Genomic DNA, 57,671 nt, shown 5'->3' with positions numbered 1-57,671 from the left:
GCAGGATCAGTTACACTGCCAATCATGACATCAGCGCCTAATTTTTGGGCTTTTTTAGCTTTTATTTGGGAATGTTGCAGCCCACGAACTTTCAAACCTTTTGCTAGGGCTATTTCGGTGGTACGTAAGCCGATAAACCCACCGATTCCAGAAATAAGAAGTGTTTTTCCACAGAGGTTCATAGCAATGATTATAAGTGGGTCGGCGTAAAAAAAAATGAAACAATTATCAATTCTCAATTCTCAATTATCAATTGATAAGAATGGTGCTATTTGTTCGGGTTTAGAGTAATATTGCATTTTCAGCAAATTCATTTTTGATTCCTCTATACACCTGACTCCATTTATGGGAAAACGTCGCTAATAAATGAGATGCAACTATTTTATAAGGATAAGGATAATCTGCTTTTGGTTTAATACACTCCCAATGAATCTCAATTTCTGGTATATTGAGGTATTTTGTAAAAGATTGAGTTGCACGATTCACATCTCCGTAATGTGAGTAATAAACTATCAGTAAACGTTTCATTAATTTTTAAATCAAGCATTTTTTGTTGAAAGATTGAAAGAAAAGTTACTTTTGCAAAACATAACAAAGGTATTCTTGATCTCCGGTTTTAAATGCTTCATACATGGGAGTTCCTTGGCATCCAGCAAACCAGTTTGCGACTATGTGTAAGTATTTAGGAATATACTGGTTAATTGTTTTTAGTTTTCTGTCATTTTCTAAATCCATAGCTTTGAGAATATTAGGGGTTATTATTTCCGATTTTAATATTTTAAAGCCAGTATTTTTTAATGATATGGTTGTTTTTTTAATGTCTTTTTTTGGGCGAAAATCAGTAAATAAAAAGTAACCATTTGGGCGCAGAATTCTAAAAGATTCAGCGAAAAAACTTTCAGGTGAACCGTAACAATGTGACGATTCAACATTAACGACCACATCAAAGGAACAATCATTAAATGGTAGAGATTCTGCATCTCCGAGTTGAAAATTGAGTTGGGGAACAGAATGTGCTTTTTGACAGAATGCTATATTGCTTTTGGAAAAATCAACCCCGGTCATTGTTTTTGGTTGTAAATAACGCATAATATATGAAGAACCACCACCACGTCCACATCCTACTTCAATAACATCCAATTCTTGCAGTGAGATAGCCTTGGCAACATGATGATAAAGTTGAAGACAATAACGTTCTTCTTCTTCAGATGGGTTCAATTCTAGTTGTTTGGTATTCGGTTCTACATCTGCATAACCATAGTTGATAAAAGTAATTTTTATGTTGCTATAATTAGCTGTGAAAAGGTTATACCATCCTTTCCAAAACAATCTTCTCAAGGGATAGTGATTAGGGCGGGATATAAAGTTATTTAACAAGTTTTCAGGCAGAGAAGTGAAATTACTCAACATCTTGAAATCCCAAGTAATAGGTGATTAAAATGAACAGGTTTAAAGTGAATTTAGCTTGAAATCAAGGCAGCATCCCAAATGTGTAAATTTATTTTTATCTATGGAAATAATATGCACTAATATCCTGATATGATTGAACCGCAAAGGGCGCAAAGAACGCAAATGTAAGAGAGTTTCAGAGATTTTTTGGTGTGGCTGTGTTGATTTTTTTCAAAGTTGGGATACTCCCTAAATCAATTTTTGGATATCAGTTTTTTTCAACCATTCATGAGTACGACGCATTCCTTCAGTCAAATCAATTTTTGGTTGATAACCCAACATAGTTTTAGCTTTAGCGATAGAATAGGCATAAGGACGAGTGATAAAATCTAAAGATTCTGGCAGAATATCGGCTTTTTTTCGTAACAGTTTTTGACCTTGGTAACGCACTTGCAACAATAATTTCATTTCATCTTTGGGTAGAGAAATAAAAGCTGGTAAATTTTCTATTGCAGCTAATTTTGTAAAATACTCTTTCCAAGAAGTTTCTTGTCCATCTGTGATATTAAATATTTCTCCAGATATTTCTCCCGATGGTTCTTTTTCAACTGCCAAAAAAATAGCATCAATGAGGTTATCTATATAGAGATGATTACTTACACCTTTACCATCATTGGCATAAGCAAATAAATTTTGACGCATCAATAAAAGTGGACGCACTACCCAGGGAATACAACCCGGACCGTAAACATCACCAGCGCGGATAATAATAATATTAAAATCTGGCGGTGCGTTCAATCGTAAAAGTGCAGATTCTGCTTCTATTTTCGTTTGACAATAGGGGTTATTTTCTCCACAAAGCAATTCTGATTCTGTCACTTGATGAGGATAGTGAAAACCATAAACTAGGACACTGGAAAGATGCACAAAAATTTTCACACCAGCATCTTTGGCGGCTTTTGCGATATTCATTGTACCACCAACATTTATTTCCCGAAATTTCTTGATATCGCCTGTTTCTGCTGCTAATTGTTCGGTATGAAAAACAATATCTACTGCTTGACAAAGTTTTTGGGCAATGGCAAAATCCGTGATGTTACCAAACAATAAATCAATATCCAAATTATTGGTATTTTTTCTGTTCACAGAAGTTTGTAAACCACGAACTTTCATTCCCCGTTCTAAAGCTAATTCAGCAGCACGTAAACCAATAAAGTTATCTATTCCCGTAATCAGTAATGTTTTGGAATTGATGTTCATAATTCTCACAAATTACTCAATTTTTTCACTAGGGAGATTAATAACCCAATTACCTATTCCCTGTTCCCTGTTCCCTGTTCCCTATTCCCTATGAATGATGAATTGATTTTTACTACTTATATTTGCTTTGAGAGCAGCAAAATGTTGTCCACCTAATTCAATTTGTTCTGCTACACATCCATTTTTTAATCTATCAACTAAATAGTCCATATCACGAGCAATAAAATTTGTGCCATGATCTGGTTCTATTAAACTAAGTAATTTGATATTTTTTGTTTGTTGATTAGCTAAGTTAGAAAAACCTAAAAAATTAAACACTCCTGATTCATAAGTTCCACAGGGTACAGAAGGATTATCAACACCAAAACAATATTCATTTTCTTGAAACCAATCATAAGCAGGATAGCCATGAAAGTGAACAATTGGCGCACCATTTGCAATTAATTCTGGTGTATATAAAGCCGCACCTAGAGTAATTGCCAGCATGACATAGATATCATAGGAAGGTTTGATATCTAGTGTATTTGACTGATTGCCTAGTGGTAATTGCAGATGTAAATTATTTTTTAAACCGATGCGAAGGATATCTTTTTCAAGATTTAAGTCTGTTTTATTAGCACCGGAACGAGAACTAAGTAACCAAATATCGGGGATTTGTTTAAATACATATTCTCCAGCAATGAGGATTTTAATATAACGTCTACCTGCTTCATTTGTACGAATTTCATTACTACTAAATCCACCAACAGGTAATAGGTTTTCCCATTCAGCAGCAGTTATTTCTGGTTTTCCTACATAATAAGGTGGTTCTGCATAAGCGACAAAACCATAAGAAACTCCCGTTCTACCATTGACGATGACATTAACAATATCTCTGTGGGACTTTCTTTTAATAACTTCCGCTAATTTAAAACCTGGTGGAAATAAACCAGTTGATGCTAGTTCTTGACCTAGTTTCACCAATTTATGAGTATAGCTAGATATATAAGGATTATATTCTCCGATTTCAAATCTATTCATTAACAGGGGAGCGATGGGAACAAAAACTTTAGGAATCAGAGATTTGGAAATAAAATTATCTATTTCTGTTCTCTCGAAAATAGAATCTGATAGATTCATATTGAGAATGGAAATTTTATCATTAGATACGCCAATGACAATTTCGGAAAATGTTTTAATGAGTGTATTGATGCCAATGCTAATTTTGTCTTGATACTTGGTTAAAGGATTTACAAACTCCTCATCTAGTTCACCAATAATGATCACTTGAGTATTTGTGGGATCTTCCACATATTTAGCTGCATGATCTTCCGCCCAACTACTTAATTTAGCGATTTGAACAACAGACAGTCTTTGCTGATTTACTAGCCAGGGATAAGATAAACTATAAAAATTTTCGGCTATAAATATTCCTAATTTTCTCAACCATGAGTTAGGTCGTTCTACATCTATCACTGCATCAATTTCTGCTCGTACACCCTTGATTTTTAAAGAATAATTCCAATTAACTAAAGGAATTTTAATATCATAGAAAATTTCCGTGGTTGCTTCTTGCCAAGGGATAACAGTAACACCCAAGTTTTTTAATTTAATTGCTAATTCTTGGCGGAATTTAATAATTATTTGATTATGATAACCATGAGGTAAAGGTCTAAATGTCACACTGAGATTTTGAGCCATCATTTGTGGATTAATAATTGGTGGCTGATATCCTATAGGTGATTCACCTGTAAAACCACCTATTAACCTGCCAATAGTTTGTAAACTAATTCCTTGAATCAGAGGTTCAGAAGCTGATTTTGTAGCGATATTCATTTCTTGTAATAATGCCAAAATATCTCCTTTATATGTGGCTATTTCCGCTTGTATTTCTGGTGTAATTACTCCTTTAGGAGAACGAATATTTAATTTGCTATTTTCAACCCAAAATTCCACGCCTTGTTGAGTGAGTTTCGCTAAAATTTCGGATGCGTTCATGACTAAATCTCCCAGGTTTTAACGAACTAAAAAGCATAAGGAAAAGAAGACACTCCGCTGAATGATGTTTCCTCTATTCGTGCGAAGTGTCAGTCTTAGAGGAGGAAAAACTTGAAAATTTGTAAGTATTTAGCTATTAGCCATCAGCAATCAGCTAACATCAAAGAATTGCCAATTTATTCGTGTCTTTATTTGTGTCGTGTTAATTTGCGAAAAATGCTGGAAATTACAAGCTAAATTCTTACAAAAATGTTTATGTATTGTTTAAATCTGCAAAATTTCTGAGTCTGAATTTTCTAATTCTTCAGCTAATCTCTGTGCCAATTCTTCAATGGTGGGATAATACCACAAATGGATTAGAGATAATTTAAATCCCAGAAATTTCTCAGCTTTACTCGCAAGTATTATGGCTTGAGATGAATCTAAACCGTAGCTATCTAACGGTTCTCTAATATCAATTTCCTCTGGGTTAAGTCCCAATATGTGGGAAATATTATCTATTAGCCAAGCTTGAATATCTGCGGTGTTAAAGGCTGTTTTTACAGGGTGTTGATAAAGATTTTCGCTCATTTATTTATGCACCTCTAATTTTTGCAGTATTGGATGATAAATTAAGGATGTAACAGACAACTTGATTTACCATATCTTCCATTGTCTCCCGACTAATTGAAGGTTGAGAAAAAACAAAGTTTAACAGCATTTTGCCTTGAAAAGTTGCCACATGAATCACAAACATACCTGCATATAAAGAATGAGAACCTGCAAAACTGATCTCTTCTAGTTCTAATTCACCATACGATTTGGGAATGTTTACCTTGCCAATATTAGATACTGAAACTGTAGCTGCTACTTGTTGAGGAAAGATAAAACAAAACTTGGTTAGATACTTAGCCAGTAATACCATATTAAAAATATCACCATGCTTAATTCCCGATTCTAAATTTTGTTTTACTTCCCTTGCTAATTCCCAAAAAGATGTATTTTTGTTTATGGTGTGAAATCCCATCAGAGATGTAGCTAAAACAGCTAAGTTTTCCTTATTAATTGCAGGTTGCAAACGTCTGCGTAAATCAAGATAAGATAGACAATTCATGCAGACACTTTTTTGATTTGGTTTGATAATTTTTCTAGCTACTGTCAACATGAGTAAGGCACATAAAGCACTGTTGACTGTGGTATTTTCTAGCTTACATTGAGCAATAAAGTTTTCAGTTGCATCTGCAAAAATTTGTTTATGGATAATTGCACAATTCCGTTGATAAATAGGTACATACTTTTCAAAATTTAATGTTTTTGGTTGTTTCCAAAACTTTTGCCATCCAATTTTTAACAATAATAAAAATCTGCTTGTATTCCCTCTCCAACCTTGTGTATATTTGGGTAGTAGTTTTTCAATGGGTGGTAGTTGTTCTAAGGGGGTAACTTCTTGAATGGTATCACCAGATGTAAGTTTTTGGTAATAAGTGAAAATTTCTGAATGCAGTTGAATACTGGATAAACCATCAGAAATTGCATGGTGCAAGGTGGAAATTAGATAATTAATTTTTGGCTCATCCTTGATAGTAACTATGACAACTCTCATTAGACATTTGCTACTATCAATTACCTGATTCATTTCTTGATTAACAACTTCTTGCCATTGTTCCTCATCTAAATTTATAACTGTTTGCAAAGGGATTTTTTCTGTACCTATGGGTTGAAAATAAAAACGATTTTGAGAATGGATAATGCGAGAATTTAGACTAGGATGGCGATATTGAATAATATCTAAAGCTTGTCTGATAACTGCTTCTTGGAGGTTGCCGTTAATGCGACTAATAGTAACTAAATTCCAGGTTTTAGCACGGCTATTGAGGATTTCCATTGTTGCTTCCAGACTGCTTAATTCTCTGTTGTCTGGCATAGTCATAATTTTTCTGGAAAATATTGACTGTATTCATCTGGAATTTGTAGTCCTTGGATTTTTAAGTTTTGGATGCGGTATAAAAATGTTGCTCCTGTCATAATGTGTTCAGCAACTTCTACTACTTGGCGATTTTTTGGTTCAGCTAAGTATGAACCTCTCACCCAATCATTAAAGCTACCCATTGCCGGTCCACACCAAATTTGATAGTCAATTTCTCGACCTTTTTCTCCACTGTTAGACCACCGAGAAGATAGTCCTAAATACCAACGGAAAATTAGAGCCATTTTCAGTTTAGGATTACTTGCTGCTTTGGTTAATTTATCTGGGTTGCGTTGGGATAAATAATTAACTGTTTCTTGCCAAACTTCTTGCACAGGCTTTTTCAAAATTTGCTTTTCTAATTTCTCTTTTTCTGCGAGGGTAATTTCTTCAATTGAATTGTAATTTTTATATAATTCATATAATTTTTGAGCGCGGATAGGAAAGAGTGTACCACGTTTGAGAACTTGTAATTTTACACCCATTTCAAACATATCTGCGGCGGGTGCCATCATCACATCAGCCATTTCGGCTTGAGCTAATAATTCTTTGGTATATTCAGAAGTTCCGGCTTCAATGCAAGATTGATTTATAGAACCGGTAACAACATAAGCAGCACCCATAATAAAGGCAGCTAAGGCTGATTTTGGTGTGGAAATTCCGCCAGCTACGCCAATTCTGACGGGGTTTTCATATCTGTATTTATTTTGAATTTCATCTCGTAATTCTAAGATGGAAGGTAATAAACATATCAGGGGACGATTATCTGTATGACCTCCAGAATCTGCTTCTACTGTAATATCATCAGCCATAGGAATTTTGCTGGCAAGATTGGCTTGTAATTCACTAATTAAACCTTGTTCAACTAATGGTTTAAGGATTTTTGTAGGTGCAGGTTGCAAAAATTTAGTGGCAACTTCGCGGCGAGAAACTTTGGCGATGACTTTATTTTTGATTTGGATTTGATTGGCTGAATTTAAACTTAATCCTGCGGCTCGATAATAAACAATGTTGTCAGTTAAATCTAAAAATGCAGATGCTTCAACAATTCTGACTTGATGTTTGAGATATAAATTAATGCTAAGACGTTCAATTGCTGGTTCACTGGGACTATGGAGTAAGTTAAAAGCGTAAGGTTTTTGATTTAAGGCTTGCTGAATTTTGTTAATAGCAGTCTCGACACGGGAAGGGGATAAACCTCCTGCACCAAAGACACTTAAAATTCTTTGTTTACCTAGTGCAATTACCATTTCTTCTGATGCTATTCCTTGAGCCATTGCCCCAGTCATATAGGCATATTTTACACCATAAAAATCGAGGAAACTTGTATCACCTAGTTGTTGAATTGCTAAGGGTGGAACAGCCATTAACATTTCCATCTGGGCTGTTTTACCATTATTGACATGAGATAAATTACCTTCGTTTGTGATGCCAATTATCCCTTCATTTCTAACTATATAACATGGTTTTTCTAAATTCCTCAGTTTTAATTTAATTTGTTCTGCATCAAAGGAAACATTGTTAAAATTACCTTGCCAATTTTGATGATGGTTGATGAATAAGTTAGAAAACTGGAGATTATTTTCTTGATTCGATCTATTTTCTGTATTGTACATTTGAGCCAACCTCTTAACATCTAATTTGGTTTTGGGAACTCCGAAAAATCAATTATCCAATTAATTGATATTATCTAAACTTCCTGCACCTGATCCCTTTATCTATTAGTAAATTCCCTTATTTGGGCGGGCAAGATGCCCACCCCACACATACACCACAAATACAGGTTATTTAATTTTTGCTCTTTGTTCAACTATCTTTTTGTAAATGCCTATTTTTTGTTGAATTAAACAATTGATTTGCTGTAATGATGCTTGGCGTGATTTTAATAAAAAACTGTGAGCTTTATTCATGAGTGCATTGTTATCACTCAATTTTTGATAGTGCAGATTAGAGGGATGATGGGTGATAGATTTTAAATCTTCCAGAGAAATTAAAGGTGGATTTTGGAAATTACTGTTGGGTTCTAATTGAATTTGAGTTTGACTATTTACCCCAGAAAGAGAATACAAGGGTGATAAATCTAATTCAACTTGATGGCTGACGAGTTTGGCTAATCCTCTAATAATTGAAGTATGATCATCTACTCCCCTTCTATTCATAGATACAGCGAGGTGTTCTTTTTCTTTGAGGGTTGAATTTATCCAGCGGGTACAATTGCTACCAACTCCTACTTCAATAAATATTCTGATGTTGTCATTGTAGACGCGGTTAATTAAACGGGGAAAATCAAGTTGTTGACAGAGACTTTTAGCAATGTTATGTCCTATAGTTTGACTATCAATTGTAATTGGTTCGTAATTTGCAGCAGAATAAAAAGTAGATTCTGGTATATTTTGAATCGGCAATGTGTTAATTTTAGCAAGTTCATTGTACTCTGATTCCATTGGTTGACAATGAATTACATGATTTATTGATGTAGGGAAAGCATCACATTTGAGGTTTTCAATGACTCGTTTACAAGCTTGTGTTTCTCCAGCAATTACAACTTCTTCCGGTGTGTTAATTAATGGGATATACACACGGTTTTCATGTTTGATTGCTTCCTTCACTTCGGAAACTGGACATATCAGAATGTAGTTACTCCAAAATTCTGGAACATTGCTATTTAACGGTATCCCCCAAGCTTGACGAACTGCATTTTTTTGTCCTGATAGTTGGGTTTTAAATAAAGGAGATGAGTTCAAGTAATCACTGGTACTTTTAAAGCTAGTCCAAATACCTTGGGCTAACATCATACTGGTTTCACCAAGACTGTAGCCAAAAGCGCATTGAGATTGAATTTGAAAATAATTTTTGAGAATTGCTGTCATTAGTCCAGCAATGCCAACTTCTGCCTCCAGCATTGTTACTGGGTCATCTATTAATTGTTGTTCTATGACTTCTAATTGTCTTTTTGCAAGTTTATTGATGCTGCGGGGATAAATTGTTTTTTCAATCTTAGCAACTCGTTCATAGACGTTGTTAATTACTGGATCGTCATAAATTTTCGGAAATAGTCGGAAGAGGTTGCGACCTATACCAAGATAAGATGTGAAAGAGCCGGGATAAACGAAAGCAACTTTACCTTTTTTTCCCTGTGGTTTGGCTGTAAAATAACTGCCAAGAGGAGTTTGCCAATCTTTGCCAGTCTCAAAGGCAATTTTAACACCTTGAATTGCCCGATCTATTTCTATTGTTAATTCTTCTTGATTACGTGCTAAGATTGCTATGGTATAATTGGCATTTTGATAGTTTTGAATTTGATAGTTTTGAATTTGATAGTTTTGAATTTGATGTTTTTGAAATTCTCTAAATGTTTGGTTAGCTAGTTGGGATAAAGTAGGATAATTTTGGAGATTTTTTTGTAGTGTGAAAATTTCGTCTAGGAGTGAGGATTGATTTTTGGCAGCTATAGCAAATAAATAATAAGGCATTTGTTCTAAATATTTACTGCTGCGTTCTATTTGACTGGTATCTTCTGACAAAATTAAATGTACATAACTGCCATCAGCTTCCATGCTATTAATAGCAGCTATTCTTCTATTCACACCTGATTCTAAAAACCAAGGTTTAGATTCTGTGGCAACATAAAAGGGACTACCACGCCAAATATCTGGTTTTTTGACTCCAGTCCATTGAGGAACTGCGGGAATGTAGCGATGATATAAACAAAGTGCTGTTTTAATTAAGCTGATAATTCCTGATGCAGTGTGAGTGTCACCAATGTTAGCCTTAACGCTACCTAAAGCACAATGTAAATTGGTTTTTCCTGTTCTATAAGCTGTGATTAAACCTTGAATTTCTGCATCATCTTGTTGGGGAATTCCACTAGCATAAACTTCCAGATAACCAATATCTTTGGCTTCAATTTCTGCCAGAGAAAAAGCTGTTTGACAAGCTTGGGTGACAGTTTCTGGTTGATATGGAGAATTTTGCAATACACTTAAAGCATCAATTACTGCATATATGCAATTATTCTCTTCTCTGGCTACATCATGAAGTTGCAATACTACTGCTGCTGCACCTTCTCCTGTTAAAGTTTCATGAGCGTTTCGGTCATAACTGAGGGTCTGTATATCTATGCGGTGATTTTCCTGTTTAGCAAAGTCCATTGCTGCGACCAAAACAGCATCCACTTGCTTATTTGTTAATAGCTTTTGCGCTAAATTTAAGGCTAAAAAAACAGAATTTTCTTCAGCAAAAGCTGGACTTGTTGCATCCCAAAGCCGGGAAATATAACTGGCTAATTTATCTTGGTGCTGAGTTTGGGATTTACTCACCATGATCACTGCAATTTTTGTATCTGGTCGCAGTTTGGTATTTTTGAGAGTATTATCAGCCACTTTTAACATTAATTGTTGTTGTGGTGATAATTTTTCAATTTCTGCTAAGGGAATTGGTAAGGATGATGTTTGACTATCGTTTTGACTATAATTAATAGGTGTGAAATATTGTTTTCCTTGGTAAATACTGCGTTCAAAATCGTCTAATTCTTGAGAACTACTAACAAAACAATTCATGCCGATAATTGCTATTTTTGGAAGTTTATTTTGTGTAAATTCTTTCATGATGATTCTCCATGTTTCAGAATTAAGAGAAGAGATCACGCAGAGGCACAAAGAGAAGAAGATTATTATCTAATGTCGAGATTCAGAGGGTAAAATCTACATTTTTGCTCTGCGTCTCTGCGTGAGGTATCTAACCTATTTGCTTAACTAGAACTGTACCTTTTGCGCAAATCATGCGATTATAAATTTGCCCTTGTTGATTGTGGGTAATAACATCAGCAACTACGTTTGATTCTGTTTTGGATTTGACTTCACAAGTTACATAAAATGTTTCCCCAAAGGGAACGGGTGCAAATTGTTCAAAGTTCAGAATTTCTGAGGGTAAACAACCTATTTGATGAAAGTGTTGTGTCCAAATCCAAAGGGAATGAATCTGCACATCTGCTATATAGGGGTTGAATGTCTGAACTGGAAATTGTCCCTGTTGCTGTGGTGTTGGTTCTGGTAATTTACATTCGATGGTGAGTTTACCAGGACTAGCATTTAATACTGATTTTACGCCTTGAAAGATAGTTCCGTGAAATAGGCTACCTCCTCCATTTTGATATAGTAATGGATTGGTAGATAGGAATTGTTCATCTTGGTTTAAGTTCACCAATTCATAGTTAGGAGGTGTGGGAATTTCCCGTTTTAAAATCAGATTGGTGCTGAAATGATATCTGATTTTTCCGTCGGGGGTGATACTGCTAATTTTAGCAGCTATTTGTATTTCTTTGTTTTCTATTTTAGCAAGTTCTTGAATTTCTAGAGTGTATTCATTTGCTGAATTTTCATCAAAGACAATTCCTTTTAAAACTTTGAAGTTAGAACAACTAAAGGCTTTAAAACCAGGATATAGTTGTTCACAAGTGTTAGCCATCCATAATAGTCCACAAGTTGCGGGAAGCACGGGACGACCTGCTATAACATGATCGTGTAAAAATGGATTGGATGCTAATGTTAATTGACGTTTAATGTGATAGGTTTTTAAGTCACTGGGTAAGGTGGTAGGAATATAAACTAAGGGACTACCAATTACTACTTGTGTTGTATTTGAATTGGTGTTTATCAGTTCATTAACTAACATTTGTGCGCCGATTTCTAGGGGTATAGTTTCAATTCCTCTTTCTGCAAATGCTGTCTTTAATTCTGGTGATACCATGCCACTCTCCCAGGGACCCCAGTTAATAGCAACTACATGACAATGGGGGTAATTCTGTTTGATAATATGGGCTGATTTGTTGAGGATTTCGTTAGCAAGTGCATAATCTGCTTGTCCCACATTTCCATAAAAACCAACCACTGAAGAAAACAATACTAAATATTGTAGTTGACTTGGTGGTACACATTGCAGGAGATTTTCTAAACCTTGAACTTTGGCAGTATAAACTGTTTCAAAATCCTGAATTGTTTTTTTCTCAATCCGTTTATCAGCTAAGTTACCAGCACCGTGAATAATTCCAGTTATCGCCCCTAACCTTTCAATTACAGGTGCAAGTTTTTCTGTTAATAAATTTCTATCGGTGATATCTACACTCAAATATTCAGCTTTTCCTCCTGCTTTTTCAATGGCTTTTAATGTATTTTTAATTTCTCTTTGAGAGTAAATTAATTGATATTTTCTTTGCACCATGATGGGGGTTGGTTTTTCTCCTTTGTCCAGAAAATCCTCCATAATTCGCTGTTTTAATTCAGCTTCATTTTCATAACCCTCAGCCCAAACTGGTTCTGGTTCTGTACTGGAACGACCTAAAAGAATGAATTTACATTGATATTCTTGGGCTAATTTGATCACACATTGGGCAGTGATTCCTTTTGCACCACCACTAACTAGAAATACTTGGTCTTTGGTAATGGGTAATTGGTGATTGGTAATGGTTAATGGGGTGGGTTCTGCAACTAAAGTGCATCTACCTTTGTTGGTATATCCTACTTCTGTAACTAATAAATTCGGATCTTGCAATTCCGCAAGGATGTATTTTACTGATGTTTCTGCATCTAAATCAGGACTTAAATCCAGGGAACGACAAAATACTGTTTCCCATTCTTGATTTAAACTTTTAGTCAGTCCAAATAGTCCCGCACTAATAGGACTAAAATTATTGGTTTTTCCTAATCCAAATTCCCCATCTAACCGCGCAATGCTTAAAAAAGAACTACGTCCTTTTGTTGCTGCTTGATTGAGTGATTCTTTGAGATGTTTGGCAATTAAAAATACATGACAGAGAATGGTTTTTTCTGTTTCCGAACTATCACTGAATACAGGGTGTAGATGAATGAAAGAACCTACAAGACCAAACTTATTAGAAATATCGGTTAACTGTTGCTGTAAACTCTCTTCTTGCCAATCATTTAATCTTATCTGATTAATTCCTACGGGTAAATCTGATTGCGTAGAGGGAAAGCTTAAAACTACAATTTTACAACCTCTAACTGTTAAAATCCTAGCTAATTTTTCTGTCGTTGGTGAACCATCATCAGTGATTAAAACAATTTGATTTTCAGGAATGGTGAAATCTAAAATATCAGGTTGGGGAAGTGGTTTTAATTTTGCTGGACTGCGAAGAATTTTGTGATGAAATTCCTGTTCTTTGATATCCTGTTTTTCTTGCGTGAACAATTGCGTTAAACCTTCAGCTTGATGTTGCATATACTCGGCAATTTCTCCCAGTGTCCGCAGTTGTCCTAATTCTTCTGGGTTAGGTCTAGGTAAGTCGGGATAAAGTTCTAAAAGTCCTCCTAAAATTTCTACTCTTTTGATGGAATCAATTCCTAAATCTGCTTCAATATCCATTGATAGTTCTAACATTTCTACAGGATAACCTGTTTTATCACTAACAATGTTGAGCAGAATATTGCTCAAATCTGTGGGGATTTTTATTTCTTGATTTTCAGATTTAACTAATACATCGTCGTTAGAGCAAATGACAATTGTAGCGTCAGTTTGTGTATCACTCAGATGGTTAGAAGATGCTAAAAATTGCGGTTCATGTTCAACAGTTTTATGAGGAACTTCTACAAACATTGGTGCGGGTAATTTTTGGTTTTCTTTTGTTTCTGAACTCTCTACTTTTTGTTCTGATTTTTGATTTCGCAACTCTGGAACTAGAGTTTTTATATACTCGGCAATTTCTCCCAGTGTCCGCAGTTGTCCTAATTCTTCTGGGTTAGGTCTAGGTAAGTCGGGATAAAGTTCTAAAAGTCCTCCTAAAATTTCTACCCTTTTGATAGAATCAATTCCTAAATCTGCCTCAATATCCATTGATAAATCTAACATTTCTACAGGATAACCTGTTTTATCACTGACGATATTGAGTAGAGTTTGACTGAGGGTGGAGGTATCTATATTAATTGGAGTTGTGGGAACGACGTTAATAGTATTTGATTTCTCTTCTAACTTCTCCTCTGGTTGGGGAGGGGAAATAAACCTCTCCCCTAACCCCTCTCCTACAAGGTGAGGGGAAATATTCAAATCATTTTCGTTAATTAAGCTTTTTCCGTTTTCTTGTGCTTTTAGGAGATGGTGAGGAAGAGGTTGAGAAGGAGATTGGTTTTGATTTATATCATCAGTAATCTGCCAAAAATCATAATGTTGTTGCAGTAATTGAAAGTAATTATTGGCGTAGTCTTGTTGATAGTTGAGATATTTTTCATGAATGCGGATAGTTTCAGCTTGATGATCATGCAATCGCATTATGCTACGTTCGCAACTAGAAATTGCTAGTTGTTGTGTTTGCGCTTGATGTTCATTTCTTCCGTCATTTGCTAACAACGAATATTGTTGTTGCATTAATTCATAAAATGTCTTTGTGTACTCTGTTTGATTTTGCAAAGATTGTTCATGTGCGTGTGTAATTTCACTTTGTTGGCGAGTAAATTCTGCTAATGATTGTTCTAATCTGTCAATTACTCTGTCATAATTAGAAAGTTGAATTTCAACTTTTTCAGGTTGTTCTATTTTTTCAGGTTGTTCTATTTTTTCTAATTGGCCGTTACTATCTTTATTCACAGTCTTACCATTACTGCTTTTTTCTACTAACAATTCCTGATTTTTGGGGACGGTAATTTTGATATCCGCAACTGGTTGTGGGTGATGTTCATTAACTTTTGCTGTTTCCGCTTTGATAACATGACCATTTTCTAAGGCTTTAGCAAATGCTTTTTGTGCTTTGTCGGTAATATTTGTACTATTCAAACGCACATTCAAAATTTTCTTTTGATCCTTTTTATTAACTTCGGGTATTTTAGTTTCAATCTGATATGGATCTAGATTTTGCAAAGGTATACCAGCAACCCGCAATTGTATGACTGCTTCTCTTAATACCAAATCGCTATTTTTACGATAGTTCCCATTTAAAGCTATAGCTATATGGGGTTTTTCACCTAAAATTTCTTTTACTAAGTTGGTGAGAACATTTTTAGGTCCAAACTCAATAAAGCAATAACCACCAGCCGCATATATATTCTCAATTTCTTGTTGAAATAACACCTGATTTAACAAATGTTGTTTGAGAATTTTTTGCATTGCTGCGGGTTGATTGGGGTACAATTCCCCTGTGACATTAGTATAAACGGGAATCTGCGCTTGATTAAAAGTTACCTTTTCAATTGCTTGGGCAAAAGGTTTCTGGGCATGGGCTACTAATGGTGTATGAAAAGCAGCGGAAACTCCTAATAAAAATGTCGAAAATCCTTTTTCTTGCAGAACATTTTGTACTTTGCTAATTTCTGCTTTCTTCCCAGCTAATACTACTTGATTTGGAGAATTACAATTAGCAATAGCAACCTGAGGAAAGTCTTTAATTAATTCCGTTACCTGACTGACATTACCTTTAACTGCCAACATTCCCCCGGCGTCAATTTCTGTGGGTGTGGCCATTGCTTGTCCTCTAGCTTTGACCAAGAAAAAATAATCTTCTTCACTTAAAACACCCCCCGCCCACAAAGCTGTTAATTCTCCAAAACTATGACCGGCAACAAAATTTGCTTTCAAACCTGCTTGTTGTAATATCTTGTACAAACCTGTACTAAAAGCGCCAATTGCCGGTTGTGCATATTCGGTTTTTTGCAGTGTTTCTAGTTGCTTTTGTTTATGTTCTGGTTCAAAAACTGGCGGCGGAAATACAACTTCGGATAAAGAGTTTAACCCATCTTTACAAAACAAATTATCTATCTGATTATAGGTTTGACGTAAGTTAGGAAAGTTAATGACTAATTCCCGTCCCATTTCCAAATATTGCGAACCTTGCCCAGAGAACAAAGCCACTATTTTTCCTGTAGTTTCTATTCCTTTTTGTCGGTAATAAATTCCTTTGGGATGTTCCCAAGATTCAGATTGCGGTGTATTTTTTAGTAAGTCAATAATGACTGGTAAAAATTCTGTTGCTTGTGTCAAAGATGCTGCTACAAATCCCACTCTGGGATAATTGATGGGAATTTCTAATTGTTCAGATTCTGTAATTAGTTGTTGATAATGTTGTTCTTTATTTTCTGATTGTAGTTGTCGTTGGATATTCTCACAGCGAGATAATAATTCTGCGGTTGTGGGTGCAAATAAGAGGATGGATTTTGCAGAATTGTGTAAACGATACGAGTGTTCATGTTCATTGGTGTATTCCTCTAAAACAACATGATAATTTGTGCCTCCAAAACCAAATGCACTTACTCCAGCGCGTCTGGGTTGGTTACTAATCCAAGGTCTAGTTTCTGTGTTTAAATAAAATGGTGAATTTTCGATATTCAGTTTTGGATGTGGTTGAGTAACGTTAATTGTTGGTGGTAATACTTTATGATGTAATGCTAACGCTGTTTTAATTAAACTTGCTGCACCAGCGGCGGCTTTGGTGTGTCCAATTTGGGATTTAACTGTTCCCAAAGCAATATATTGTTTTTTGGGATTGTTGTCACTAAAAACTTCAGTTATGGATGTAAATTCTGTGGGATCTCCTACCATTGTTCCTGTGCCATGTGCTTCAATTAAACCCACAGTTTCTGGTGAAACACCGGCATTTTCATAAGCACGACGGAGGGCTTTTACTTGTCCTTGGGAATGGGGGGCGTAAATGCTTTTATATTTGCCATCGCTGGAACTGCCGATACCTTTAATGACTGCATAGATGCGATCGCCATCTCTCACTGCATCATCCAGGCGTTTGAGTACCACCATTCCCACGCCTTCACCTAACATCATGCCATCAGATTCTGCATCAAATGGTTTAACTTTTTCTCCCGGAGAAACCGCAGGAGTTTTACTAAAACACAGATAGGCAAAAATCGAATTATCAGTATCAACTCCGCCGGTTATCATCATGTCGGCGCGATTTTCAACTAATTCGCTAATTGCCATTTTTAATGCACCTAAAGAACTGGCGCAAGCAGCATCAACTACACAATTCATACCGCCTAAATCTAGTCGGTTGGCGATACGTCCAGAAATCACATTAGCTAACATTCCGGGGAAGGCGTTTTCTTCCCATTGTACATAAGCACTTTTAATTTTCTCAATTACTTTTTGGGTATCTTCATCCGATAAACCGCTATTTTTCAAAACTTTTTCCCACACTGGATATTGCAATCTTGAACCTAAAGGTACTGCTAATTGTCTACCAATTGCTACACCTAATATTACCCCAGTGCGATCGCGGTTAAATTCTCTAGATTCACTATAACCTGCATCTTCCATTGCTGCTTTCGCAACTACCAAACCTAATAATTGAGAAATATCTGTCACCTCTAAAATATTTGGTGGTAAACCAAATTCCATCGGATTAAAATCAATATCTGGGATAAATCCACCCCGTTTACAGTAAGTTTTGTCTGGTGTTTTGGGATCAGGATCATAGTAATCGTCTATATTCCACCGAGAAGGAGGAACATCAGTAATACAATCTACTTTTTGAATTATTTTTTCCCAATATTCCTGTAAATTTTTAGATTGAGGAAATATCGAAGCCATGCCAATAATTGCTATGTTACTTTGTTGCAATTGGCTATTAATTTTACTGTCTAAATTCGTGTGATCGTTTTTGTGATCGCGCATATTTTTTTTCACCTTAATAAGCTTGAGCAAAGCCTTTTCACAATTACTAACTTCATTTTGCAATTGTGCTAACGCAGCTTCAAATTTGGCAGCAGCCATGACAATATCTTTGTTTCTTGTGCGATTGAATTTTTTTGAGAAAGTTGTTATTTAAATTTGGTAAAATGCTTTGCTCGGCGGCTCAAGCAAGGATAGTTTCATAGAAAAAACTTAATCCTCTTCCCTGTAACTTCAAATTGCCGCTAACTTATCTTGATATTAGACTGGTGACAAATCTTTTACAACTTATATGCAACTTAGATGCAACTTAATCAAGTTGGATGAAATCTAAGTTTGCTTGAGCTTGAGATATATTAATTCGTGAGCTTTTTGCTTATCCAATTACTATCAAATTTAGCTGATGATTTTTATTTGATTACAAAAGTTGCATATAAATTGCATATCTTTGAAAGTAGGGAATAGGGAATAGAAAGAACAAAAAAATATCAGGTAACAACAAGGATATTTATTCAACCAGTTATTCACTGATGGAAGTATTTTTACAAGTTTGTGAATTTTGCATCTATCCCAGAGCAGATTTTTTATCTTATTTAAATAAGTTTTAAATAATATTTAAATTACCAACATCTTTAATAATTGATGAAGCTATATTTTATCAGAAGAGAAAAACATCTGTAATTTTAATAACTACTGGCTATATCTAAAGTATGAGACTAATCATTTTTTTGACTCAAAAAGCGTTTAAATTAGGTATTTAAGTATCAAATGCAAATCAACTATATTGATGAATTTTCAATCTGTCAAGCTACGTGCAAATTTTCTTGAATAAATTTGTTGCATAGGACTTGAAATTGATCATTAATCAGTTTATTGTGTGTGATTGAATGATGTAAATGTAAATCCATGCTGTTCGTTTAACGTAGTGGGTAGATCCAGAATTTAGGTGGAGTGAATATATAAATTCACTTTATTAATTCATCAATCTATCCACTCTTAACCGCCCAGTATTGCAGTAAAAATTCATGCGATTTAACCAGATTGTGTGTAGATTGTGTGTAAATTTCTGCAAAATGGTAATTACAAGAAACTATAAGGGCTTGCTGGCATGAGACTATCTGAATTAGATCCACTCATACCGCTAAATGAGTTGAGAGAAGAACTGCTGAAATTACCAAAAGGCTACTCTTTTTATGAAGATGAATTGGTAGAATTTCTATCACGACGTAGATGGCCAGAGAGCGATCGCCGAATTGATAGAACAACTTTTTGGCGGTGGCGCAACGACAACGGAATTGAACATCAAAAAGTATTCAGCCGCTTGGATATCCTTAAATTGTGCCAAATTTGTGATCATTATCGTGTGGATGGAACTCGCAGTGAATACTTGGCGATTATGAAAAAGAAAAAAGAAGTGATGCTCAACAAATAACCATGCACTTTACAGGTGCAGAAAATACTAAATAGCTCTGCTCACAGCCGATACAGCTAAGGAATTGATGGATATATATCCATCTTCCTAGCTCTATCTTTACCAAATTTATCAAATATTAATAACCACAAAAAACATAAGAATTCAGGATTTAGGAGTCAGGAGTCAGGAGTCAGAATGTTTGATCAATTGGTTGATTATCAAAAAGTAATTATTAGCGTAACCGTTAAAAAGCTGACTGCTGACAACTGAATGCTGAGGTTAAGTTGCACCAACATTATCAGGGAATGCTATCAAGTGTACTGCTCTATCTCTTTGATTGATTTTATTGATCGAGATAGCAGCTTCTATTAACCCCATGAGGGGAAAAACAACGTGCTAATTGCCAATTCAAAAACATAATTAAGGGCATAATTAAAGGCATAATTATGGTACACAAAGAAAAGCAGTCATTCGCAAACCCTGTAAATTGGTTGTCAATAACTTTGGCAATGACTACAGTTGTAGCTACTGGCGTAGTATATTTTTACAGTCTTTCACGTTTTAATTCCAAATCTAAATCAAACGAACCAATTCCTATCAGCAGTCCTAGTCCAATAGTGACTGCTGTTGCTGCTTTAGGACGTTTAGAACCTCAAGGACAAATTATTCGTTTGTCTGCTCCAGGTACACAATTGGGGGGTGTAAGAGTAGCTAAACTTTTGGTAAAAAAAGGTGATGAAGTTCGTGAAGGAAAAGTATTAGCAATTCTTGATAGTTACGCTCTTAATCTAGCAGCTTTAGAAAAAGCTAAACGACAAGTACAAGTTGCTGAAGCTAATCTGAAAAGAGTAGAAGCTGGAGCAAAAAAAGGTGATATTTATGCCCAAAAAGCAACAATTGCTCGTTTAGAAGCTGAGTTAAGGGGTGAAACTTCTGCACAAAAAGCAACAATTGCTCGTTTAGAAGCTGAATTAAATAATGCAGAAACAGAAAATCAAAGATATCAGAAATTATATCAAGATGGTGCTATTTCTGCTTCAGATGCTGATACTAAACGCTTACGCAAGGATACTGTACAACAACAATTAAATGAAGCCAAAGCTGCCTTCAATCGAACTGTAGAAACGTTGCAAAAACAGTTAAATGAATCCCAAGCTAGACTTGATAGTATTGCGGAAGTTCGTCCTACCGATGTGCAAGCAGCGAAAGCAGATGTTGAAATTGCCAAAGCATCTGTTAAACAAGCTCAAGCAGAACTAGATTTAAGTTCTATCCGTTCACCAATAGATGGACAAGTGTTAAAAATCAATGCTTGGCCAGGAGAAATAATTGGTAGTAATGGCATTGCTGAATTAGGTAATACTCAACAAATGTATGTAGTCGCAGAAGTCTACGAAACTGATATTAAAAAAGTGCGTTTAGGTCAGTCCGTGGAAATTACTGCTGATGCTTTTACAGGAAAAATTCAAGGCACAGTTACAGACATTGGTTTGCAAGTTGGTAAACAAAATATCTTTAATAATAATCCCGGTGCTGATACAGACAACAAAATAGTTGATGTCAAAATTCGTATTAATGACCCAAAAGACAACCAAAAAGTCGCAGCTTTAACTAACTTACAGGTTGAGGTAATGATCAAAATATAAGCTAATAATTCAGGAGTCGTAGGGGCGAAGCATTCGGAAAATAACCTGTGATAAAAATTGATAATTGTTCGCCCGAATGCTGATGCTTCCAGCACGCTTCGCGAACGCCCGTAAAGGAGTCAGAATCTTTAACAATTAAAAAGCTGACTGCTGACATTTAATCATTCTAATGTATAATTTTAGAGGTTTTAAATATGATTTTGAATATACCTCTAGCTTGGCTACAATTAGCTAAACAAAGAGTTCGCTTTTTTGTAGCTTTAGCTGGAATTGCTTTTGTTGCTGTTTTGATGTTTATGCAAATCGGTTTTCAAGACGCTTTGTATGCTAGTGCTACACAATTGCATAAAAATCTCCAAGGAGACTTATTTTTAATTAGCGCCCAATATAGGTCTTTAACTTCTAATCAAAGTTTTCCCCGCAGTCGTTTATATCAAACTTTAGGTTTTGCAGATGTGTCAGCAGTTGATCCTTTATATGTACAGTTTGCTAAGTTCAAAAATCCCATTAATGGGCGTAAGTATCCTATCTATGTATTAGGATTTGATCCAGTAAAATCAATCTTTAAATTACCAGAACTGCAAGATGATTTTCAGTCACTGCAAATACCTGATCAAGTATTTTTTGACCGTGCTTCACGTCCAGAATTTGGACCAATTGCTGAATATTATCAGCAAAATAAACCTGTGACTATGGAAATATTTAGTTATACAGGTTTAGTAGGTTACAGAGTTAAAGTTAGTGGTTTATTTAGTCTCGGTCCTTCCTTTGGAGTTGATGGTAATTTAATTGTTGGTTCTTCTACTTTTATGCGAATATTTGCTGGGCGAGATGTGGATGACATAGACATAGGTTTAATTCACCTCCAACCTGGTGCTGATTCCAAAAAAGTTTTGACAAATTTATCAGCTAAGTTACCCAAAGATGTTATCGTTATGACTCGTAAAGAATTTATTGAATTTGAAAAAAGTTATTGGACTTTAAGAACACCGATTGGATTTGTATTTAACTTGATGGTGATCATGGGTTTTGTGGTTGGGGTAATTGTTGTTTATCAAATTCTTTATAGTAATATATCTACCCATTTCGTTGAATTTGCTACTCTTAAAGCAATGGGTTTTAAAAATAAATATCTCTTACGGGTGGTTTTTCAACAGGCTTTAATTTTAGCAGCTTTGGGTTATATTCCCGGTTTTGCTATATCCTTGGGACTTTATGATATTGCCAAAAACGCAACTCAGTTACCCATTACTATGGATATGAACAAAGCATTAATAGTGTTAATTTCTGCTATTGTCATGTGTTTAACTTCAGGATTTTTCTCTACCAATAAATTACGCAAATTAGATCCAGCAGAAATTTTCTAATTAATATTTCAGGAGTCAGGAGTCAGAATGCTGGTGAAACCAGGAATAGAAAGAAAGCTTTCAGAGTAGTTAGACTGGAAAATATGTTATTTTTCGCTAGTCTGGATTCTGAATATTTACTTTGATCAACCCATATAATATTATGGATTTTATGGAATCAAACGCAATTTTAGAAATTAGTAACCTCAATCAATACTTTGGTACAAGCAAATTAAAAAATCAGATATTATTTGACATTAATTTATCAATTAAATCTGGTGAAATTGTCATTATGACTGGTCCTTCTGGTTCAGGAAAGACTACTTTATTAACTTTGATTGGCGGTTTGCGTTCTGTACAAAAGGGAAGTTTAAAATTTATTGGAGAAGAATTATGTGGAGCAGAAAATAATAAATTAGTGCAAGTCCGTCGCCAAATAGGTTATATTTTTCAAGCTCATAATTTACTTGACTTTTTAACAGCTAGACAAAATGTACAAATGTCTTTAGAGTTACAACCAAACATTTCTGAATGGGAAGGTAGAATGCAATCAGAAGCCATGCTTCATGCTGTAAAATTAGGCGATCGCATTAATTATTATCCATCTGATTTATCTGGTGGACAAAAACAAAGAGTTGCTATTGCTCGTGCTTTAGTTAGTCATCCTAAATTAGTTTTAGCTGATGAACCTACCGCAGCTTTAGATAGTAAAACAGGTCGAGATGTTGTTAATTTGATGCAAGAATTAGCACGGGAACAACATTGTGCGATTTTAATGGTGACACATGATAACCGCATTTTAGATATTGCTGATCGAATCATTCACATGGAAGATGGTAAGTTGATTAAACAAGTTTCATAACTCTTTCAATGAGTAAAGAATTTCAACGATAATGTCTCTACAAGAATGAGGAAATTTTCAGGTTTAAATTATGTCTTTTGGTGGATAAAATCTCTACTTTGAGAATGAGGTAATAATTTTACCATTTATGTAAAGTAATTTATGTAAAGTATAGGAATGTCATGGTCAGATACCCGAATTATTGGAGAATTCGGGTATCTATCCACTGACCTACTTATCTTTTAAATTGTCAATTTACATTTGAAATTCACATTAGACAATTCACATTTTAGATTCACAATTAATTGTATTATGGTGCAAGATTTACTTATTTGCTTACAAGAAGCAACTTTATATTTTATATTTAGAAGGTCATGGCTTCCTAAACATCCTGATGAATGTTTTGTAAATCTTCCCTGTGGATGTCAAAATCCTGGAAAAGAAATGAAATGTGAAGATTGTCCATATTTAGAAAGTTGCTTCTCTAGTTGGAAATTACATCAACAATATCTGCAACAAAAGACAAAATTCAGCAGTTTAAGAAGATAGTAAACTAGCAGAATTTACATCTAAACATAATACGGCTTGTGGTTGTGTTCGCAAAATAGAAGCTGGGCAATTTGTGTTAATTGACTCATGTAATATCTCTTTAACTATTTTGGCTTTGCGTGTTTCTGGTGCTAAACAAATAATTTTTTTAGCTGCACAAATCATAGGTATGGTTACAGTAAAAGCATACTGGGGAACGCTTTCTAAGTTGGGAAAATATCCGGTTTTCACTTGTTGCTGACGGTTGACTTGATCTAGTTTTACTAATTTGACACTAGCAGCATCTTCAAAATTAGCAACTGCGGGATCATTAAAAGCTAAATGTCCATTTTCTCCCACACCAAGAAGACACAAATCAATGGGTTGAGCTTTTAATAATTTGGTATAGCGATCGCACTCCCCAACAGGTTCTAAAGCATCCCCTTCTATATAGTAAAATTGCTTTGGAAATACCCGTTTTTCTACACGCTCCCGCAAATAATACCGGAAACTTGCAGGATGATCAGCATTAATTCCTAAATATTCATCAAGGTGAAATAAAGTTATCTTTGACCAATCTATCCCACCTAAAGTAATTAAAGCATCCAAAAATTTAAGTTGAGAATTTCCTGTAGCTAATAATAAAGCAATTGTCTCCTGTTCTTGCAGCAGTTTATATAGATACTTCTGTACAATTTCAGCAACATCCTGCGCCATTTCTGTTTCCGATTTATAAATCTGCACCAGGAGATCCTCGACATGAAAAGATGTTGTAGCAGTATTCATAATTTATTGACAAGATAAAAAAAGAATGTGGGGATTTTATGGACTCATTTACGCTAAACTAAGTAAATTAACTTAATAGTTGTTTACATTTTAGCAAAAAAATCATGCTGACAGCAATTCTCTTTGATCTAGATGGAACTATTGTCAATACTGATCCTATACATTACCAAGCTTGGAGAGAAATGCTGTTAAATCACAGCATCGAAATTGATGAAACTTTCTACAAATCCCGCATTAGTGGCAGAATTAACCCAGAAATTGTCAAGGATATTTTACCACATTTATCATCAGCAGCAGGTGAAAAATTTGCAGATGAAAAAGAAGCTCTTTTCCGTCACAGTGCTTCCCACCTGCAACCCCTAGCTGGTTTTGCTGAACTTATAGAATGGACCAAAACACATCAAATAAAACGCGCATTAGTAACCAATGCTCCCCAGTTAAATGCGGAATTTATGTTGGAAGTTCTGGGAATTAAAGAAGTTTTCCATACTATTGTTTTAGCAGATGATTGTCTAGCAGGTAAACCCGATCCTGAACCCTACAAAGTTGCTCTCAATAAGTTAGGAATTACAGCAGAACAAGCTATTGCTTTAGAAGATTCTCCTTCTGGTATTCGTGCTGCTGTTGCTGCTAATATCCCCACTATTGGTATCGCTTCTACCCATGATCCCCAAGTCTTACAAAATATGGGGACATTCATGGACATTCCCGATTTTACTGATTTGCGTCTATGGACTTTCCTTAATTCCTCAATAACAGTCAATTTAGGTCAGTTATCATCTACATTTTGATGAATTTTTGAGATTTTTAATACAGGTAATTCTCTTAACTCCTAACTCCTATTTATTAATAGGGGTTTTACTTTGCCATATTTGTTCAAATTCTGCCTCGGAAATTTCAAATTCCCCAATATCCTTATCATCTAATTTTTTATCGCATAGCATTCCATAATCATCGGATGAATGGCTTTTATCATAGAATAATACATTGCCATTTTCATAAACTTCTATTTGTCTACGGGCATATAAATCACTATCAATTTCCATAAAGTACGTACTACGACCCCAAGAATCATATTCACCCCCAAGTGATACATCCCAAGACCATTTGTAATATTTCTTTGTTTTTTGTAATGTAGTCATATCGCAATCCTCTTTCATTTGTGTTTCATTTGTAATATTTTGCATGGTCTAGCCATACTTATTTTTCGATGCAGGTAACGGACAATAGGTAATAGATTTTCTCACATAATATTTAGGACTGCTATAGTGATTTCACTCCTCATCTACGGACATTTACCTTAACTGTTGTAAATTATGAATAAAACATCTACAATATCTATTGTATACATTAGCTAGGTAAAAAAAACATGAAATTTGCTAATAATTAAGAAGATTATACTTGAAATTAAGCAATGTTTCTAGTCTGAGTATTTACAACAGCGTATTGCTGGTAAATGAAGTAAAAAGCAAAGTAAAAAGCGATTTAACAAGAGGATTTTACTCCTGACTGCTGACCTCTGCTTTTGCTAATTAATATTATTTCCCTTACTTCCATTAAGATTTTGCCCAGCATATTTTTACCACTACCATCAGATCCACAACCCCAATAATAATCTATCGGTGAGTTTTCTACTATTTCCTCATTACCTGTGGACAACAAAATCTCCCTAATATCTGCATGGGTAGAAAACTTACATAACACCGCTTTTCGCATAATATCATCTTTTACGTCTTCCCAATCTGAACGTAAGGGACGACTTCTTTGCCTACCCATTTTTGCAGCTTCTTTGGGTGTTTTAACAAGACGAATTTTTTCTAAATGTGTTGTACCAATAAACTTTTGTGCTTGAAAGTAATGTTCACTTGTAAACCAATATAAATTATCTAATGCAAATCCATGTGGTGAAAAGTTAGAAAAACAACCATATTGTTCACGAGTATGATAAAAGTAGATTGTCATGAAAAATATCCCTGTAAAATGATTCTTTTTTTCATATTGAGAATGCAGTAATTTTATATTATATTGTTGTATAGTTAAATTTGCTTGCTACTGGTTAACTCTCTAGGTTCATAGTGACGGCAGTTTTGACAAGGTCCACTAGGGTTGACAGCACAACGGACGTAACCAGATCGAGCATTAAATTTACAACTGATATCACCTATTAAATAGCCTACACCTTCTAAATAATAGCGATCGCCTTCGTCGATATGTTCAGCGCAATCGTCTTGAACTGGTCTTATATATGATTCTATCTGGGAATAGTTAAGAGTTACTTGTCTCCTCCGTGCGCTTGTCCGTTGCTGGTTTTTGTGAAGTACCCACAAGGACCATAGAGACGGCAAAAAACCAATGAAAAGCAACAGTATTGTTTTTAACATTTTTAATTTACCTCATTTTGACATTGATTTTTTCTCAAATCTCATTTATCTCGTTGCCAGTCTCTGACTGGAAATGTTATCACAAATCACATAAGTTGTAGCTATCAGCAAAACGTAAGTATTCAGCTAACTGATTACTGATAGCTGAATACTTACTAAGTATCCGTCAATTGTTTAACATGAGCAGAGAAGTGAGCATTTCTTAAAGATTGCATAGTTAAGAAAGAATCTTGTACCCAATATTTCTTACCAAAACGCACCAGTTGACGAGAATTTCCTGCCTGAATAATACCAATTACAGGAACTTTTGCTTGATTATTGTCACCTGATTGTTCTGTTAAAATTGAACTTAAATGACGCTTGACTTCAATATCAGCAGCTTCCTGTGGATTTAATTCCACTACTACCATCTGCACTTTTTCAACTTGTTCGGCATCTTCAACAATAAATTGAGTTTGTTCATCTCGTTTGTCTACTTTTCCCCAAATGATTAATCTGGTATCTATTTCCAATAGTGAATTAACTCGTTCATAAATTTTAGGAAAAACCACTGCTTCTGATGCTGTTGTTAAATCTTCTATTTGTAAAATTGCCATTTGCTCACCTTTTTTAGTCATCACTTTTTTCACGTGATTGAGCATAACAACTGCACAAATCAATGTTTTATCTTTTTGTTCTCCCAACTGTGCCAAATTAATTGGTGAGAGCAAAGAAGATGATTGTTTAATATTTTTCAGAGGATGGGCGGATACATAAAAACCTAATAATTCTTTTTCCATCCGCAACTTTTCCTGTGGGGGATAATCTAAAACTGTTTCAGCTTTAGGTGCAGATTCAAAACCATTGTTAGTTGTTGTTGGATTACCATTATTACCAAATCCTCCCCCCATCAAATCAAAGAGATTTCCTTGCCCAATGGCTCTATCTTTAGCACGGGATTGCGCCCATTCATAGACTAATTCTAAATCTTTAATCAATTGATGGCGGTTAGGTTCTATTTTGTCAAAAGCTCCACATTGAATCAATGATTCTAAAGTACGGCGGTTAACAGCACGTAAATCAATGCGATCACAAAAATCAGCCAGAGATTTAAATACTCCTCCTTCGGTTCTTGCTTCTAAAATACAGGCGATCGCATTTTGTCCCACATTTCGCACTGCCGAAAATCCAAATAAAATCTTATTATCTGCGGGGGTAAAATCCAAACCTGAGCGATTAATATCCGGCGGATCAATTTCAATTCCCATAGTTGTGCAGTTGTTCAGATATTTCTGCACTTTATCTGTATCACCACTGTTAGCGGTTAACAGTGCTGCCATATATTCTAATGGATAATTAGCTTTTAAATATGCTGTTTGATAAGTGACATAACCGTAAGCTGTAGAGTGGGATTTGTTGAAACAATTAGAGGCAATGAAACCATTTTTAATGGCGAAATTATGATCTTTCTCAACACCAATATCATAAACATTGGCTTCACCTACGTATTGACGGGAAACTACTTTAACCATATTACTTAGCTGTGATAATTTGTTCTATTATGGCATGATCAAGCTAGAACTAAAAGCAGACTTTTCTGATGAATGATTGAAGATTGTTATAGTGTAGGTTAGAAGAGTTTTTCAACACCATGACTATTGCTAAATCTCCCCCGAATTTACCATTGTTGGAAAATGGCGATCGCCTGGATCGTGCAGAGTTTGAACGTCGTTATACTGCGACACCCGATGTCAAAAAAGCTGAATTAATAGAAGGTATTGTATACGTGGCTTCTCCTTTACGCTTTACACCCCATGCTAAACCACATGGCGACTTGATAGGTTGGTTATGGACTTACAAAACTGCTGTTGGTGGGATAGAGTTGGGTGTTGAACCCACTGTCCGCCTTGATAATGACAACGAACCTCAACCAGATGTAGTGTTATTTAGAGTAGATGGGAATGCCATAATTGATGATGATGGTTATATTGCCGGTGCGCCAGAACTAATAGTAGAAATTGCCGCCAGTACCGTTTCCTATGATCTCCATGATAAGAAACGAGTTTATCAACGGAATGGTGTAAAAGAGTATATAGTTTTGCGAACTTTTGATCAAGAAATGGATTGGTTTGTGTTGGAAGATAGTAAATATATAGAAATGAAACCGGATGCAGAGGGAATTATTAAAAGTGTAGAATTTCCGGGTTTATGGTTGAATGTTCCGGCTTTGTTAGGTGGAAATATGCAGCAGGTTTTGAAGACTTTAAATGAGGGTATTTCTCAAACAACCCTAAGTTAAGAGATTTCTATTTGTTGAAGTTTCTCAATTAAATCCCCACGTCGGAATGTAGCCGAAAGTTGTTGTAAAGAAATATCCTGACTGCCATAAAGTTTTTGTAGTGCTTGTTGAATATCTCGTACTGAATCATTAAAATAATCCTCTCCCTTTTGATCGATCAACAAATTAGCATCATGAAAATTGCGGTGGTTAATTTGCTCTATTTGAAGATTCATTTCATGGAGAAGCCTTCGCCCCATTTGCATGGCAATAAAGCATGAAGCATAACGAACACAAGGAGGATCATTTGGGTTTGGTCGTTTGCGTCGGTTTTCAGCAATTCTATACAACTGTACAGCAATTACAACTTGTGAGCCATTAAGCTTTTCAGTAAAAATGGCATCGTATAGTTTACCAAAATGTTCACGAGTGAAAAACTTAGCTTGATGGGGCTTTTGTCGCCAAACCGCCAGTATTGCCTCAGCTGCTACCCCCGAAGTAATATCTGTAGTGGATCTGGCACTGGTATCAGAGCGTTTGCGGCGATAGTTAAATCCCAGTTGTTTAATATCCATTTCCAGTCTTTGCTGTAGATGATCATTAGCTCGGAGATCCTTTAGATCCACAGGGTTCTGACTATTGGTAGCATAAGTAATTTTTTGCACTAGATCGTCATTATCACTGGGTAATTGATAAAGCCTTAGCAAAAGATATGCTTGGTTATTTTGCTGTAGTAGTTCTGGCTGCTGAAGAGTTTTAAAAATTGTCATGCAGGTTTGACCACCATTAATAATTTGTAGGTTTTCAACTTGTACCTGATGATCACTATTTTGCAGCGAATTGTAGGAAAATTTGTCACAAGTTAAAGTGATACCATTATTATAAAAATAGAAATTATTCCTTTCATCGCTATTTAAAGTATCCCGAATACCTTCATTAACGCGGTTGCCTTGCAGCCCTAAGTAACGGCGAATATTACGTTCTAATAACCTTTCTCCGTGCCTTTCGATGAGTGCGGCAACTTCAGTTACAGAAATTCTTCCCACAAGCACCCGACTAAAATTCATATCCTCAACCACAGCTTTACCACTGAGTTGCAAAGTGTCTTTGACTGGTCGAGAAGCTTGTAAAATTTTTATTAACCGTTCATGATTAACGTGTTCCCAAGTTACTTGATCACCAAATCCTGCACGATCAATAGCTTCTTGAGAAGATTGATTCCATTTTATGCCATTATTACAAGCTAATGCTCGAACTTGGGGAATATATCCATCTCTAATTAAGCTACGGGCTTCTTCTACCTTGGTAAGTAAGCGTTGATTAATATGTTCTAATTTTGCACCAGGATCAAACAGAAATCGAATTGCATTGATCAGAGCATTGATTCCATTTTCAGGAAAATTCGCGTTTCCTTGTAAATCATTTTTGTACTTTGCTTGAAATAAACTAACCGTAAACTCTCCATCATGTTCTTCAGAAATGTGCATGGCATCTACACCAAAATCTCCACCGCCTTCCATTAAACAATCAAAGGTATGAGAATCATCTAAATCGAGAATAGTTTGCACACAAAAATATACAAATGCCAAAGATTTAAGTTTGCCAGGATCATTAATACGTAATTCTTCAGCAGCTTGTCGTCGAATGGTATCAATCAATGAATTCAAACGTTGATCAATAATAGAAGCATTGATATTCATAATTTTTAGGGACTACAGTAAATTAATTCAGGCGATCGCTTTCCCCCGATAGGTTGCTTTATTTAACTCAAGTGTAAAGATGAGCAATCTCACTATTTTAAGAAATATTTTGCCACTGTTCAGCTTTAATAAACCGCGATAAATGACCAATATTAGTGGTGGCAATCACAACATCTGGAACTCCTAAAGTTATTGCCTGCGCCACCAAAATTATATCACCATCAATTGTTTTGTCTCCTGCTGTCGGCTGCCCTTTTTGACGGGCTTTTGCCCAAAGTTATGCGGCTTTTTGCATTGCAGTTGTTGTAATTGGCAGATACTCAAGGAACTTGGCTAAATCATCTAAACGTGCAATTCCCTTGATTTTATTTGCTCGTAATAACTCACGTCGAACCTCATAATCTGCAATTTCTGGAATAATCACTCGACTTCCTGAATTAATGTGATTTTGAAGCCATCTAGCACATTCTATACTCTCAGGCGATAGCTTGGGATTAGTAACTAAACCAAGGGGACCTGTATCCAAAATAATGACTTGGTTCACCAGGTAATCCCCTTCATTTCAACGGGAAACAGTTTGCGTTCAGATAACCGATCATTATCCAAAGCATGAATTAAATATTCACCTGTTTCTTGCTGTTCTGACTCATCTTCATCATCTATCCAAGATTGGATAAGGTTAACAGCTTCGGCTTGCTTTTGTTTTAATAAAATAGAATTTGTTAAAAGTTGCAATGCCATTGCTTCTACAGAAAGTCCATGCTGATTGGCTTCTTGTAAAAGATATTGCTCTAGCTCTGGTGATAGATCAAGGGTTAGTGTCATAGGTATTTTGAGGATAAACTTTTGTGCTGTTATAGTTGATTTTATTCTATTTTAGGTCAAGGTTAGGTTGAGCGATACCTATGCCTTCGGCACGCGACGCGAACGGTGAGCTTTGCTAACGCTTTCTCACCATAGATTGTTTTCTTTAACTCAAGATAATCGCATTTACTCACTGTAATTAGCTTCTGATACTCAACCTCATTAATTTCAAAAACTTCCTGTTTAACTACTTGATCCAGAATTAAACTTTCAAGAAAAATTTCTAAAAGACCAGAAAACCAAGCAATTGCTGGAGCATGACCACGTTGAATATCAATCAAAATATCTGTATCCAATAAGTACATAAAACTTACCTATGCTCGCTCCCGTGTTTCAGCCTGATGACGCAACTCACGAGCATAAACTTGACTATCAGTAATATCAGGACGGGAATTAATTACGCCTTCATTTTCCCAATATGCAACCAGTTCTGCTCCCGTCTTCGGTAAATTATCTGCAACTTTTCTGGTAGATAAAATATGTAAAATATATTCAGATAAAGGTAAATGAAGTTTTTCAGCTTCTGTATGAAGTTCCTTTTCTAATTCTGGTGGTAGGTTCAGGTTAATACTCATCTTGCTCTTTTGTTTAGTTTTAATTTTCATTTATTGATTAAGCTTATCTCACAGCATATCTTGTCTTTTGCCTAACATCAGTATAATTTAACATCATCCACCCCTCTCAAACCCCTCTCCGCGCCTCCGCGCCTCTGCGTGCCATAAACCCTACCAACCAACAAAACACCACCCTCACACCTGTAAATGCTAAAATCAATGACTTGAATGATAAAGAGAAAAATTATTTATGGCATCCATTAACGAGTTGCACAAACAGCTAGTAAAAAAAGAACGTTCAGCCGTTGAAATCACCCAAGAATCATTAAACCGCATTGAAGCATTAGAACCAAAACTGCACAGTTTCTTGGCTGTCACTGCACAACAGGCACTAGAACAAGCTCGCGCTGTGGATGCAAAAATCTCTGCTGGGGAAGAAATCGGTATCTTAGCAGGGATTCCCATCGGTATTAAAGATAATATGTGTACCAAGGGCATTCGCACCACCTGCGCTTCTAAAATTCTGGAAAATTTTATCCCACCTTATGAGTCTACTGTCACCCAAAAACTCGCTGATGCTGGGGCGGTAATGGTTGGTAAAACCAACTTGGATGAGTTTGCTATGGGTAGTTCCACAGAAAACTCCGCTTATCAAACTACCGCTAACCCTTGGGATATTGCCAGAGTTCCCGGTGGTTCTTCTGGTGGTTCTGCTGCTGCGGTTGCTGCGGAAGAATGTGTGGTTTCTCTTGGTTCTGACACTGGGGGTTCTATTCGTCAACCAGCTTCTTTTTGCGGTGTGGTGGGAATGAAACCGACTTATGGGTTAGTTTCCCGTTATGGGTTGGTAGCTTATGCGTCATCCTTGGATCAAATTGGACCATTTGGTAGAAGTGTGGAAGATGCAGCGATTTTATTAAACGCGATCGCAGGTTACGATCCCCAAGACTCCACCAGTTTAAAAGTAGAAATTCCTGATTACACTGCCAATTTAACACCAGATTTAAAAGGGAAAAAATTAAAGATTGGCGTGATTAAAGAAACCTTTGGTGAAGGTTTAGATCCAGAAGTTGAAGCAGCAGTAAATAAAGCGATCGCCCAACTAGAAAGTTTAGGCGCGGAAGTTCAACAAATTTCCTGTCCTCGTTTCCGTTACGGTGTTCCCAGTTATTACATTATTGCCCCATCAGAAGCATCAGCCAACCTCGCCCGTTATGATGGTGTAAAATACGGCGCACGTGTGGAAGATGCAGATAACTTATTATCAATGTACACCCGCACCCGTGCAATGGGATTTGGTACAGAAGTCAAACGCCGGATTATGATTGGTACTTATGCCCTCAGTGCCGGTTATTATGACGCTTATTATTTAAAAGCGCAAAAAGTCCGCACATTAATCAAAGAAGACTTTGAAAATGCCTTTGCTCAAGTTGATGTTTTAGTCACTCCCACCGCACCCACCACAGCATTTAAAGCCGGGGAAAAAATCACCGATCCTTTAAGTATGTACTTGAATGATTTAATGACAATTCCTGTTAACCTTGCCGGTTTACCTGGAATTAGTGTACCTTGTGGTTTTGACAGCAAAGGTTTGCCAATTGGATTACAATTAATTGGTAAAGTATTAAGAGAAGATCAACTTTTCCAAGTAGCTTATGCTTACGAACAATCAACAGATTGGCATTTGCAAACAGCGAAAATATAGCAATCCTAAATGATTTATGAACAACAAGATCCCCAAATTTTCTAAGAGGATGTTTGAAAAGTCTAACTTGGGTGATTAGAAATCACATCTACACAGACAAAACCTGCCTACGCAGGTTTCAAATCCTTAATTTTTCGTTAGTCCACGCAGGTGAACTTTGCTTGTGTAGTAGCGTTCGCCGTCAGGCGTGCCGGAGGCTCTATTATATTCGCCGAAAACTTTTAAGACAACCTCTTAGAAATAGCCCACCCAAAGCCCCAATTTTCATGAACAGCGATACCCAACTTAGCCTTTTTAACGAATCAAACTTTAATCAAAAAGACTTGATTCCTACAGATGCAAAAATTCCCATTCCGTCAGGAACTTATACAAGTTTGACGGAATTAACACCACATTGTCAAAATTGCCATCGTTGTGAGTTGGGTGAAAATCGCACTCATGCTGTAGTGGGAAGGGGAAACCCCCAAGCTAAAATCATGATTATTGGGGAAGGTCCAGGACAAAATGAAGATGAAACTGGTTTACCATTTGTGGGTAAGTCTGGGCAATTATTAGATAAAATTTTGGCATCTGTAAATTTGAGTACGGAGCATGATGTATACATCTGTAATATAGTAAAATGCCGTCCACCGGAAAACCGAGTTCCCACCCCGGAAGAAATGGCCGCTTGTAAACCTTATTTATTAGAACAAATTCGCTTAGTTGATCCAAAAATCATTTTATTAACAGGTGCTACTGCTGTTAAAGGAATTACAGGTAATAAACAAGGAATTACGAAAATTCGCGGACAGTGGATAGACTGGGAAGGGCGTTTATGTATGCCTATTTTTCACCCTTCCTATTTGTTACGTAATTCTTCCAGGGAAAAAGGCTCACCAAAATGGTTAATGTGGCAAGATATACAAGCTGTTAAAGCTAAATATGATGAGGTGACTGGTGACTGGTGACTGGTGACTGGTGACTGGTGACTGGTGACTGGTGACTGGTGACTGGTGACTGGTGACTGGTGACTGGTGACTGGTGACTGGTGACTGGTGACTGGTGACTGGTGACTGGGTAATCAATTTTATTTTTACCAATTACCAATTACCAATTACCAATTACCAATTACCAACCATAACAAATTAAATAACTATTCAAAAAAATATGATTGATATTCTCATTCTTTCCAATGGACCAGGGGAAGTTACAACTTGGGTGCGTCCTGTCGTTAAAGCATTAAGAGAACAATTAGGATATGATATTTCTCAAGTGCGGATTTCTGTGATTTTATCACCTTGTCCTCATGCTAGTGGTAGAGAAGTAAGTATAGCTAGTTCCTATCCAGAGGTAAATAGAGTGCAAGCACCTGAGCATTTTTGGCAGTTTTTATTAACAGGAAAAACAGCCGAAAATTGGGACTGGAGAAAAAAAGGTGTAGTTGTATTTTTGGGAGGAGATCAAATTTTTCCTGTCATCATTGGTAAAAAATTAGGATATAAAACCGTAGTTTATGCAGAATGGGAAGCACGTTGGCATAATTTTATAGACTGTTTTGGAGTGATGAAACCCCAAGTGATCAAAAATGTCTCACCTCAATATGCACATAAATTTACCGTTGTCGGTGATTTAATGTTAGAAGCTGCTAAACAAGATGATATCACATCCAAAAACCAAAATCCAAAATCTAAAATTGAATTGATTGGAATTTTACCAGGTTCAAAAAAAGCTAAGTTAACTCAAGGGGTACCTTTAACTTTAGCTATTGCTGAATATATTCACTCTAAAAAACCAGAAACAAAGTTTTTTATTCCTGTTGCACCAACTTTAGATTTACCAACATTAGCCAGTTTTGCAAATCCTGAAAAAAACGAATTTACTCAAGCTTTCGGTTTTAACGGTGCATCTTTAATAGATAATTCTCTGCAAACTTCTACAGGTTTAACAGTAGAATTAAAACAAGAAAACCCTGCTTATCATTTATTATCTCAATGTGCAATTTGTCTAACTACAGTAGGAGCAAATACTGCAGAATTAGGCGCTTTGGGAATACCAATGATTGTATTATTACCTACTCAACAATTAGATGCAATGCGTTCTTGGGATGGTTTACCAGGTTTATTAGCAAATTTACCGGGTTTAGGTTCTGGTTTTGCTAAATTAATTAATTGGTGGTTTCTGAGAAATAAAGGTTTATTAGCTTGGCCTAATATTTGGGCGCAAAGTGAAATTGTACCGGAATTAGTGGGAAAATTGCAACCGGACACTGTGGGAGAAATGGTTTTAGATTTGTTAGAAAATCCTGAAAAGTTAGCAGCAATTAAAGATAAATTACGCAGTGCTAGGGGTGAAGGTGGTGCTGCACAAAAGTTAGCAGGTTTAGTGAAGGACATTATTGTAAGATGATAAAATCCACATTCCGCACTTCAAAAAGTAGTATGATTTAACTTTTAATTCAAGGTGTGCAATCAGTTATCAAAAAGATAACCAATGAAATCGTCAAACCAGAGAGAATAACTAGGGTTTGCTGAAAAAGTTATCTGTGAAAGCTAGGTGACAGGTGGTTAGTTATGTTCAATTATTTTGAATATGCAATTTTATAAAATCTTCTCAAATCAGAGTTTTTTTTGGCAAATAGGTGAAAAAAATAATGCAATAAGCTTAGTTACATTTGAGTTTCTTTTTCAAAAATGCGATCGCTAAAATTTTACCTCATCCCTCAGCTAACATAACATATTGATATTTTTGATCTAGAAGAAAAACGCAATGTTTACGCCAATCAAAAAACTACCAACTTACTTGGTTATACACTGCCAGAAATTCAATCCAGAAATTCAATCAAGTGGAGAAACTTTAATACCCAGGATTTCTCATCCAGAAAATACCATAAACAATGATAGGAAAATACCTAACAATATCATAAAATATTAAATTTGTCAATTTAGTTGAATATTCCCAAATAACAGCACTACATTATTTGGGTAGACTCCTATTTGCGTTATAGATTAGCAAAGGTTGAGCAATGTTAACTTCATCAGAAACTCCTATCATAGCGGCTGTAGTGCTAGTCGCTTTCGGCATTTTGGGTTGGGGCTTTTATCGTGCCAGACCTTTTGGTAAGCTGGGTATCTTAGCCTGGTTACAGTCTGTAGTATTAATGGCTCCCTGGCTGGTATTTTTTGGTTTGTTTGCTGCGGGCATTTATATCAATATAGCAGGTGTATTGTTATTGCTAGTGCTTTCCACAGGAATATACATCTTCTTAGGTAGACAATTACGCCAAGCTGGCCAAGATGCCATTATCAAAGCTAAGGCAACTGAAAGACTTGCCAACGAAGCTTTAGAAGCACAAACCACACCGGAAAATTCTGATCAACCTGTAGTGGTAGCAGAAGTAAAACTGGAAACCATCACCATCCCGGAAGAAGATTTAAATACCATCAAAGGTATTTTCGGTATTGATACATTTTTTGCCACAGAAACCATACCCTATCAAGAGGGAGCGATTTTTAAAGGTAACTTGCGGGGAGATGCAGAACAAGTTCACAACCGTCTCACCCAAAGATTGCAAGAGCGATTAGGTGATAAATATCGTCTTTTTTTAGTAGAAAATACAGATGGTAAACCAGTGATGATTGTGCTACCGAGTCGCACTGATCCTAAACCAATGCAGTTATCGCAAAAAGCATTTGCTGTAATTTTATTAGTAGCAACTATCGCCACCAGTTTGGAAGCTGCGGGTTTACTGCTGAATTTTGATTTATTTGCCAACCCATCAAGAGTTTCGGAAGCTTTACCCATAGGGTTGGGAATTTTTACAATTTTGATCGCTCACGAAATTGGACATTGGTTATTAGCACGTAAACACCAAGTCCGCCTAACTTGGCCTTTTTTCCTCCCAGCGGTGCAAATAGGCTCTTTTGGAGCAATTACCCGTTTTCAGTCTCTCTTACCCAACCGCAAAGCGTTATTTGATATTGCTTTAGCTGGTCCTGCTTTTGGCGGTATTATCTCTTTGATCATGTTGGTGACAGGGTTGTTACTTTCCCACCCTGGTAGTTTATTTCAATTACCCAATAAGTTTTTTCAAGGTTCAATTTTAGTCGGTAGTTTGGCGCGAGTTGTGCTAGGTTCGGCTTTACAAGCGCCTTTGGTGAATGTTCATCCTTTGGTGATAGTTGGTTGGTTAGGGTTGGTAATTACAGCTTTAAACCTGATGCCAGCCGGACAATTAGACGGGGGGCGTGTTGTTCAGGCAATTTATGGACGTAAAACCGCAGGAAGAGCGACAATTGCCACTTTAATCGTTTTAGCTTTGGTATCTCTGGGTAATACTTTGGCTTTTTATTGGGCAATAGTGATTTTCTTTTTACAACGAGATGCAGAACGCCCCAGTTTGAATGAAATTACTGAACCCGATGACGCAAGAGCCGCTTTAGGTCTTTTGGCTTTATTTTTAATGGTTAGCACCCTTTTACCATTAACTCCCGCTTTGGCTGGAAAGTTGGGAATAGGGTGATTGGTGATTGGCTTAACGGGTGACAAGGCGGTTGAAGATGAGATGTGGCAATTATTTGAGAAAATAAGGGGGGAGAAAAATCTCACAGGGGTAGGTTTTTAATATTAACTGTTCCCAGATCCCCGACTTCTCAAAGAAGTCGGGGATCTAGCTTGTCTATTTTTCTAATTGGAAGAAGACTCCACCTTTGAGTGTTTCTGCTTCCTGTCCGTAACTACTGACTGTAAGCGATCGCAAATTGTCAAACAGTGGTTTACCCAACAATTCCACAAATTTAAGTAAGGGTTGTTGACTTTCTAGAAATTCTTGGCTTTTTTTCCAATCAATATATATATAGCCTTGGTTTGGTTGAGGTAAGTTAGCAATACTATCCTGAAAGTTGGAATTTTCCATCAGGGTATGTTCTTGATGGGTAATAATTTTTTCCATCAATGCTAAGTCAGAGGTAATAATTTCATAATTATCAATGCTTGTATGCGCCCCTTTAACTTTTGCTTCAATGTTGACAGATGAATTTTCAGGAATAGCTTTTAACTCTGTCCAAACGGCAATTTTTTGATTGTTTAAAATCAAAGAACTAACATTAAATTCGTTGTTTGTGGCAATGTTATCTAATTTCGCTATACCTTGTTCTAACTGCGGTGTTTTTTCTACTACAAACACCCAATTGGGATTTATATTTTTATCTTGATTTGCCTCTTGATTTGGTAAAATTGCTAAGGCATATTCTCCACTTACCCAACTAAAAATATCCTCTTTCCAGTTTATATCCCAGCTTTTTTGTACATCTATTAAAGGTTGCATCCATCTGGCAATAGCTTCTTGAGAAGAACCATAAATAGTTGCTGTTGCTTGTTGCCAAAGTTTATCTAAGTTGCTATTGGGTAAATTACTCAAATTTGCGCCAGCAATTGCTAAACCTGCTGACTCTGGAATATACTTTAAGGCATCCACAGGTTTAGATAATGGTGTAAATACAGAAGCAACTTTTGAACTAGGTAAATTTGATCTAGATAAAAATGTGCTTTCTGCCAGCATACCTTGAGATTTTAAAACTAAAGAAAGAATTTGACTCTTATAAGTTGATTCTGCTAATTCTAAACCTTGCCATTGTGCCAATGTGGGTAATTTGAAGAAAGCTACAGCTACAGCATTTGTTGGTAATTCTTTTACAGCTTTTTGATATTCAGAATCACTACTTAAATTCAAATTTGGTGCTTGAATATTATTAATAGCTTCTTTGACAACTTTCAGATCATTAGCAAATAAAACAAAGTCATCAATAACCGCACCAGCTAAGGAATTTTGGATTTTGGATTTGGTATTTTGGCTTTTTTTGGATGTTATTATTTCTGGTGTATCATACAGTAATTTGACACCTTTATATTGTTCTACTTCTAAATTTGTTCCTGCTAAAGTTCGTCGAGAAAATAACAGTTCAACAAACTCACGGCTTTTTTCTGGGTTGTTTGTAGCTAGTGCCATCAAATACCCTGGTTGTAACCCATTTTCTGGATCACGATCAATATCTTCACTGGTAACAGCTAAGGTAATTTCATTACTTAGCCAAGGTTTGATATCATCCTTGAAATTTATGTTAGTTTTTGCTAATAAACTATTTTTGATTTGGGAAATTTCCCCTTTTTTTTCTATTGACTGCAAACCTTCAGGATTGACTAATAAAGACACCATTGCAGGTGCTACATTAGATACAAATATAGCCGCCCCTGGTTGAGATATGGGAGTATTTAATTTTACTGGACTTTTGAATAAAAACCAGTAAAAGCCAGTAATAGCAAGTAATACAGCAACTACACCAGCTACTATAAACCTAAAAGATAAACGTTGATTATTCACATTCAACCTATTTTCTCGCTTTTCTGTCACCATGAATAGTATGACAAATATTAGGATTGTTTAGAGAAACTGCATGACTGGTCAATCTTTTACTGAAATTAAGGTTAAAGAACTAGCGGAACGTTTAGCAAATGCTGATTCTGGTTTACAGTTAATAGATGTGCGTGAACCACAAGAAGTAGCGATCGCCAAAATTGATGGTTTTGTCAATCTTCCTTTGAGTGAATATGAGCAATGGAACGGGGAAATTTCCACCCGTTTTGATGCCCATGCGGAAACCCTGGTATTATGCCATCACGGTATGCGTTCTGCTCAGATGTGTCAGTGGTTAGTTTCTCAAGGATTTACTAACGTTAAAAATATTATAGGTGGTATTGATGCCTATTCTATTTTAGTTGATCCTGTAATTCCAAGGTATTAGGGACTGGGGACTGGGGACCTCACAGGGGTAGGTTTTTAATATTATCTGTTGAGGCAGGACCACCGAAGACAAGGAGGTATTGTAGACAAGGAAGATTTTATACAAAACAAGGTCTGTTTAGCCTCAGTTTTTGTTACTAATTGTACATTATTTGTACGTATTTCCTCCCTTGTCACCTTGTCTGCCTTGTCCTCCAAGTCTTGCCCTCACGACAATGTAAAATACCTAACCTTGTGAGGGACTGGGGACTGGGGACTGGGGACTGGGTAATCAATTTTATTTTTCCCAATCACCAATTACCAATCACCAATAGTTAGCAATGCAACTGAAGCTAAATCTAACTTTTGTAGCTAAAAATACAGCTTGATTAAGAAATCATATAAGATAATATGATAAATAGATGAGAATTTAGCCTGTTTTATGATATGAGCTATGCTGTATTAATAATTACATAGAAAATAAGTTCTCACGGGAAGCTTTGCACTTAACTAATATAGTATAAATATATAATTTAGCATCTTGTTTTGATTAATAATCAATCTTTTTTACTGTTTCATTAACAAAATTTTTCAACCTTTGCTTAAAATTTGCCTTCAGTAAAACATATTCTATGCAATTCCAGCTGACAAATCGCCAACAACATATACTTTGGGCAACTGTACGCCATTATATCGCCACTGCTGAACCAGTTGGCTCTAAAGCTTTAATTGAGGAATTTGATCTTGGTGTCAGTTCCGCTACTATCCGCAATGTTATGGGTGTTTTGGAAAAGTCGGGGTTACTTTACCAACCACACACTTCTGCGGGGCGTGTACCTTCTGATTCGGGTTATCGTATATATGTTGATAGGTTGATGAAACCGTCGGCAGCTTTAGCTAAAGAGGTTGAATCTACTTTACAACAGCGTCTACATTGGGATGATTGGAGTTTAGAAGCTTTACTACAAGGTGCGGCGCAAATTTTGGCAACATTAAGCGGCTGTATTACGTTGATAACTATGCCACAACCCAATATAGTACAATTAAGACATTTACAGCTTCTACAAGTTGAAGATGGGAAAGTTATGCTGATTGTGGTAACGGATAGTTATGAAACCCATTCCAAGGTAATGGATCTGTTTACAAGAGAGTCAGCAACTAAACCTGATCCAGAAACAATTGATCGAGAATTACAAATAGTTTCTAACTTTTTAAATAGTCATCTGCGTGGTTTTACACTCTTGGAATTAGCCCAGCTTGACTGGAGTGAGTTAGATCAAGAGTTTCAACGTTATGGGGAATTTTTGAAAAGTTCATTGACAGAATTACTCCGTCGTGCTGTTGCACCTTCAGCCACACAAATCATGGTGCGGGGTGTGGGTGAGGTGTTGCGTCAACCGGAGTTTGCCCAAGTGCAGCAGGTACAAACGATTATGCACTTATTGGAAGAAGAACAAGAGCAGTTATGGCGGTTAATATGTGAGGAATCGGAAATAGAGGAAACGGGTAAACCCAAGGTGACGGTGCGGATAGGTACGGAAAATCCCTTAGAACCCATTAGAACCTGTTCTTTGATATCTTCTAGTTATCGTCGGGGTACTGTACCCGTGGGAAGTATAGGTGTTTTGGGACCAACTCGGTTAGACTATGAAAATGCGATCGCTGTAGTAGCAGCAGCAGCAGAATATCTTTCAGAAGCTTTTAGTCAAACTGCGTAAACTGTCTAAACTCGGTAAATCATGTTGAGAAAAATCTCTTTTGGTTTAATATGGCTAGGATTTATTTCCTACGCCTTTTTATTTGCACCTCCTGATAATTTCCCAGAAAGTTTAGAGTTAATCACCAATCTTTCTACAGGAAACTGGGAAGGTATTAATCCTGCGATTATTGCCTTATTTAATATTATGGGAATATGGCCATTAATTTACAGTGCAGTGTTATTTATTGATGGCAGAAGGCAAAAAATACCAGCTTGGCCTTTTGCTACAGTTTCCTTTGGGCTTGGTGCTTTTGCACTTTTACCATATCTAGCTTTAAGAGAACCAAATCAAGAATTTACAGGTAATAAAAATTTGTTTCTGAAAATCTTTGATTCTCGCATCACAGGAATTTTATTAATGTTAGGTGCGGTGGTTTTATTTGCTTATGGTTTACAAGGAAATTGGAGTGATTTTATCCAACAATGGCAAACTAGCAGATTTATTAATGTAATGAGTTTAGATTTTTGTATGTTGAGTCTATTATTTCCTGCTTTGTTAGGGGATGATATGACGCGACGGGGTTGGAAGGATAATCAATTATTTTGGTTATTTGCTTTAGTTCCCTTTTTTGGGGCGTTGATTTATTTGTGTGTCAGGCCACCATTAAATGAACAAAAACAAGATTACCAAATGATTTGATGCATCAGGAAATAAGTAACTTTCCACTATCACACCAAACCTGATAAAATGTTTTCAATCTAAAAATAAAAATATCTGGAATTTAAAACAATGACAGAGCAGATAAAATTGGAAATGATTCAAGAAGAAAATCTCTTAACAGCAGAGTTTTTTAACCAGCAATGGCAAATTTACCAGAAAGTGTTAAAAAACAATTACATGGGACATCGGGAAATATATAATGTACTCCATGAATTATTAGTTAAACACTGGCAAAAACCGTTTACTCTGCTTGACTTGGGATGTGGAGATGGGAGTTTCACCACTCAAGCTTTATTAAATACTCAAATTGCTGAATATACAGGAATAGATGTATCTGTTCCCGCAATAGAAGATGCGAAAAAAAATATTGCTGTTACTGGTTGTCAGGGAAATTTTATCATAGGCGATTGTTGGCAATTAACGAATGAGTTAGCGCAAAATGAACCAAATAAATTTGATGTTGTGTTTACATCTTTTGCGCTCCACCATTTGCAATTAGAAGAGAAAGAAGATGTAATAAAAAATATCAAAAATCTGCTCAAATCAGGGGGAATTTTCATTTTAATTGATGTAGTTCGTCAAGAAAATGAAGATAGAGATAGTTATGTTAAACGTTATTTAGGGAATGTGAAAAAAGATTGGACTTTAATAACTCCTCAAGAGTATAAAATGGTCGATAGTCATATTTCATCTAGGGATTTTCCGGAAACTCAATCTAATCTAAAAAGTATTTCTGAAAAAGTCGGTTTTAGTAATTTTGAATGTGTTTATCGTGATGACTTGGATACAACACAATTGTTGTGTTTTTACCTATAAAAGCGATATTGTTGTTCTTCTGAAAATCTCCAGAAATCTTCAAATACCATATTATCGTGCTACATAATAGAGATCAAAGTTGTATCTTTAGGAATACCAATAATGTATCAAACAGATCCACCACTTTCCCCTAAAGAAACATTACCAACAATGTATGATCTTCCTAGCGAAGACCCGGAGGAGAAAGGTTTGCCAGATCAATTTCATTTACTACAACCACAATTATTAGCAGACACATTTCGCCCCCCTAACTATCCTAGCAACCAAATTTTTACAGCTAGTGATATGAATTTATATTACGATGGTCGTCATCCATTGTGGCATAAACGCCCAGATTGGTTTGCGGTTGTTGGTGTTTCTTCTCTGTATGAAGAAAGAGATTTAAGATTAAGTTATGTAGTTTGGCAAGAATTTGTAAATCCTTATATTGTGGTTGAATTATTATCACCGGGAACAGAAAAAGAAGATTTAGGTCAAACTTTGCGAGATGTGGAAAAACCCCCAACTAAGTGGGAAGTTTATGAGCAAATTTTAAGAGTTCCTTATTACGCAATTTTTGATCGTTATCAATCTGAATTTAGAATGTTTGAGTTAAAGGGCGCTCATTATACTGAAGTGAATTTATCAGATTTACGTTTTTGGATTCCTGATTTAGAATTAGGTTTGGGAGTTTGGCAGGGCAGTTACAAAAATGTTAATATGCCTTGGTTACGTTGGTATGACCAAGATGGTAATTGGGTGTTAACTCCTGTGGAAGAAGAACGTCAAAAAGTTGAACAGGAACGCCAGAAAGCTGAACAGGAACGCCAGAAAGCTGAACAGGAACGCCAGAAAGCTGAACAGGAACGACAGAAAGCTGAACAGGAACGCCAGAAAGCTGAACAGGAACGCCAGAAAGCTGAACAAGAACGACAGAAAACAGAAAAATTAATTGCCCAACTACGTGCGCTTGGTGTTGAACCTGAATTAGATTAAATCACAGAATTGATGATGTTTGTTTACCACATTTTATAAATGTGGTTTTTTTATGTTTTTAGGAACTTCCAAACAATAAATTAGGGGTTGCTGAGAAAGTCTTTCCGTGAGGGCATAGGAGTCAGGAGTCAGGAGTCAGGAGTCAGGAGGAGATTGGAAAATTTCTTTGCCATCTCTTGAAATCCCAAAAAATGCACACTTTTTCCGGTATACCCTTCAAAACCCTTGCACTAATTTCTGTGTTTATCAGCCTCTAACCTTTGATATATCAAGGTTTTAGGTTTATTCAGCAAACCCTAAATTATCCAATCTTGTGGGATGGGCTTCTAGCCCATCCGGGTTGAAGGGCAGGCAAGACTTGTACTGAGCGTGTCGAAGTATACCTACCCCACAAAAATTAATTGAATATTTTTTTATCTGGAAGTCCCTTAGTGTTTAATAGCAAAATTCATGAACAACTAAATTTTCAGAAACCAACGCCGACGATACATAAAATAAAGCACTAACCACCATAATAAAAGATTAGTGATAGCAAATAATAATGAACCATTCATATTTCCCGCCCAAGCACTAAACAAATTATCATAAATCCAGGTTTTTGTAGCTACTGCATCTTTACCACTACCTACAGAAGTTTTAACTAAAATTCTGCCCACAACCCCAGACCCAACAAAGAGAAAAATGGCATTTAAACCCATCACTTCCCAAGGAAAACCCCATTTTTTTAAACCCCGAACTTCCACCACTTCATAACACAAAGCTAATACTAATAAAGCCCAACCAGCAGTATAAACTACATAAGAACTCGTCCACAAAGATTTATTAATCGGAAATACAAAACCCCATAATATCCCAATAATTAAACACCCCAAACCCCAAATTACTAAATTAACACTCGTCCTAGTTTTAACCTGCTGTTTTTGCAACCATGAACCAGTAAAATAACCAATTAAAACTGTTACCAATGCGGGAATAGTGCTAAATAAACCTTCAGGATCAAATGGTCCACTTTGATAAAGATGTTGACTTCCTAAAATCATCCGATCAATATAACCAGCAAAATTTCCTTCAGCAGATAAATTACCCGCACCAAAACCAGGAACAGGAATTAATTGCATTGCAACCCAATAACCTAAAAGCGATATTCCTGAAAATATCCATAAACCACGTTGGGAAAGTTGTAAAACCACAAAAGCAGCAATTACATAAGTTAAACTGATACGCTGCAACACCCCCATAATTCTAATTTTACTTAAATCAATGGGTATTCCTTTTAAAGTAAAATCGAGAAAAAAAGTAAACAAAGTCAAAAATAAACCCAAAGCAAATAACACCAAACCTCGGCGAATTATTCGCAAATAAACTTGACTAGTGGGACGGTTTTCTGGTGTGTTTTCTCGTGCATATTTAGCAAAAGAAAAAGGCATTGCTACACCAACAATAAATAAAAAGAAAGGGAAAATTAAATCTGTGGGTGTGCAACCATGCCATTTTGCGTGTTCTAATGGTGGGTAGATGTAACTCCAACTACCAGGATTATTAACTAAAATCATAGAGGCGATCGCAATTCCCCGAAATACATCCAGAGAAACAAGACGCGGAAACGAATTTTTAATTACTGTTGACACAAAAAAATTCCCATCACCATCACTTAGATATTAAGGATAATACATTTTTTTAGAACTTATCAAAGCAAAAATTTTTCCTGTCATCCCAATTTTTAACAAATAACCGTAGCAACACCAAAAACTCTCTTCTTCCTTCTTCCCTTCGTGTCCTACCCTTCGGGAACACCTTCGGTGAACGTACCTTCGTGGTTCGTTCATTTCACGTCTTGACCTCAAGCAAAAAATAAACTTACACATTTGGGATGCTCCCGAATCAAACAATTATCAATTGTCAATTCTCAATTATCAATTGATCAGTTGGGTATTTGCACAAAATCAAAAATTCCTAAAGATTAATTTACCAATTTTCCTCTGGTGTATGATTTTTGTTAAATTAACCAGTACATTAATAAGGAGGATAGGAAAACAAACCAATGAATGCGATCGCCTCTACCATAGCATCTATTATCAACACAGAAAACGCTGTCTTCCCTTGGGAAAATCTCGCACCCAGTCAGCAACAACGTATTCAAGCAGCGATAAACCCCAAAACCCATCCCAGTTGTATCGTTTATCCCCACACTCAAGAACAACTGGCCGCAGTCATGTCCGCTGCAAACAGCAATAAATGGTCCGTTCTCCCCTGCGGTAGTGCAAGTAAACTTCATTGGGGTGGTTTAAGTAAAAATATTGATATTGTCGTCAGTACAGAACGTATTAACAGACTCATAGAACACGCGGTAGGTGATCTAACTGTCACCGTAGAAGCAGGAATAAAATTTGGCGAACTTCAAGAAATTTTAGCCAAATATCGGCAAAATTTAGCTCTTGACCCTGCTTTTTCTCCTTTTGCTACCATTGGTGGTATTATTGCTACTGCTGATACAGGTTCTCTACGTCAACGTTATGGCGGTGTGCGTGACCAACTTTTAGGTATAACTTTTATCCGCGCTGATGGACAAATTGCCAAAGCAGGGGGAAGGGTAGTAAAAAATGTTGCTGGTTACGACTTGATGAAATTGTTTACCGGTGCTTACGGTACATTAGGAATTATCAGTCAAGCCACTTTTCGAGTTTATCCTTTACCAGAAACATCGGGAACTGTAATATTAACTGGTAAAGCTGAAGCGATATCCCAAGCTGCTACAATTCTTCAAGGTTCTGAGTTAACACCAACTCAAGCAGATTTAATATCCAGTCAATTAGTTTCTGATTTAAATTTAGGTAGCGGAATAGGTTTAATTGTCCGGTTTCAAAGTATTAGCGAAAGTGTGAAGGAACAGTCTAACAGACTTTTGGCAATTGGTCAAAAATTAGGTTTAAATGGGGCAATTTATTCAGCCGAAAATGAGGCTAATTTATGGCAACAATTACCAGAAACAATACATAATTATGGTAATAATTCAGAAATTACTGCCAAAATAGGAGTATTACCAACTGCTGCGGTGGAGGTGATTAATAAAATTAATTTCGGGTTGATTCATCTCAATAGCGGTTTGGGTTTGGTGCGGTTAGAAAATCAAAATCAGGTTTTGAACGTGCGTGATTTCTGTCAATCTAATTCTGGTTTTTTAAGTGTTTTATCTGCACCTTTTGAAATAAAAGAAAAGTTGGATATCTGGGGTTATGATGGTAATGGTTTGGATATGATGCAGCGAATTAAGAAACAGTTTGATGGGAATTATATTTTAAGTCCTGGTCGGTTTGTTGGTGGGATTTAAGGTTTAAGAATAACGAACCGCAAAGTACGCAAAGTACGCAAAGTTAAGAGGGGAAGAAAGAGTCATGCAAGTTTCGGAAAGTTCGGTGAATAAGACTGCTAGTGTTAAGAATTTACAGGGTTTTGATCCTAGTCATCCTCCTGATCCTAAGTTGATTGATAGTTGTGTTCATTGTGGGTTTTGTCTTTCTACCTGTCCTAGTTATCGGGTAATCGGAAAGGAGATGGATTCACCCAGGGGTAGAATCTATTTAATGGATGCTATTAATGAGGGGGAAATTGCTTTAAATACTGCTACTGTTCAACATTTTGATTCTTGTTTGGGTTGTCTTGCTTGTGTGTCAACTTGTCCTTCTGGTGTGCAGTATGATAAGTTGATTTCCGCAACTCGTCATCAGGTGGAAAGAAATTATAACCGCAGTTTTTCTGATAAGTTAATCCGTCAATTGATTTTTTCTCTGTTTCCTAATCCTGATGTTTTAAGAATTTTACTTTTCCCTTTATTTGTTTATCAAAAGTTGGGGGTTTCTCAGTTATTACGCGCTACTGGGTTCATGAAAAAAATCTCTCCCCGGTTAGCTGCTATGGAGTCTATTTTACCGGAAATTACTGTTAAGTCTTTTCAGGATAATTTACCCGATATCATTCCTGCAAAGGGTGAAAAAAGATATCGTGTTGGTGTAATTTTGGGATGTGTACAACGTTTGTTTTTCTCTCCGGTAAATGAAGCAACAGTGAGGGTTTTAACTGCGAATGGTTGTGAAGTTGTAATTCCTAAATCTCAAGGTTGTTGTGCTGCACTTCCTGAACATCAAGGACAAACTGAACAAGCAAAAGCTTTAGCAAGACAAATGATTGATAGTTTTGCTGATACAAATGTCGATTTTGTGATTATTAATGCTGCTGGTTGTGGTCATACTTTAAAAGAATATGGTCATATTTTAGCTGATGATCCAGAATATGCCCAAAGAGCTAAAGCATTTGCAGCAAAAGTAAAAGATGCACAGGAATTTTTAGCAAATGTGGGTTTAACTGCGGAACTTTCACCTTTAACAGATAAACCTTTAACTTTAGTTTATCAAGATGCTTGTCATTTATTACATGGTCAAAAAATTAGTGTTCAACCCCGTCAGTTATTAAGAAAAATTCCTGGAGTCACCTTAAAAGAACCCATAGATGCAGCTTTGTGTTGTGGTAGTGCAGGTATTTATAATCTGCTACAACCAGAAGTTGCTGAAGAATTAGGTGAACAAAAAGCCCAGAATTTAATCAATACTGGTGCTGATTTAATTGCTTCCCCTAACCCAGGTTGTAGTTTACAAATTAGTAAATATTTGCAGGGTAAAAATATTTCTTTGATGCACCCGATGGAATTATTAGATTATTCTATTCGCGGAGAAAAACTAGAATTGTAAAACTTCAGATCCCCGAATCTTGGGGATCTTATTCCTAGATAGGAAAAATAACCACAGCAACACTAAAAAATCTCTTAAACTCTCTTACCTTTGTGTTCTTTGCGCCCTTTGCGGTTCAATCATATCAAATTTACACATTTAAGATGCTACCCAAAAATCACTATTTCATCATCTACCCCTACTCAAACATTCTGACTCCTGTACGGGCGAAGCATTTGGATGTTCAATTCTCGATTTTTCCCTAATATTTCTGTCCGAATGCTTCGCCCCTACTGACTCCTAAATTTTTCAAATGTGCTTATTTTCAAACACTAATTTCATCTACTCGGTAGCAGATTTTCAAAAGCAATTGTAAAATCATGACAGCATCAGACCAGGTTATGTTTCCCATTATCCTATGAAGATTCTAGTCTTAAATGCCGGATCTAGTAGCCAAAAAAGTTGTTTGTATGACATTACAGATGCAACTCTTCCCCAAGAAGCACCAAAACCTCTTTGGGAAGGGAAAGTTAACTGGACTCAAGACCGTGGTGTGGCTGAAATTGAGGTAAAAACCGCCACTGGTGAAACACTGCAAGAATCTATTTATGGTGACTCCCGCAAAGCCCATGTAGCATATATGCTGTATACTCTTACTCGTAGTGCTACCAAGGTACTGAGTAATTTATCAGAAATTGATGTGGTGGGACATCGTGTGGTACATGGTGGCTTAAATTACCGCAATAGTGTTATAATTAATGAGGATGTTAAACAGGCGATCGCTAATCTTTCAACCCTTGCCCCAGCCCATAACCCAGCGGCTTTGGAAGGTATAGAAGCCATTGAGCAAAGCTTGGGAGATGTTAAACAAGTGGCAGTATTTGATACAGGTTTTCATAGCACCTTACCGGATGCTGCTGCCGTCTATCCCGGTCCTTATGATTGGGTAGAGAAAGGTATCCGTCGCTACGGCTTTCATGGTATCAGTCACCAATACTGTGCGAACCGTGCAGCGCAAATTCTTGGTCGAGATTTGACAGACCTGCGTTTAATCACTTGCCATTTAGGTAACGGTTGCTCTTTAGCTGCAATTAAAGAAGGTCGCAGTATTGATACCACTATGGGATTTACACCTTTAGATGGTTTGATGATGGGAAGTCGTTGCGGTTCAATTGATCCAGGAATTTTAATCTATCTATTGCGTCAGTCTGATTACTCAGCAGAAAGCTTAGATTATGTTTTAAATAAAGCTTCTGGTCTACGGGGAATTTCGGGTGTTTCCAGTGATTTACCTCAAGTTCTGGCAGCAATTGAACAAGGTAACTATCGTGCTAAACTAGCTTGGGATATTTACGTACATCGGTTACGGACTGGTATCGGTTCGATGTTGGCTAGTTTGGGTGGTTTAGATGCGTTAGTATTTACCGCTGGAGCAGGTGAAAAATCGCCATTAATCAGACAAGCAGCTTGTGAAGCGTGGGAATTTTTAGGATTGAAAATAGACTCGGAGAAAAATAAACAACAACCAATTGATGTAGATATTGCTACACTTGATTCTAATGTGCGAGTATTAGTTATACACACACAAGAAGATTGGGCGATCGCTCAACAATGTTGGCAGTTATGTCAAATTAAACAGTAAAAATGTTGAATCTAATTTAATTAAGGATTATCTTCAAGAGAATTTTACCAAGTTTTGGTAGTAACCACTTGAGCAAATGTGGTATCAACACTATTAAAACTAAATTTCCCAAAAATATAACTGGAACATCTGAAAAACTACTTACATTAACAAATAAATTAGTGATCAACCAGACTAACCAATTGATAAGCTCTTGATTTTTTTTTCTCCCTATATATTTTTTCAGTTCATTGACAATAAATAGATTCAGTATAGCTAATAGCAAAAATAGGATTATCCAGACTAATATTAATATAAAAAATTGCCATCCTGTGATCGCAGCTACTTTCCAAATAATCAAACTTGCAGGAAGAATTGCATATATAAACCAATATACAGAATTTAAATTACTTCTAAGACGCTTTATTATTTGTTCCGTTAGCCAATAATGAGCAGAGACAATTCTTAAACAATCTGCATTTTCTAGGAAATCATAACGAATCTTGTGGATAATATCACCATCAAATAACACAGTAGTTTGCAAAATAATATTAATTTTTTGATCTGCCCTTGATTGATAATAAGAATTAAAGGTGAACCCTGATAGAGAAATAATCTTTGTCTGTGGATTTTTATTAGTCAGTAATTGCCAGATTTGAGCTAAAAACAAATAAACAAGAAAATAAACTTTGGGATTTTTATAATTAACCTGGTTTTTATTTGGCTCAATTACATTCTCAGTCACAAAAGTATAGTACCATAAAGGTAATACCAACCCTGAAGGAATATAAAGAGATAAACCCTGGATTTGCGCTTTTTCAATTTGCTCTATAATTGAATTATTCAAATAAAAACTATACTCTCCTTCATCAACTTTAAATTCCACAAAACTACTGCCCGGAGGAACTTGCAAAGAAAATGAAAAACTATGATTACTATATGCTTTATTGATTTTTTGTTTAAATTTCATAACACCCTAAGTACCCTGCAAATATATCTTGATATCTTGATTAAATTTATCTTGATTTATCATTAAAGTAGCCAAAATAGTTTTATAGTGCGTCAAACGAGGAATTTACATCTGGTTTTATTGACGCACTTTCTGATTAATTTTAGTGAAAAATCTAAATTTTACCAGAAGATAAACCAGCAATATTTTTGACAAAATTAATCAGAAATTCGATGGTTTCACGCCATTGTTTTTCACCAGACACTACACCATCATTATGAATTTTCATAACTATATCTTGATCGGTTTCTTTTAAATTAAATAAATCACGATGATAACGGGTAATAATATCACCGTCTAATTGCATTATCGTTTGAGCATAAATCGTATCTACTTGATCACTTGTGATATCACCACCATCTAATGCTGCTTTTAGTTCCGAAACTTTACGCAAAGTCAACACAAATTTATCATTACTCAAAATTTTTGAGATTTTCTGATAATTATCTACATTATTTTCATGATCTCCAAAAGGAGAAGGTAACATTGACTTTGATTCTTTTTTTCCATCTGCATTTAATCTATTTTCATCTATATATCGCAGACGTTTATTATATATATCTATGACTGCACCATCTGGTTTTCCAGATTCTTTATATTCTAGCTCTTGCTCTAAAAGTATGTAAATATATTCTCTTTCAAGTTGTAAAAATATATTGATATAACGTTCCTGCAAATCTAGAACAATCTGTTTATCTGTAAAATAATTTGGATCACTTATAGCATAAATATTGTAATATGCTTGCCAAGGATTAAACTTAGAACCGCTAATATTACTCACAACTATCGTGTTTACTTCTAAAGTTGTAATGTCTTTCACCAAGACATTGACTGAATCAACAAATTTATTTAGTAAATCTTTGGCTTTGTTTACCGTGCCAAGATTGGTAATATTTTGATTATCTTGAGATTTAGATTCCAAAGCTTTTTGATTTTGAATTTTAGCAAACATGATAACAACCTTATTAACAAATTTTCTACATGAGCATGAATTTGATGCTTGAAGCGATACAAGCAATATGCTTCTCCTGATTGAGACTTTATTTAGATTTAGATATAGTGAGAAGATTTGCAATCATAGATTTTTCATTGTTATATAAAAACTGAAATTTAAATTTCCTAGATATAAAAAGGTAGATTTAAAACGGACTGAGAATATTTTTTAAATCTGCCCCTTTCACTATCAACCAACTAATTAAGGACGTTTTGATGGTTGTGAATTTTGATTGTTTTGACTATGTTTAAGCATAGCCATCAAAATTTCATATAACTTTTGGATACTTTCTATATTTTTTTGAATTATTTCCCGACTTTCTTTCACTTGGCTTAAATGAAATTCCCTCAGTTCTGCATAGGGACCATCACCAATAAATTTACTACCTACTTCATTTTTGATATCACCATCAATCAAATTGATGCGCGTCAACAATTTATTTTCTGGTTTAGCAGTTTGTGACTCATCCGTAAATGATGAAGAAGCATCAAAAACAGAAGTTTCAATTTCTAATTCGACTACATCGGCTATGGCGGTTTTCATGATGTCAACTATATCATTGAAACTCACACCATTTTTTTTGAAATCCAGATTATTTAGCTGTTTTTGGAATTTATTTGGTTTTTCAGAACCTTCTGCATGAATTTGCAAGTCTTCTGCTAACTTTGTTTCAGCCATAATAGCTATGTATATGTATATGTACAGGGTTAAAGTTGTATCAAAATCTTATTGTTGGTTATATTGGTTTTTTTTTCTAGTGTTTGTTTAATAAACTTAACTTTAATATAAGTATTTTAACGTAAATGTAAGTTTATATTAAACATTTCCTATTGTAAATCTGTTACGAACTTGTTCCAAAGCCAGGTAAAATATACAGTCAGGTAAATTTGCTGATAAAGCTAAGAAAAATTATGTTGTTATCTCGTGAATTTATTATTACGCCCTTAGTAGCTTGTTTCTGCATCTTAGGAATTAGTTTAAGTCAATTTCCGAGATTGCAAGAACTTATCAACAGCGAACAATCTATGTCTGTGGAAGCTTTGGAAAAAGAACAACAAAAAGAAGCTTTACGTTTGAGTTTACTGCAACAAATACCCACTTTTGGTTATGATAACCTCATTTCTAATTGGGTATATATTGACTTTTTGCAATACTTTGGTGATGATCCCGTTAGAGATAAAATAGGTTATAGTTTAAGTCCAGAATTTTTTGCAATCATCCTTAAACATGATCCGAAATTTAGAGAAGCTTATCTTGGTCTTTCTGTTAGTAGTTCTTTATATGCAGGTATGCCAGAAAGAGCTATTACATTAATGGATAAAAGTTTAAAATCCCTATCTCCTAAAATCCCAGAAAAATCTTACTATATCTGGCGTTATAAAGGCACAGATGAGTTATTATTTTTAGGTGACTCCCAAGCCGCAAGTAAGTCTTTTCTCAAAGCGGCAGAATGGGCTAGTGAATACGATGATCAAGACAGTAAAAATGTAGTTTCTCTGTCCCAATCTACTGCTAAATTTTTAGAAAGAAACCCTGATAGTAAGTATGCTAGAATTGCCAGTTGGAGCATGGTTTTACAAAATAACGTAGATGAAAAAACCCGCAACCGTGCAATTCAAGAAATTGAAAATTTAGGTGGTAAAATAGTGATTAATAATCAAGGATTACCAACTGTAACTTTCCCAGAAAAAGATTAAGGTAATTGATAATTGATAATTGATAATTGATAATTGATAATTGATGATTGATGATTGGTAATTGATAATTGATAATTGATAATTGATAATTGATAATTGATGATTGATGATTGGTAATTGATAATTGATAATTGATAATTGATAATTGATAATTGATAATTGATAATTGATGATTGATGATTGGTAATTGATAATTGATAATTGATAATTGATAATTGATAATTGATAATTGATGATTGATGATTGGTAAAAATAAAATTGATTACCCAATCCCCAATCCCCAGTCCCCAGTCCCCAGTCCCCAGTCCCCAATCCCCAGTCCCCAGTCCCCAGTCCCCAGTCCCTCACAAGGGTAGGTATTTTACATTGTCGTGAGGGCAAGACAAGGTGGACAAGGGAGGAAAACCGTACAAAATCAGATGCTCTTGGTAACCAAAAAAGTCCGTCAAAATACTGTTGTGCGTATCAAATCTTTCTTATCCATCCCTTCGACTACGCTCAGGACAAGCCTTCCTTGTCTTCCTGGTTCTGCCTTCACAGTTAATATTAAAAACCTACCCCTGTGAGCCTTAATAAGGGGGGAACTAGAATCAAAGTCCCCCTTTTCAAGGGGGATTTAGGGGGCTTAGGGGGGATCTGCAAGTGTATAAAGTCACCATCTAAAACTTTTCAAACACCCTCTGAGTGACCTTGCCATAAATAACCTTCATCTCAAAATTTACCCTTTGATGGAAATAATCGAGTTTTGAGTGGGAATTTTGTTAAACTTCGGACTTTTATAGATAATATTCTTTCATTATTTATTCTTGATCACAATCTATCTGTAGATAGATGCTAAAGGTTAGTAAGTCAGAATAAGTTGTAACCAAGTCAATATTTTTTGATACAAAGGTCTATACGCAGTTAATTATATACTAAAAACGGATGATTGCTAGACTTTTGCCTGGGCAAAAATCTTTGTATAGCAATACTCTTAGCGATTTAAGTAGTAAGGCTGTAACCCGTTTTTAGTATAATCAACTTTCCGCACTTCAAAATGTACTACGTTAATACTTCGATAAATTTTACAAAAAATGTAGATATTAGGACTTACGCATTGACAGGATCAACCAAATATGGGTTATGGGTTTCGGGTACTTTAACATGATTTTTTGATGATTTTTGAGCGATAGCGAAGCGCTTCTGCAAGCAGTTCGCTATTGATCGGAAGTTAATCGACAAAAGCCTGAAACGACGGATTTTCGTTCATGCACATCATGGTGAATTTGTACAGTGCGTAAGTCCTAGATATTATTCAATATTTAAACGTATGAATTACAGCCCTTCAGCGATCGCTATTCAACCACCATTAACCCCAATTTTCGTAATCTTCATGTATTACCAAGTGAAGTGCGAGATGTGGGTTATAATCCGTGGAGATAGCAATTTTACTGTCAACTCAATCACAGGATTATAGTCATGGTAATTATTGATCTCAGTGCTAACCAAACGGTAGTCGAAGGCAACACCAGTCCCCAAAATGTCACTTACACTGTAACTCTTTCCAGCGCCAGCACCGAAACGGTTACTGTTCAATATACCATTTTTGGTGATACGGCTATAGCAGGGTCAGATTATACTACCACTAGCGGAACTTTAACTTTTGCTCCTAATGTTACCAGTCAAGTCATCAATATTCCCATTCTCGATGATGACCTTAACGAAGCAGATGAAACCTTTACTCTCTTCCTGTTTTCTCCCACCAATGCCAACTTGGGTACAACCACAACTGTAACTACAACCATCACCGATACCCTCACGGCTGATGTTACTACCACCCTACCAGCGGGAGTAGAAAACCTCACCCTGACAGGAACAGCAGCGATTAACGGTACTGGTAATGCTGGTAATAACGTCCTCACCGGTAACAGTGCTAATAATAGTCTTACTGGTGGAGCAGGTAACGACACTCTTAATGGTGGTTCTGGGACTGATACCTTAATTGGCGGTTTAGGCAACGATACTTACATTGTAGATACCACCACTGACACCATCACCGAACTTTCTGGAGGTGGTACAGATACCATTCAATCTAGTGTTACCTTTACTATTGCCACTCTCACCAACATTGAAAACCTGACACTAACAGGAACAGCAGCGATTAACGGTACTGGTAATGCTGGTCATAACATCCTAAATGGTAACGATGCTAATAACACCCTAAATGGTGGTGATGGAAATGACACACTCCAGGGTGGTGATGGGATGGATACCTTAATTGGTGGTTTAGGTGATGACGTTTACGTTGTTGATACCACCACTGACACCATCACCGAAAATCCAGGAGGTGGTACAGATACCATTCAATCTAGTGTTACCTTTACTATTGCCACTCTCACCAACATTGAAAACCTGACACTAACAGGAACAGCAGCGATTAACGGTACTGGTAATGCTGGTAATAACGTCC

Annotated in this window: 48 protein-coding genes (1 of these 48 running past the window's edge); 21 read left to right on the top strand and 27 right to left on the bottom strand. The window is 36.0% G+C overall.

From position 1 onward, the window contains the following. From H6F45_RS09590 to H6F45_RS09545, 10 genes are all read right to left on the bottom strand, one after another. Window positions 1-182: the 5' portion of an NAD-dependent epimerase/dehydratase family protein gene (locus H6F45_RS09590; RefSeq protein WP_190347051.1), read on the bottom strand. 829 nt of this gene lie to the left of the window's left edge; only the first 182 of its 1,011 coding nucleotides appear in the window; the start codon lies at window positions 180-182; its stop codon lies beyond the left edge, outside the window. Between the two features lie 100 nt (window positions 183-282). Beyond that, window positions 283-528 carry a hypothetical protein gene (locus tag H6F45_RS09585; RefSeq protein ID WP_137666362.1) on the bottom strand — a complete coding sequence of 82 codons (246 nt, stop codon included), beginning with the start codon at window positions 526-528 and terminating at the stop codon, window positions 283-285. A gap of 45 nt (window positions 529-573) precedes the next feature. Beyond that, window positions 574-1,410 (bottom strand): class I SAM-dependent methyltransferase, encoded by an 837-nt coding sequence (locus tag H6F45_RS09580; protein ID WP_190347050.1) that lies wholly within the window; start codon window positions 1,408-1,410, stop codon window positions 574-576. Window positions 1,411-1,638: 228 nt separating this feature from the next. Next, window positions 1,639-2,649, bottom strand: coding sequence for an NAD(P)-dependent oxidoreductase (locus tag H6F45_RS09575; protein WP_190347049.1), 1,011 nt, complete (start codon window positions 2,647-2,649; stop codon window positions 1,639-1,641). 81 nt (window positions 2,650-2,730) lie between these two features. Further along, on the bottom strand, window positions 2,731-4,626 hold the full coding sequence (locus H6F45_RS09570) for a hypothetical protein (protein ID WP_137666365.1): 1,896 nt from the start codon (window positions 4,624-4,626) through the stop codon (window positions 2,731-2,733). A gap of 264 nt (window positions 4,627-4,890) precedes the next feature. Next, window positions 4,891-5,196 (bottom strand): acyl carrier protein, encoded by a 306-nt coding sequence (locus H6F45_RS09565; RefSeq protein ID WP_096565527.1) that lies wholly within the window; start codon window positions 5,194-5,196, stop codon window positions 4,891-4,893. A 4-nt stretch (window positions 5,197-5,200) separates the two neighbouring features. Further along, entirely contained in the window at window positions 5,201-6,535 is a 1,335-nt protein-coding gene (locus H6F45_RS09560) for a condensation domain-containing protein (protein ID WP_347237723.1), read from the bottom strand. Further along, window positions 6,532-8,187 carry a PfaD family polyunsaturated fatty acid/polyketide biosynthesis protein gene (locus tag H6F45_RS09555; RefSeq protein ID WP_190347048.1) on the bottom strand — a complete coding sequence of 552 codons (1,656 nt, stop codon included), beginning with the start codon at window positions 8,185-8,187 and terminating at the stop codon, window positions 6,532-6,534. The genes H6F45_RS09560 and H6F45_RS09555 overlap by 4 nt, the downstream gene beginning before the upstream one ends. A gap of 168 nt (window positions 8,188-8,355) precedes the next feature. Continuing rightward, window positions 8,356-11,178 (bottom strand): type I polyketide synthase, encoded by a 2,823-nt coding sequence (locus H6F45_RS09550; RefSeq protein ID WP_137669157.1) that lies wholly within the window; start codon window positions 11,176-11,178, stop codon window positions 8,356-8,358. A gap of 130 nt (window positions 11,179-11,308) precedes the next feature. Beyond that, window positions 11,309-18,295, bottom strand: coding sequence for a type I polyketide synthase (locus H6F45_RS09545; protein ID WP_190347047.1), 6,987 nt, complete (start codon window positions 18,293-18,295; stop codon window positions 11,309-11,311). Between the two features lie 1,006 nt (window positions 18,296-19,301). On the opposite strand from H6F45_RS09545, the gene H6F45_RS09540 reads away from it, so the two are divergent. The 5 genes from H6F45_RS09540 (at window position 19,302) to H6F45_RS09520 (ending at window position 23,989) form a co-directional block, all read left to right on the top strand. Beyond that, a complete protein-coding gene (locus tag H6F45_RS09540; protein WP_096565517.1) occupies window positions 19,302-19,625 on the top strand; it encodes a hypothetical protein in 324 nt (107 codons plus the stop codon). 428 nt (window positions 19,626-20,053) lie between these two features. After that, window positions 20,054-21,253 carry an ABC exporter membrane fusion protein gene (locus tag H6F45_RS09535; protein ID WP_190347046.1) on the top strand — a complete coding sequence of 400 codons (1,200 nt, stop codon included), beginning with the start codon at window positions 20,054-20,056 and terminating at the stop codon, window positions 21,251-21,253. Window positions 21,254-21,447: 194 nt separating this feature from the next. Further along, window positions 21,448-22,620 (top strand): ABC transporter permease DevC, encoded by a 1,173-nt coding sequence (gene devC, locus H6F45_RS09530; RefSeq protein ID WP_096565513.1) that lies wholly within the window; start codon window positions 21,448-21,450, stop codon window positions 22,618-22,620. Window positions 22,621-22,771: 151 nt separating this feature from the next. Beyond that, window positions 22,772-23,461, top strand: coding sequence for a DevA family ABC transporter ATP-binding protein (locus tag H6F45_RS09525; protein WP_190347045.1), 690 nt, complete (start codon window positions 22,772-22,774; stop codon window positions 23,459-23,461). 291 nt (window positions 23,462-23,752) lie between these two features. After that, on the top strand, window positions 23,753-23,989 hold the full coding sequence (locus H6F45_RS09520) for a hypothetical protein (protein ID WP_137666702.1): 237 nt from the start codon (window positions 23,753-23,755) through the stop codon (window positions 23,987-23,989). Here H6F45_RS09520 and H6F45_RS09515 read toward each other — a convergent pair. Beyond that, window positions 23,978-24,754, bottom strand: coding sequence for a glucosamine-6-phosphate deaminase (locus tag H6F45_RS09515; protein ID WP_096565509.1), 777 nt, complete (start codon window positions 24,752-24,754; stop codon window positions 23,978-23,980). The genes H6F45_RS09520 and H6F45_RS09515 overlap by 12 nt on opposite strands. Before the next feature lie 104 nt (window positions 24,755-24,858). On the opposite strand from H6F45_RS09515, the gene H6F45_RS09510 reads away from it, so the two are divergent. Beyond that, window positions 24,859-25,545 carry an HAD-IA family hydrolase gene (locus tag H6F45_RS09510; RefSeq protein ID WP_096565507.1) on the top strand — a complete coding sequence of 229 codons (687 nt, stop codon included), beginning with the start codon at window positions 24,859-24,861 and terminating at the stop codon, window positions 25,543-25,545. Between the two features lie 48 nt (window positions 25,546-25,593). Here the strand turns inward: H6F45_RS09510 and H6F45_RS09505 are convergent, their stop codons facing one another. From H6F45_RS09505 to H6F45_RS09490, 4 genes are all read right to left on the bottom strand, one after another. After that, window positions 25,594-25,896 (bottom strand): hypothetical protein, encoded by a 303-nt coding sequence (locus tag H6F45_RS09505; protein ID WP_190347084.1) that lies wholly within the window; start codon window positions 25,894-25,896, stop codon window positions 25,594-25,596. 343 nt (window positions 25,897-26,239) lie between these two features. Beyond that, the gene (locus H6F45_RS09500; protein ID WP_137666704.1) at window positions 26,240-26,716 is read right to left on the bottom strand and encodes an NADAR family protein; all 477 of its coding nucleotides are present in this window, start codon (window positions 26,714-26,716) and stop codon (window positions 26,240-26,242) included. Between the two features lie 74 nt (window positions 26,717-26,790). Continuing rightward, window positions 26,791-27,135: a DUF6464 family protein gene (locus H6F45_RS09495; RefSeq protein WP_137666705.1), complete on the bottom strand. Its 345-nt coding sequence runs from the start codon at window positions 27,133-27,135 to the stop codon at window positions 26,791-26,793. A gap of 155 nt (window positions 27,136-27,290) precedes the next feature. Further along, complete coding sequence (locus H6F45_RS09490) at window positions 27,291-28,646, bottom strand: OB-fold nucleic acid binding domain-containing protein (protein WP_137666706.1); 1,356 nt, start codon at window positions 28,644-28,646, stop codon at window positions 27,291-27,293. A gap of 119 nt (window positions 28,647-28,765) precedes the next feature. Between H6F45_RS09490 and H6F45_RS09485 the strand changes: the two genes are divergently transcribed. Further along, window positions 28,766-29,413: a Uma2 family endonuclease gene (locus H6F45_RS09485; RefSeq protein WP_190347044.1), complete on the top strand. Its 648-nt coding sequence runs from the start codon at window positions 28,766-28,768 to the stop codon at window positions 29,411-29,413. On the opposite strand, the gene H6F45_RS09480 is transcribed toward H6F45_RS09485, so the two are convergent. From H6F45_RS09480 to H6F45_RS09460, 5 genes are all read right to left on the bottom strand, one after another. After that, the gene (locus H6F45_RS09480; RefSeq protein WP_096565497.1) at window positions 29,410-31,092 is read right to left on the bottom strand and encodes an AIPR family protein; all 1,683 of its coding nucleotides are present in this window, start codon (window positions 31,090-31,092) and stop codon (window positions 29,410-29,412) included. The genes H6F45_RS09485 and H6F45_RS09480 overlap by 4 nt on opposite strands. Before the next feature lie 277 nt (window positions 31,093-31,369). Further along, window positions 31,370-31,636: a type II toxin-antitoxin system VapC family toxin gene (locus H6F45_RS26495; protein ID WP_137666709.1), complete on the bottom strand. Its 267-nt coding sequence runs from the start codon at window positions 31,634-31,636 to the stop codon at window positions 31,370-31,372. Continuing rightward, the gene (locus H6F45_RS09470) at window positions 31,633-31,917 is read right to left on the bottom strand and encodes a hypothetical protein (RefSeq protein ID WP_190347043.1); all 285 of its coding nucleotides are present in this window, start codon (window positions 31,915-31,917) and stop codon (window positions 31,633-31,635) included. Before H6F45_RS09470 ends, H6F45_RS26495 begins: the two co-directional genes overlap by 4 nt. A gap of 62 nt (window positions 31,918-31,979) precedes the next feature. Beyond that, complete coding sequence (locus H6F45_RS26490) at window positions 31,980-32,261, bottom strand: hypothetical protein (RefSeq protein WP_242027342.1); 282 nt, start codon at window positions 32,259-32,261, stop codon at window positions 31,980-31,982. A gap of 9 nt (window positions 32,262-32,270) precedes the next feature. Next, window positions 32,271-32,531, bottom strand: coding sequence for a hypothetical protein (locus H6F45_RS09460; protein WP_137666713.1), 261 nt, complete (start codon window positions 32,529-32,531; stop codon window positions 32,271-32,273). Between the two features lie 229 nt (window positions 32,532-32,760). Here H6F45_RS09460 and gatA point away from each other — a divergent pair, with 229 nt between their 5' ends. Both gatA and H6F45_RS09450 read left to right on the top strand, forming a co-directional pair. Continuing rightward, entirely contained in the window at window positions 32,761-34,215 is a 1,455-nt protein-coding gene (gene gatA / locus H6F45_RS09455; RefSeq protein WP_190347042.1) for an Asp-tRNA(Asn)/Glu-tRNA(Gln) amidotransferase subunit GatA, read from the top strand. 266 nt (window positions 34,216-34,481) lie between these two features. Then, complete coding sequence (locus H6F45_RS09450) at window positions 34,482-35,162, top strand: uracil-DNA glycosylase (RefSeq protein ID WP_096565491.1); 681 nt, start codon at window positions 34,482-34,484, stop codon at window positions 35,160-35,162. Here the strand turns inward: H6F45_RS09450 and H6F45_RS09445 are convergent. Continuing rightward, window positions 35,131-35,301, bottom strand: coding sequence for a hypothetical protein (locus H6F45_RS09445; protein ID WP_199301787.1), 171 nt, complete (start codon window positions 35,299-35,301; stop codon window positions 35,131-35,133). The genes H6F45_RS09450 and H6F45_RS09445 overlap by 32 nt on opposite strands. Window positions 35,302-35,361: 60 nt before the next feature. On the opposite strand from H6F45_RS09445, the gene H6F45_RS09440 reads away from it, so the two are divergent. Then, window positions 35,362-36,600 (top strand): lipid-A-disaccharide synthase, encoded by a 1,239-nt coding sequence (locus tag H6F45_RS09440; RefSeq protein ID WP_190347040.1) that lies wholly within the window; start codon window positions 35,362-35,364, stop codon window positions 36,598-36,600. Between the two features lie 616 nt (window positions 36,601-37,216). After that, the gene (locus H6F45_RS09435) at window positions 37,217-38,713 is read left to right on the top strand and encodes a site-2 protease family protein (RefSeq protein ID WP_096565488.1); all 1,497 of its coding nucleotides are present in this window, start codon (window positions 37,217-37,219) and stop codon (window positions 38,711-38,713) included. Between the two features lie 156 nt (window positions 38,714-38,869). Here the strand turns inward: H6F45_RS09435 and H6F45_RS09430 are convergent, their stop codons facing one another. Beyond that, complete coding sequence (locus H6F45_RS09430; protein ID WP_190347039.1) at window positions 38,870-40,603, bottom strand: DUF3352 domain-containing protein; 1,734 nt, start codon at window positions 40,601-40,603, stop codon at window positions 38,870-38,872. A 40-nt stretch (window positions 40,604-40,643) separates the two neighbouring features. Here H6F45_RS09430 and H6F45_RS09425 point away from each other — a divergent pair, with 40 nt between their 5' ends. From H6F45_RS09425 to H6F45_RS09405, 5 genes are all read left to right on the top strand, one after another. Next, on the top strand, window positions 40,644-40,991 hold the full coding sequence (locus tag H6F45_RS09425) for a rhodanese-like domain-containing protein (RefSeq protein WP_190347038.1): 348 nt from the start codon (window positions 40,644-40,646) through the stop codon (window positions 40,989-40,991). 610 nt (window positions 40,992-41,601) lie between these two features. Beyond that, the gene (gene hrcA, locus H6F45_RS09420) at window positions 41,602-42,687 is read left to right on the top strand and encodes a heat-inducible transcriptional repressor HrcA (RefSeq protein ID WP_190347037.1); all 1,086 of its coding nucleotides are present in this window, start codon (window positions 41,602-41,604) and stop codon (window positions 42,685-42,687) included. Between the two features lie 21 nt (window positions 42,688-42,708). Continuing rightward, entirely contained in the window at window positions 42,709-43,368 is a 660-nt protein-coding gene (locus tag H6F45_RS09415) for a DUF2834 domain-containing protein (protein ID WP_137668068.1), read from the top strand. A 90-nt stretch (window positions 43,369-43,458) separates the two neighbouring features. Beyond that, entirely contained in the window at window positions 43,459-44,205 is a 747-nt protein-coding gene (locus H6F45_RS09410) for an L-histidine N(alpha)-methyltransferase (protein ID WP_199291245.1), read from the top strand. A gap of 102 nt (window positions 44,206-44,307) precedes the next feature. Next, complete coding sequence (locus tag H6F45_RS09405) at window positions 44,308-45,180, top strand: Uma2 family endonuclease (protein WP_190347036.1); 873 nt, start codon at window positions 44,308-44,310, stop codon at window positions 45,178-45,180. Window positions 45,181-45,638: 458 nt separating this feature from the next. Here the strand turns inward: H6F45_RS09405 and H6F45_RS09400 are convergent, their stop codons facing one another. Further along, a complete protein-coding gene (locus H6F45_RS09400; RefSeq protein ID WP_190347035.1) occupies window positions 45,639-46,808 on the bottom strand; it encodes a heparan-alpha-glucosaminide N-acetyltransferase domain-containing protein in 1,170 nt (389 codons plus the stop codon). A 413-nt stretch (window positions 46,809-47,221) separates the two neighbouring features. Between H6F45_RS09400 and H6F45_RS09395 the strand changes: the two genes are divergently transcribed. From H6F45_RS09395 to H6F45_RS09385, 3 genes are all read left to right on the top strand, one after another. Next, window positions 47,222-48,508 carry an FAD-binding oxidoreductase gene (locus H6F45_RS09395; protein ID WP_190347034.1) on the top strand — a complete coding sequence of 429 codons (1,287 nt, stop codon included), beginning with the start codon at window positions 47,222-47,224 and terminating at the stop codon, window positions 48,506-48,508. A gap of 64 nt (window positions 48,509-48,572) precedes the next feature. Next, entirely contained in the window at window positions 48,573-49,922 is a 1,350-nt protein-coding gene (locus H6F45_RS09390) for a (Fe-S)-binding protein (protein WP_190347033.1), read from the top strand. Window positions 49,923-50,319: 397 nt separating this feature from the next. Beyond that, entirely contained in the window at window positions 50,320-51,543 is a 1,224-nt protein-coding gene (locus H6F45_RS09385; protein WP_137668072.1) for an acetate kinase, read from the top strand. 16 nt (window positions 51,544-51,559) lie between these two features. On the opposite strand, the gene H6F45_RS09380 is transcribed toward H6F45_RS09385, so the two are convergent. The 3 genes from H6F45_RS09380 to H6F45_RS09370 form a co-directional block, all read right to left on the bottom strand. Beyond that, entirely contained in the window at window positions 51,560-52,492 is a 933-nt protein-coding gene (locus H6F45_RS09380; protein ID WP_190347032.1) for a hypothetical protein, read from the bottom strand. 154 nt (window positions 52,493-52,646) lie between these two features. Beyond that, the gene (locus H6F45_RS09375; RefSeq protein WP_137668074.1) at window positions 52,647-53,483 is read right to left on the bottom strand and encodes a hypothetical protein; all 837 of its coding nucleotides are present in this window, start codon (window positions 53,481-53,483) and stop codon (window positions 52,647-52,649) included. A 243-nt stretch (window positions 53,484-53,726) separates the two neighbouring features. Beyond that, window positions 53,727-54,203, bottom strand: a complete 477-nt coding sequence (locus H6F45_RS09370) for a hypothetical protein (RefSeq protein ID WP_190347031.1) — start codon at window positions 54,201-54,203, stop codon at window positions 53,727-53,729. A gap of 233 nt (window positions 54,204-54,436) precedes the next feature. On the opposite strand from H6F45_RS09370, the gene H6F45_RS09365 reads away from it, so the two are divergent. Next, entirely contained in the window at window positions 54,437-55,222 is a 786-nt protein-coding gene (locus H6F45_RS09365) for a hypothetical protein (RefSeq protein WP_187039297.1), read from the top strand. Here the strand turns inward: H6F45_RS09365 and H6F45_RS09360 are convergent. Further along, a complete protein-coding gene (locus tag H6F45_RS09360; protein ID WP_190347030.1) occupies window positions 55,190-55,492 on the bottom strand; it encodes a hypothetical protein in 303 nt (100 codons plus the stop codon). The two genes, H6F45_RS09365 and H6F45_RS09360, sit on opposite strands and share 33 nt — an antisense overlap. A gap of 1,188 nt (window positions 55,493-56,680) precedes the next feature. On the opposite strand from H6F45_RS09360, the gene H6F45_RS09355 reads away from it, so the two are divergent. Beyond that, the coding region (locus H6F45_RS09355) for a Calx-beta domain-containing protein (protein WP_277876973.1) at window positions 56,681-57,671 on the top strand (991 nt) is incomplete at its 3' end.

Origin of the sequence: Sphaerospermopsis sp. FACHB-1194 (assembly GCF_014696235.1) — a bacterium.
Taxonomy (GTDB): domain Bacteria; phylum Cyanobacteriota; class Cyanobacteriia; order Cyanobacteriales; family Nostocaceae; genus Sphaerospermopsis; species Sphaerospermopsis kisseleviana.
Note: the sequence above shows the minus strand (reverse complement) of the source record. Positions and strands in the feature narration are given on the sequence as shown.

Excerpts from the sequence above, each read along its gene's own strand:
- H6F45_RS09585 (WP_137666362.1), bottom strand. The coding sequence starts at position 528 with ATGAAACGTTTACTGATAGTTTATTACTCACATTACGGAGATGTGAAT.
- H6F45_RS09580 (WP_190347050.1), bottom strand. The coding sequence starts at position 1,410 with ATGTTGAGTAATTTCACTTCTCTGCCTGAAAACTTGTTAAATAACTTT.
- H6F45_RS09575 (WP_190347049.1), bottom strand. The coding sequence starts at position 2,649 with ATGAACATCAATTCCAAAACATTACTGATTACGGGAATAGATAACTTT.
- H6F45_RS09570 (WP_137666365.1), bottom strand. The coding sequence starts at position 4,626 with ATGAACGCATCCGAAATTTTAGCGAAACTCACTCAACAAGGCGTGGAA.
- H6F45_RS09565 (WP_096565527.1), bottom strand. The coding sequence starts at position 5,196 with ATGAGCGAAAATCTTTATCAACACCCTGTAAAAACAGCCTTTAACACC.
- H6F45_RS09560 (WP_347237723.1), bottom strand. The coding sequence starts at position 6,535 with ATGACTATGCCAGACAACAGAGAATTAAGCAGTCTGGAAGCAACAATG.
- H6F45_RS09555 (WP_190347048.1), bottom strand. The coding sequence starts at position 8,187 with ATGTACAATACAGAAAATAGATCGAATCAAGAAAATAATCTCCAGTTT.
- H6F45_RS09550 (WP_137669157.1), bottom strand. The coding sequence starts at position 11,178 with ATGAAAGAATTTACACAAAATAAACTTCCAAAAATAGCAATTATCGGC.
- H6F45_RS09545 (WP_190347047.1), bottom strand. The coding sequence starts at position 18,295 with ATGGCTGCTGCCAAATTTGAAGCTGCGTTAGCACAATTGCAAAATGAA.
- H6F45_RS09540 (WP_096565517.1), top strand. The coding sequence starts at position 19,302 with ATGAGACTATCTGAATTAGATCCACTCATACCGCTAAATGAGTTGAGA.
- H6F45_RS09535 (WP_190347046.1), top strand. The coding sequence starts at position 20,054 with ATGGTACACAAAGAAAAGCAGTCATTCGCAAACCCTGTAAATTGGTTG.
- devC (WP_096565513.1), top strand. The coding sequence starts at position 21,448 with ATGATTTTGAATATACCTCTAGCTTGGCTACAATTAGCTAAACAAAGA.
- H6F45_RS09525 (WP_190347045.1), top strand. The coding sequence starts at position 22,772 with ATGGAATCAAACGCAATTTTAGAAATTAGTAACCTCAATCAATACTTT.
- H6F45_RS09520 (WP_137666702.1), top strand. The coding sequence starts at position 23,753 with ATGGTGCAAGATTTACTTATTTGCTTACAAGAAGCAACTTTATATTTT.
- H6F45_RS09515 (WP_096565509.1), bottom strand. The coding sequence starts at position 24,754 with ATGAATACTGCTACAACATCTTTTCATGTCGAGGATCTCCTGGTGCAG.
- H6F45_RS09510 (WP_096565507.1), top strand. The coding sequence starts at position 24,859 with ATGCTGACAGCAATTCTCTTTGATCTAGATGGAACTATTGTCAATACT.
- H6F45_RS09505 (WP_190347084.1), bottom strand. The coding sequence starts at position 25,896 with ATGACTACATTACAAAAAACAAAGAAATATTACAAATGGTCTTGGGAT.
- H6F45_RS09500 (WP_137666704.1), bottom strand. The coding sequence starts at position 26,716 with ATGACAATCTACTTTTATCATACTCGTGAACAATATGGTTGTTTTTCT.
- H6F45_RS09495 (WP_137666705.1), bottom strand. The coding sequence starts at position 27,135 with ATGTTAAAAACAATACTGTTGCTTTTCATTGGTTTTTTGCCGTCTCTA.
- H6F45_RS09490 (WP_137666706.1), bottom strand. The coding sequence starts at position 28,646 with ATGGTTAAAGTAGTTTCCCGTCAATACGTAGGTGAAGCCAATGTTTAT.
- H6F45_RS09485 (WP_190347044.1), top strand. The coding sequence starts at position 28,766 with ATGACTATTGCTAAATCTCCCCCGAATTTACCATTGTTGGAAAATGGC.
- H6F45_RS09480 (WP_096565497.1), bottom strand. The coding sequence starts at position 31,092 with ATGAATATCAATGCTTCTATTATTGATCAACGTTTGAATTCATTGATT.
- H6F45_RS09470 (WP_190347043.1), bottom strand. The coding sequence starts at position 31,917 with ATGACACTAACCCTTGATCTATCACCAGAGCTAGAGCAATATCTTTTA.
- H6F45_RS26490 (WP_242027342.1), bottom strand. The coding sequence starts at position 32,261 with ATGTACTTATTGGATACAGATATTTTGATTGATATTCAACGTGGTCAT.
- H6F45_RS09460 (WP_137666713.1), bottom strand. The coding sequence starts at position 32,531 with ATGAGTATTAACCTGAACCTACCACCAGAATTAGAAAAGGAACTTCAT.
- gatA (WP_190347042.1), top strand. The coding sequence starts at position 32,761 with ATGGCATCCATTAACGAGTTGCACAAACAGCTAGTAAAAAAAGAACGT.
- H6F45_RS09450 (WP_096565491.1), top strand. The coding sequence starts at position 34,482 with ATGAACAGCGATACCCAACTTAGCCTTTTTAACGAATCAAACTTTAAT.
- H6F45_RS09440 (WP_190347040.1), top strand. The coding sequence starts at position 35,362 with ATGATTGATATTCTCATTCTTTCCAATGGACCAGGGGAAGTTACAACT.
- H6F45_RS09435 (WP_096565488.1), top strand. The coding sequence starts at position 37,217 with ATGTTAACTTCATCAGAAACTCCTATCATAGCGGCTGTAGTGCTAGTC.
- H6F45_RS09430 (WP_190347039.1), bottom strand. The coding sequence starts at position 40,603 with ATGGTGACAGAAAAGCGAGAAAATAGGTTGAATGTGAATAATCAACGT.
- H6F45_RS09425 (WP_190347038.1), top strand. The coding sequence starts at position 40,644 with ATGACTGGTCAATCTTTTACTGAAATTAAGGTTAAAGAACTAGCGGAA.
- hrcA (WP_190347037.1), top strand. The coding sequence starts at position 41,602 with ATGCAATTCCAGCTGACAAATCGCCAACAACATATACTTTGGGCAACT.
- H6F45_RS09415 (WP_137668068.1), top strand. The coding sequence starts at position 42,709 with ATGTTGAGAAAAATCTCTTTTGGTTTAATATGGCTAGGATTTATTTCC.
- H6F45_RS09410 (WP_199291245.1), top strand. The coding sequence starts at position 43,459 with ATGACAGAGCAGATAAAATTGGAAATGATTCAAGAAGAAAATCTCTTA.
- H6F45_RS09405 (WP_190347036.1), top strand. The coding sequence starts at position 44,308 with ATGTATCAAACAGATCCACCACTTTCCCCTAAAGAAACATTACCAACA.
- H6F45_RS09395 (WP_190347034.1), top strand. The coding sequence starts at position 47,222 with ATGAATGCGATCGCCTCTACCATAGCATCTATTATCAACACAGAAAAC.
- H6F45_RS09390 (WP_190347033.1), top strand. The coding sequence starts at position 48,573 with ATGCAAGTTTCGGAAAGTTCGGTGAATAAGACTGCTAGTGTTAAGAAT.
- H6F45_RS09385 (WP_137668072.1), top strand. The coding sequence starts at position 50,320 with ATGAAGATTCTAGTCTTAAATGCCGGATCTAGTAGCCAAAAAAGTTGT.
- H6F45_RS09380 (WP_190347032.1), bottom strand. The coding sequence starts at position 52,492 with ATGAAATTTAAACAAAAAATCAATAAAGCATATAGTAATCATAGTTTT.
- H6F45_RS09375 (WP_137668074.1), bottom strand. The coding sequence starts at position 53,483 with ATGTTTGCTAAAATTCAAAATCAAAAAGCTTTGGAATCTAAATCTCAA.
- H6F45_RS09370 (WP_190347031.1), bottom strand. The coding sequence starts at position 54,203 with ATGGCTGAAACAAAGTTAGCAGAAGACTTGCAAATTCATGCAGAAGGT.
- H6F45_RS09365 (WP_187039297.1), top strand. The coding sequence starts at position 54,437 with ATGTTGTTATCTCGTGAATTTATTATTACGCCCTTAGTAGCTTGTTTC.